Source organism: Exiguobacterium sp. B2(2022) (assembly GCF_028823655.1).
Classification (GTDB): Bacteria; Bacillota; Bacilli; order Exiguobacteriales; family Exiguobacteriaceae; genus Exiguobacterium; species Exiguobacterium aestuarii_A.
This window is the reverse complement of sequence record NZ_JAPEHX010000002.1, coordinates 1-56,432: the sequence shown is the minus strand read 5'-3', so window position 1 is coordinate 56,432 and position 56,432 is coordinate 1. Positions and strand designations below refer to the sequence as shown.

General features: G+C 49.2%; 59 protein-coding genes and 3 pseudogenes (1 of these 62 running past the window's edge). 25 read left to right on the top strand and 37 right to left on the bottom strand.

Annotation, left to right across the window (positions count from 1 at the left end):
* On the top strand, positions 1-351 hold the 3' portion of the coding sequence (locus ON063_RS00850; RefSeq protein WP_074032719.1) for an organic hydroperoxide resistance protein. It extends 63 nt beyond the left edge of the window; 351 of the gene's 414 nt are visible here — the last part of the coding sequence; the start codon falls outside the window, past its left edge; the stop codon is at positions 349-351.
* A gap of 93 nt (positions 352-444) precedes the next feature.
* The gene (locus ON063_RS00845; protein ID WP_274663920.1) at positions 445-1,287 is read left to right on the top strand and encodes a metallophosphoesterase; all 843 of its coding nucleotides are present in this window, start codon (positions 445-447) and stop codon (positions 1,285-1,287) included.
* Between the two features lie 28 nt (positions 1,288-1,315).
* On the opposite strand, the gene ON063_RS00840 is transcribed toward ON063_RS00845, so the two are convergent.
* From ON063_RS00840 to abc-f, 3 genes are all read right to left on the bottom strand, one after another.
* Positions 1,316-2,218 carry a cation diffusion facilitator family transporter gene (locus ON063_RS00840; protein ID WP_214695136.1) on the bottom strand — a complete coding sequence of 301 codons (903 nt, stop codon included), beginning with the start codon at positions 2,216-2,218 and terminating at the stop codon, positions 1,316-1,318.
* 109 nt (positions 2,219-2,327) lie between these two features.
* The gene (locus tag ON063_RS00835) at positions 2,328-3,086 is read right to left on the bottom strand and encodes a hypothetical protein (protein WP_274663919.1); all 759 of its coding nucleotides are present in this window, start codon (positions 3,084-3,086) and stop codon (positions 2,328-2,330) included.
* An 11-nt stretch (positions 3,087-3,097) separates the two neighbouring features.
* Positions 3,098-4,795: a ribosomal protection-like ABC-F family protein gene (abc-f, locus tag ON063_RS00830; protein WP_274663918.1), complete on the bottom strand. Its 1,698-nt coding sequence runs from the start codon at positions 4,793-4,795 to the stop codon at positions 3,098-3,100.
* Positions 4,796-5,162: 367 nt separating this feature from the next.
* On the opposite strand from abc-f, the gene ON063_RS00825 reads away from it, so the two are divergent.
* The 4 genes from ON063_RS00825 to ON063_RS00810 all read left to right on the top strand — a co-directional run bounded on the left by ON063_RS00825 (position 5,163) and on the right by ON063_RS00810 (position 7,651).
* Positions 5,163-5,693, top strand: coding sequence for an MBL fold metallo-hydrolase (locus tag ON063_RS00825; RefSeq protein WP_274663917.1), 531 nt, complete (start codon positions 5,163-5,165; stop codon positions 5,691-5,693).
* 10 nt (positions 5,694-5,703) lie between these two features.
* Positions 5,704-6,129 (top strand): MBL fold metallo-hydrolase, encoded by a 426-nt coding sequence (locus tag ON063_RS00820; protein WP_446719115.1) that lies wholly within the window; start codon positions 5,704-5,706, stop codon positions 6,127-6,129.
* A 61-nt stretch (positions 6,130-6,190) separates the two neighbouring features.
* Positions 6,191-7,024 carry an aldo/keto reductase gene (locus ON063_RS00815; RefSeq protein WP_214697325.1) on the top strand — a complete coding sequence of 278 codons (834 nt, stop codon included), beginning with the start codon at positions 6,191-6,193 and terminating at the stop codon, positions 7,022-7,024.
* 12 nt (positions 7,025-7,036) lie between these two features.
* Positions 7,037-7,651: a PH domain-containing protein gene (locus ON063_RS00810; protein ID WP_214747806.1), complete on the top strand. Its 615-nt coding sequence runs from the start codon at positions 7,037-7,039 to the stop codon at positions 7,649-7,651.
* Positions 7,652-7,694: 43 nt separating this feature from the next.
* Here ON063_RS00810 and ON063_RS00805 read toward each other — a convergent pair whose 3' ends face one another.
* A complete protein-coding gene (locus ON063_RS00805) occupies positions 7,695-8,213 on the bottom strand; it encodes a DUF1836 domain-containing protein (RefSeq protein ID WP_274663916.1) in 519 nt (172 codons plus the stop codon).
* Positions 8,214-8,339: 126 nt separating this feature from the next.
* Here ON063_RS00805 and trhA point away from each other — a divergent pair, with 126 nt between their 5' ends.
* The 3 genes and pseudogenes from trhA (at position 8,340) to ON063_RS00790 (ending at position 11,056) form a co-directional block, all read left to right on the top strand.
* Positions 8,340-8,984, top strand: coding sequence for a PAQR family membrane homeostasis protein TrhA (gene trhA, locus ON063_RS00800; protein WP_074032708.1), 645 nt, complete (start codon positions 8,340-8,342; stop codon positions 8,982-8,984).
* An 87-nt stretch (positions 8,985-9,071) separates the two neighbouring features.
* Positions 9,072-9,767: a DsbA family oxidoreductase gene (locus tag ON063_RS00795; protein WP_214697332.1), complete on the top strand. Its 696-nt coding sequence runs from the start codon at positions 9,072-9,074 to the stop codon at positions 9,765-9,767.
* A 97-nt stretch (positions 9,768-9,864) separates the two neighbouring features.
* Positions 9,865-11,056, top strand: a pseudogene (locus ON063_RS00790) (MFS transporter).
* Positions 11,057-11,086: 30 nt separating this feature from the next.
* On the opposite strand, the pseudogene ON063_RS00785 reads toward ON063_RS00790, so the two are convergent.
* Positions 11,087-11,215 (bottom strand): annotated as a pseudogene (locus ON063_RS00785) (IS30 family transposase); the annotation flags it as partial.
* 340 nt (positions 11,216-11,555) lie between these two features.
* Here ON063_RS00785 and ON063_RS00780 point away from each other — a divergent pair.
* The gene (locus ON063_RS00780; protein WP_274663937.1) at positions 11,556-11,828 is read left to right on the top strand and encodes a helix-turn-helix domain-containing protein; all 273 of its coding nucleotides are present in this window, start codon (positions 11,556-11,558) and stop codon (positions 11,826-11,828) included.
* 163 nt (positions 11,829-11,991) lie between these two features.
* Here ON063_RS00780 and ON063_RS00775 read toward each other — a convergent pair whose 3' ends face one another.
* Positions 11,992-13,086, bottom strand: coding sequence for an MBL fold metallo-hydrolase (locus tag ON063_RS00775; RefSeq protein WP_274663915.1), 1,095 nt, complete (start codon positions 13,084-13,086; stop codon positions 11,992-11,994).
* A 182-nt stretch (positions 13,087-13,268) separates the two neighbouring features.
* Between ON063_RS00775 and ON063_RS00770 the strand changes: the two genes are divergently transcribed.
* Positions 13,269-13,991, top strand: coding sequence for a DUF4386 domain-containing protein (locus tag ON063_RS00770; RefSeq protein ID WP_274663914.1), 723 nt, complete (start codon positions 13,269-13,271; stop codon positions 13,989-13,991).
* Here ON063_RS00770 and ON063_RS00765 read toward each other — a convergent pair.
* From ON063_RS00765 to ON063_RS00750, 4 genes are all read right to left on the bottom strand, one after another.
* Complete coding sequence (locus ON063_RS00765; RefSeq protein ID WP_274663913.1) at positions 13,939-14,544, bottom strand: Crp/Fnr family transcriptional regulator; 606 nt, start codon at positions 14,542-14,544, stop codon at positions 13,939-13,941. The genes ON063_RS00770 and ON063_RS00765 overlap by 53 nt on opposite strands.
* Positions 14,545-14,648: 104 nt before the next feature.
* On the bottom strand, positions 14,649-15,236 hold the full coding sequence (locus tag ON063_RS00760; RefSeq protein ID WP_446719114.1) for an SCO family protein: 588 nt from the start codon (positions 15,234-15,236) through the stop codon (positions 14,649-14,651).
* A gap of 4 nt (positions 15,237-15,240) precedes the next feature.
* Positions 15,241-15,654 carry a disulfide oxidoreductase gene (locus tag ON063_RS00755; RefSeq protein WP_271305175.1) on the bottom strand — a complete coding sequence of 138 codons (414 nt, stop codon included), beginning with the start codon at positions 15,652-15,654 and terminating at the stop codon, positions 15,241-15,243.
* 1 nt (position 15,655) lies between these two features.
* Positions 15,656-16,312, bottom strand: a complete 657-nt coding sequence (locus ON063_RS00750; RefSeq protein WP_214697344.1) for a DsbA family protein — start codon at positions 16,310-16,312, stop codon at positions 15,656-15,658.
* Between the two features lie 123 nt (positions 16,313-16,435).
* Here ON063_RS00750 and ON063_RS00745 point away from each other — a divergent pair, with 123 nt between their 5' ends.
* Complete coding sequence (locus tag ON063_RS00745; RefSeq protein ID WP_274663911.1) at positions 16,436-17,368, top strand: PDC sensor domain-containing protein; 933 nt, start codon at positions 16,436-16,438, stop codon at positions 17,366-17,368.
* Entirely contained in the window at positions 17,352-18,005 is a 654-nt protein-coding gene (locus tag ON063_RS00740; RefSeq protein WP_274663910.1) for a GGDEF domain-containing protein, read from the top strand. Before ON063_RS00745 ends, ON063_RS00740 begins: the two co-directional genes overlap by 17 nt.
* A 47-nt stretch (positions 18,006-18,052) precedes the next feature.
* Here ON063_RS00740 and ON063_RS00735 read toward each other — a convergent pair whose 3' ends face one another.
* The 3 genes and pseudogenes from ON063_RS00735 to ON063_RS00725 form a co-directional block, all read right to left on the bottom strand.
* Positions 18,053-18,715 carry a DUF6241 domain-containing protein gene (locus ON063_RS00735; RefSeq protein ID WP_274663909.1) on the bottom strand — a complete coding sequence of 221 codons (663 nt, stop codon included), beginning with the start codon at positions 18,713-18,715 and terminating at the stop codon, positions 18,053-18,055.
* Between the two features lie 145 nt (positions 18,716-18,860).
* A pseudogene (odhB, locus tag ON063_RS00730) lies at positions 18,861-20,103 on the bottom strand (2-oxoglutarate dehydrogenase complex dihydrolipoyllysine-residue succinyltransferase).
* Positions 20,104-20,121: 18 nt separating this feature from the next.
* Positions 20,122-22,974, bottom strand: a complete 2,853-nt coding sequence (locus ON063_RS00725; RefSeq protein WP_274663908.1) for a 2-oxoglutarate dehydrogenase E1 component — start codon at positions 22,972-22,974, stop codon at positions 20,122-20,124.
* A 337-nt stretch (positions 22,975-23,311) separates the two neighbouring features.
* On the opposite strand from ON063_RS00725, the gene ON063_RS00720 reads away from it, so the two are divergent.
* The 4 genes from ON063_RS00720 (at position 23,312) to ON063_RS00705 (ending at position 25,873) form a co-directional block, all read left to right on the top strand.
* On the top strand, positions 23,312-24,244 hold the full coding sequence (locus tag ON063_RS00720; RefSeq protein WP_274663907.1) for an ABC transporter ATP-binding protein: 933 nt from the start codon (positions 23,312-23,314) through the stop codon (positions 24,242-24,244).
* Positions 24,222-24,959, top strand: coding sequence for an ABC transporter permease (locus tag ON063_RS00715; protein ID WP_274663906.1), 738 nt, complete (start codon positions 24,222-24,224; stop codon positions 24,957-24,959). Before ON063_RS00720 ends, ON063_RS00715 begins: the two co-directional genes overlap by 23 nt.
* Before the next feature lie 65 nt (positions 24,960-25,024).
* Positions 25,025-25,573, top strand: a complete 549-nt coding sequence (locus ON063_RS00710) for a cysteine hydrolase family protein (RefSeq protein WP_274663905.1) — start codon at positions 25,025-25,027, stop codon at positions 25,571-25,573.
* A 99-nt stretch (positions 25,574-25,672) separates the two neighbouring features.
* Positions 25,673-25,873 carry a hypothetical protein gene (locus ON063_RS00705; protein WP_274663904.1) on the top strand — a complete coding sequence of 67 codons (201 nt, stop codon included), beginning with the start codon at positions 25,673-25,675 and terminating at the stop codon, positions 25,871-25,873.
* A 42-nt stretch (positions 25,874-25,915) separates the two neighbouring features.
* On the opposite strand, the gene ON063_RS00700 is transcribed toward ON063_RS00705, so the two are convergent.
* Both ON063_RS00700 and ON063_RS00695 read right to left on the bottom strand, forming a co-directional pair.
* A complete protein-coding gene (locus ON063_RS00700) occupies positions 25,916-26,695 on the bottom strand; it encodes a sulfite exporter TauE/SafE family protein (RefSeq protein ID WP_274663903.1) in 780 nt (259 codons plus the stop codon).
* A 33-nt stretch (positions 26,696-26,728) separates the two neighbouring features.
* Entirely contained in the window at positions 26,729-27,103 is a 375-nt protein-coding gene (locus ON063_RS00695) for a rhodanese-like domain-containing protein (RefSeq protein ID WP_274663902.1), read from the bottom strand.
* A 115-nt stretch (positions 27,104-27,218) separates the two neighbouring features.
* On the opposite strand from ON063_RS00695, the gene ON063_RS00690 reads away from it, so the two are divergent.
* The 3 genes from ON063_RS00690 to ON063_RS00680 all read left to right on the top strand — a co-directional run bounded on the left by ON063_RS00690 (position 27,219) and on the right by ON063_RS00680 (position 30,105).
* The gene (locus tag ON063_RS00690; RefSeq protein ID WP_015881009.1) at positions 27,219-27,515 is read left to right on the top strand and encodes a rhodanese-like domain-containing protein; all 297 of its coding nucleotides are present in this window, start codon (positions 27,219-27,221) and stop codon (positions 27,513-27,515) included.
* Between the two features lie 28 nt (positions 27,516-27,543).
* On the top strand, positions 27,544-28,944 hold the full coding sequence (locus ON063_RS00685; RefSeq protein ID WP_274663901.1) for an MBL fold metallo-hydrolase: 1,401 nt from the start codon (positions 27,544-27,546) through the stop codon (positions 28,942-28,944).
* Positions 28,945-29,163: 219 nt separating this feature from the next.
* Positions 29,164-30,105 (top strand): TlpA family protein disulfide reductase, encoded by a 942-nt coding sequence (locus tag ON063_RS00680; RefSeq protein WP_274663900.1) that lies wholly within the window; start codon positions 29,164-29,166, stop codon positions 30,103-30,105.
* Positions 30,106-30,146: 41 nt separating this feature from the next.
* Here the strand turns inward: ON063_RS00680 and nfsA are convergent, their stop codons facing one another.
* Entirely contained in the window at positions 30,147-30,896 is a 750-nt protein-coding gene (gene nfsA, locus ON063_RS00675) for an oxygen-insensitive NADPH nitroreductase (protein ID WP_274663899.1), read from the bottom strand.
* Between the two features lie 169 nt (positions 30,897-31,065).
* On the opposite strand from nfsA, the gene ON063_RS00670 reads away from it, so the two are divergent.
* Positions 31,066-31,959: a DNA/RNA non-specific endonuclease gene (locus ON063_RS00670; RefSeq protein ID WP_274663898.1), complete on the top strand. Its 894-nt coding sequence runs from the start codon at positions 31,066-31,068 to the stop codon at positions 31,957-31,959.
* 66 nt (positions 31,960-32,025) lie between these two features.
* Here the strand turns inward: ON063_RS00670 and ON063_RS00665 are convergent, their stop codons facing one another.
* Together ON063_RS00665 and ON063_RS00660 are read right to left on the bottom strand one after the other, a co-directional pair.
* Complete coding sequence (locus ON063_RS00665) at positions 32,026-33,495, bottom strand: catalase (protein WP_274663897.1); 1,470 nt, start codon at positions 33,493-33,495, stop codon at positions 32,026-32,028.
* An 83-nt stretch (positions 33,496-33,578) separates the two neighbouring features.
* A complete protein-coding gene (locus ON063_RS00660; RefSeq protein WP_274663896.1) occupies positions 33,579-34,175 on the bottom strand; it encodes a hypothetical protein in 597 nt (198 codons plus the stop codon).
* Between the two features lie 155 nt (positions 34,176-34,330).
* Between ON063_RS00660 and ON063_RS00655 the strand changes: the two genes are divergently transcribed.
* Positions 34,331-34,744, top strand: coding sequence for a VOC family protein (locus tag ON063_RS00655; RefSeq protein WP_214875227.1), 414 nt, complete (start codon positions 34,331-34,333; stop codon positions 34,742-34,744).
* Positions 34,745-34,788: 44 nt separating this feature from the next.
* On the opposite strand, the gene ON063_RS00650 is transcribed toward ON063_RS00655, so the two are convergent.
* The 11 genes from ON063_RS00650 to ON063_RS00600 form a co-directional block, all read right to left on the bottom strand.
* A complete protein-coding gene (locus ON063_RS00650) occupies positions 34,789-35,514 on the bottom strand; it encodes a class I SAM-dependent DNA methyltransferase (protein ID WP_274663895.1) in 726 nt (241 codons plus the stop codon).
* A complete protein-coding gene (gene rsfS / locus ON063_RS00645; protein ID WP_074032684.1) occupies positions 35,514-35,861 on the bottom strand; it encodes a ribosome silencing factor in 348 nt (115 codons plus the stop codon). Before rsfS ends, ON063_RS00650 begins: the two co-directional genes overlap by 1 nt.
* A gap of 10 nt (positions 35,862-35,871) precedes the next feature.
* On the bottom strand, positions 35,872-36,429 hold the full coding sequence (yqeK, locus tag ON063_RS00640; protein WP_274663894.1) for a bis(5'-nucleosyl)-tetraphosphatase (symmetrical) YqeK: 558 nt from the start codon (positions 36,427-36,429) through the stop codon (positions 35,872-35,874).
* A complete protein-coding gene (locus ON063_RS00635) occupies positions 36,419-36,988 on the bottom strand; it encodes a nicotinate-nucleotide adenylyltransferase (RefSeq protein WP_214696089.1) in 570 nt (189 codons plus the stop codon). The genes yqeK and ON063_RS00635 overlap by 11 nt, the downstream gene beginning before the upstream one ends.
* Entirely contained in the window at positions 36,985-37,281 is a 297-nt protein-coding gene (gene yhbY / locus ON063_RS00630) for a ribosome assembly RNA-binding protein YhbY (RefSeq protein WP_074032681.1), read from the bottom strand. The genes ON063_RS00635 and yhbY overlap by 4 nt, the downstream gene beginning before the upstream one ends.
* Before the next feature lie 6 nt (positions 37,282-37,287).
* Positions 37,288-38,073 (bottom strand): shikimate dehydrogenase, encoded by a 786-nt coding sequence (gene aroE / locus ON063_RS00625; RefSeq protein WP_274663893.1) that lies wholly within the window; start codon positions 38,071-38,073, stop codon positions 37,288-37,290.
* Positions 38,070-39,182, bottom strand: coding sequence for a ribosome biogenesis GTPase YqeH (yqeH, locus tag ON063_RS00620; RefSeq protein ID WP_274663892.1), 1,113 nt, complete (start codon positions 39,180-39,182; stop codon positions 38,070-38,072). The genes aroE and yqeH overlap by 4 nt, the downstream gene beginning before the upstream one ends.
* 133 nt (positions 39,183-39,315) lie before the next feature.
* On the bottom strand, positions 39,316-39,942 hold the full coding sequence (locus ON063_RS00615) for a YqeG family HAD IIIA-type phosphatase (protein ID WP_274663891.1): 627 nt from the start codon (positions 39,940-39,942) through the stop codon (positions 39,316-39,318).
* A 125-nt stretch (positions 39,943-40,067) separates the two neighbouring features.
* The gene (locus ON063_RS00610) at positions 40,068-40,847 is read right to left on the bottom strand and encodes a phosphatidylserine decarboxylase (RefSeq protein ID WP_274663890.1); all 780 of its coding nucleotides are present in this window, start codon (positions 40,845-40,847) and stop codon (positions 40,068-40,070) included.
* Positions 40,844-41,266 (bottom strand): thioredoxin family protein, encoded by a 423-nt coding sequence (locus ON063_RS00605; RefSeq protein WP_214696100.1) that lies wholly within the window; start codon positions 41,264-41,266, stop codon positions 40,844-40,846. Before ON063_RS00605 ends, ON063_RS00610 begins: the two co-directional genes overlap by 4 nt.
* A gap of 75 nt (positions 41,267-41,341) precedes the next feature.
* Entirely contained in the window at positions 41,342-41,536 is a 195-nt protein-coding gene (locus ON063_RS00600; RefSeq protein ID WP_074032676.1) for a YjzD family protein, read from the bottom strand.
* Between the two features lie 162 nt (positions 41,537-41,698).
* On the opposite strand from ON063_RS00600, the gene ON063_RS00595 reads away from it, so the two are divergent.
* Positions 41,699-42,511 carry a Cof-type HAD-IIB family hydrolase gene (locus tag ON063_RS00595; RefSeq protein ID WP_274663889.1) on the top strand — a complete coding sequence of 271 codons (813 nt, stop codon included), beginning with the start codon at positions 41,699-41,701 and terminating at the stop codon, positions 42,509-42,511.
* A 50-nt stretch (positions 42,512-42,561) separates the two neighbouring features.
* Here ON063_RS00595 and ON063_RS00590 read toward each other — a convergent pair whose 3' ends face one another.
* From ON063_RS00590 to ON063_RS00555, 8 genes are all read right to left on the bottom strand, one after another.
* Positions 42,562-43,410, bottom strand: coding sequence for a YitT family protein (locus tag ON063_RS00590; protein WP_214739432.1), 849 nt, complete (start codon positions 43,408-43,410; stop codon positions 42,562-42,564).
* Between the two features lie 146 nt (positions 43,411-43,556).
* Positions 43,557-45,854 (bottom strand): glycoside hydrolase family 65 protein, encoded by a 2,298-nt coding sequence (locus ON063_RS00585; RefSeq protein ID WP_214785370.1) that lies wholly within the window; start codon positions 45,852-45,854, stop codon positions 43,557-43,559.
* A 215-nt stretch (positions 45,855-46,069) separates the two neighbouring features.
* Positions 46,070-46,483, bottom strand: coding sequence for a general stress protein (locus tag ON063_RS00580; RefSeq protein WP_274663888.1), 414 nt, complete (start codon positions 46,481-46,483; stop codon positions 46,070-46,072).
* A 116-nt stretch (positions 46,484-46,599) separates the two neighbouring features.
* Positions 46,600-47,655: a LacI family DNA-binding transcriptional regulator gene (locus ON063_RS00575; protein WP_214785373.1), complete on the bottom strand. Its 1,056-nt coding sequence runs from the start codon at positions 47,653-47,655 to the stop codon at positions 46,600-46,602.
* 55 nt (positions 47,656-47,710) lie between these two features.
* Positions 47,711-49,213 carry an alpha-amylase family glycosyl hydrolase gene (locus ON063_RS00570; protein WP_274663887.1) on the bottom strand — a complete coding sequence of 501 codons (1,503 nt, stop codon included), beginning with the start codon at positions 49,211-49,213 and terminating at the stop codon, positions 47,711-47,713.
* A 23-nt stretch (positions 49,214-49,236) separates the two neighbouring features.
* The gene (locus ON063_RS00565; RefSeq protein ID WP_015880984.1) at positions 49,237-50,070 is read right to left on the bottom strand and encodes a sugar ABC transporter permease; all 834 of its coding nucleotides are present in this window, start codon (positions 50,068-50,070) and stop codon (positions 49,237-49,239) included.
* A 1-nt stretch (position 50,071) separates the two neighbouring features.
* A complete protein-coding gene (locus ON063_RS00560; RefSeq protein WP_074032667.1) occupies positions 50,072-51,424 on the bottom strand; it encodes a sugar ABC transporter permease in 1,353 nt (450 codons plus the stop codon).
* 104 nt (positions 51,425-51,528) lie between these two features.
* Entirely contained in the window at positions 51,529-52,794 is a 1,266-nt protein-coding gene (locus ON063_RS00555; protein WP_274663886.1) for an extracellular solute-binding protein, read from the bottom strand.
* Positions 52,795-53,164: 370 nt separating this feature from the next.
* Between ON063_RS00555 and ON063_RS00550 the strand changes: the two genes are divergently transcribed.
* On the top strand, positions 53,165-54,949 hold the full coding sequence (locus tag ON063_RS00550; protein WP_274663885.1) for a glycoside hydrolase family 13 protein: 1,785 nt from the start codon (positions 53,165-53,167) through the stop codon (positions 54,947-54,949).
* A 159-nt stretch (positions 54,950-55,108) separates the two neighbouring features.
* A partial coding sequence (locus ON063_RS00545; RefSeq protein WP_274663884.1) for an MATE family efflux transporter occupies positions 55,109-56,432 on the top strand: 1,324 nt, incomplete at its 3' end.

Here is a 56,432-nt window from a genome sequence, read left to right as displayed (position 1 = left end):
ACAGACGGCGTCATCGACATGGACGTCTCAATGCCAGGCGCGAAACACGTCGACGGTGCGACAAATCCGGAACAACTTTTCGCAGCGGGATATGCGGCTTGCTTCGGTAGTGCCCTCAACCTCATCATCGGGAAAGAACGTGTGAAGACGGACGGATCGAGCGTCACAGGTCATGTCACATTGAACCAAAACGATGAAGGGTTCTTCATTTCAGTCGAGCTTGAAGTCGAAATCAAAGGTGTCGACCAAGCGACAGCAGAACGCCTCGTTGAAGAAGCACACCAAGTGTGCCCTTATTCAAAAGCGACGCGCGGCAATGTCGATGTGAAATTGACAGCCAAAGCAGCATAATCATCCATCCCGCTCGTAGGAGCGGGATTTTTTTGCTTCCCCTAGCGTGTCGGGGTAAGATAAAAGCACAATGAGGGAAGGGAGGGAGCCATGATGAAGAAACGTAAATCGACGTTCGTGTTTGTCGCGCTCGGCATTTTGCTGTTCACGGCGACGTATAATGCGCTGACCGTTCAGACGTACAACGTGCCGTCTGACAAGCTTTCAGCGGATGAATCGCTTCGCATCGTGCTCCTTTCTGATCTACATAGCGCCTCGTACGGCTATAAACAATCGATTTTAATTGATCAAGTCCGTGCGCAAAAACCGGACCTGATCGTCATGCCTGGTGACCTGATCGATCGCTATCGTTCTCCTGAACCAGCTTTCGAACTCGTCGAAGGACTCGCCGGCATTGCGCCGATGTATTTCGTAACCGGGAATCATGAGATTGACAACTCCGCTGACTACATTCGTCATGATGCCAAGAATGTATTTCGCTCACACGGGGTGACCGTTCTCGAGAACGAATGGGAGCCGATCACCATCAATGGGGTCAATCTCGTCATCGGTGGATTAGAAGATCCGTTACGAACATATAACGAAAATATTTATGGGAGTTGGGAAACTGACGTCGCGACGACCATGCAAGACGTGAATCCGGATGCGACGTTCAACTTACTCCTCTCTCACCGTGCCGAAGAGGTCGACACGTATGCCGACTTACCTTTTGACCTCGTCTTATCCGGTCATGCCCACGGCGGACAAGTGAGAATCCCATATTTATTGAACGGGTTGTTCGCCCCTGACCAAGGGTTTTTCCCGAAATATGCAGGCGGTCTTTATGAACACGAGACGTTCACCCACGTGATCGGACGGGGATTCAATTATAGTTTCAACGTACCGCGCATTTTCAACCCACCAGAGATTGTGGTGATTGATGTGCACGGCAAATAACGGACACTCGGATGAGTGTCCGTTTTGCTTACCAAATGATACGCTCCTCGCAACATTGTCGTTCCCGTTCGACTTGCACCGTCGAGCGCTCGAACGTCCCATATTTTCGAATCCGTTCCGTCACTTGACGTAACACGGCCTGGTCGTCCGTGTCTTCTCCGATCAACACATGGCACGTCGCCGCATGCTCACTTGATGAGATTGACCAGACATGCAGATCGTGTACCTCTTTCACCCCTTCGACTGTGGCAATCTCTGCTTGCATCGCCCGGACATCGATTTGTTCCGGTGACCCTTCCATCAGGATGTGAATCGCATCGCGCGTCACGCGATAACCGCTAATCAAGATGAGGATGGCGACAAACGCACTCGCGACCGGGTCCGCCCACGTCCATCCGAACAACATAATCAAGAGTGCTGCCGTGATGGCACCGACCGATCCGAGTAAGTCTCCGAACACGTGAAGCAACGCACTCTTCACGTTCAAATTATCTTTCTCTCCGCGCATCAAAATCCAAGCGGCGAGGATATTGACGAGTAGTCCAATGATGGCGACCACGAGCATTCCCCCACTCAAAATTTCTGGTGGAGCACTCAATCGCTGATATGCCTCGAATAAGATATAAATCGAGATGACGAGTAAGGTCAGCCCGTTAATGAATGCCGCTAAAATTTCAAAGCGTCGATATCCAAACGTACGGTTCGGTGTCGCCGCCTTCGCCCCGAATCGAACGGCTAGGAAACTGAGTCCTAAAGCCGCCGCATCTCCGAGCATATGACCCGCATCGGATAAGAGTGCCAAACTGTTCGTCCATAGTCCGCCGATGACCTCGACGACCATGAACGTCGCAATCAACAGAAAAGCGAGGAACAGTGCACGCTGATTCGTGGAATGATGATGGTGATGGTCGTGATCATGATGATGTCCCATAACTGACGCCTCCTTCTACTTCTTATCTTATTCCATTTTCACGAAACATTCAAACGTTCATTTGAATGAAACGTCATAAAAAAAAACGGGAGATCTCTCCCGTCTTGTCTCACTTGTGCTCGAGACGCACGCGCATCACACCGCTGTATGGGAACAGCTTCAACTGAACCGTCTCCCCTTCGTACCAAATCCCAGTTGTTTGTTCGTTCGTCGGTGTCACGTCAGGCGTCGCGACTGCCTGACGGTCCCAATCGATGGCACGCACTTTTTGGTCCCGTACCATCAAGAAGAATCCATCATAGAAATGATATTCGTTCACTTGGTCACGCTGAACGGCAGTCGGGCTACCAAGTTCGGCGCGCACGGTCGCCACATCTTTGCCGATCCAATCAAGGACGGTCTCCGAAGCGCTCGGGACGACTTGTTGCCATGCGGCGATCACGTCATCGTCCGACAAGGCCGGAGCTTCTGTCGTCACACTCTCTTCCGTGACCCACCCCGTCATACGCTCATTTAGCTGTACTTTCACGAAGCCACTGACCGTCTCCAAACGTTCGAAGCGATCACCGAGGTCGGCCTCATAGACGACTGCGACACGGTCATCTGCATAGACTTTCGTATACGGTTGCCCGATATAGATTGTATCGGCAGACTCGGTTTCGGTATCGGTCGGTTGTTCCGACTCGGAATCGACCATCTCGGTCGCAATCTCATCTGATTTCGGTAAAGCAGACTTTTCTTTTTTGTCGATCAGTGCCGCGAACGCGATGATCCCGACCAAAGCGAGGACCAAGGCTACCGCAGTCGTCACCCGGAACACTCGTTTACGCTTTCGTGTCGTCGCGCGCGACAATCTTCCTCCATTCATGTTCTTCACTCCTACTCGATTCGATTCATTCCACTCGTTTCGTCAAATGGTAGGAGGTTTCCTGCCTCGTCAAAAAATTTCAAGTCGTGTTTTGTCAATTCGTCCATCGTTTGCATCATCTGCTCGACATCGACCGGTTCATCGTTTTCCGTATTCTCACGAATACGAATCGTTTCACCGAGCTCGATCATCCGCGAGGTCAAACGATGGAAATAACGGTCATGCGTAATGAGAAGCAATCCACCCGGGTAAACGTCTAACGCCGTCTCGATTTGTTCCCGTGTCGCCACATCTAAATAGTTCGTCGGTTCATCGAGTGCCAATAGATGCGCGTCGGAGAAATAGAGAATCAGGAAGGCAATCCGACATTTCTCACCCATACTCGCCTCGTTGATCGGTCGATGCACCTCATCCCGACGGAACAGAAAGTGAGCCAGCAGCGTCCGAGCCTCCGTCTCCCCGATGTCACTCTGGGCGAGTAACGCATCGAGCAGTGTCCCCGTCTTCGGTAAACGTTCGAGCGTTTGCGAGAAATACCCAATCTTCAGACGAGGATGCCGCTTGATCACACCAGAAAGCGGTGCTCGTTCACCAATCAGCACATTCAATAACGTTGTCTTTCCACTTCCATTCGGTCCGATGATGGAGAGACGTTCTCCTTTTTGAATCGAGAAGGAAATCGGTTCATAGAACGGCTTGTCGTATCCAAACGTCATCTCCTCACATGTCAGCCACGTCTTCGCTTCGAGCTCATCGGCAGCAAAATGGACGGAGATGGTCTTTTCTTCTTTTGGCTTTTGTGGACGATTGTCTTCAAGCTGTTTTAACTTCTGTTCCCTCGCCTTCATTTTGACGGCGAGATTGGCCGCTCCTTTTTGCGCACCCGGACTGCGGACACTGGCTGTCGCTTTCGCCTTCAAGTGCCAGCCTTTGTACTGGGCAATCATATCGAGCAATTCTGTTTTGCGGCTCACGTAGCGAGCATGGGCTCGCTCGTCACGCAGGCGTTCGTCCTCTTTTTGACGTCGATACGCCGTATAGTTCCCCGGATATCTGGTGACTTCCCCATCCAACAGTTCGAGGATGACCGTCGCAACATCATCCATCAGTTGACGGTCGTGGGAGATGATCAGCACTGTTCCGTCGAATCGATTCAGCCATTTCGTGAGCCAGTCAATCGACTCGACATCCAGATGGTTCGTCGGCTCGTCGAGTAGGACGACGTCGACCTGCTTCATCGTCAAGGTCGAGAGTTGTGCCCGTGTCTTCTCTCCCCCGCTCAAATCGTTGATGTTTTGGTCAAGTTGACCGTCCAACCCGAGTCGGGTCAACGCTTGGATTGCCTCTTGCTCCAAGTTATACACATCGAGTGAGAGCGCTCGTTCATAAGAACGCATGACTCGTACCTCATCGCCAGAGGACACCTCTTCATAAAGGGCATACCGTTCAGGATCGCTCCTCATCACCCATTCGAGTAGTGACATATCTTCGGATTCAATCGTCTGTCGGACGAGCCCGATTTCACCGTGACATTCAATCGTCCCTGCTTGTGGCGTCAATTCCCCTGTCACGAGTCGGAAGAGTGTCGTCTTCCCACTTCCGTTCAGCCCGAATAACACAGCGCGTTCTCCGGCTGCGACCTCAAACGAGACCGCTTCAAATAATGGTTTCCGGTCGTAATCGAACCGGACTTGTTTCATAGCTAACATTTGTTTCACCTCGCTCATTTTTCCGGTACGCGATGAAACAAAAAACACCATCCGCTCAAAACGCGGTGGTGTGAAGGAATCCGTTCAAAGAGGAAAGAGGACTCTTCCCGCACTTGAAAAATGGACACACTTCACCCGTGACTGTTCAAGCGAACAGTGATGATTCGTCTCATCGTTGGAGTGAACGTGTTTTTTTCATGGCACGGTGTACCTCTCTTTCCTAAGTTACTGCCACCTTATCAAATTGAAAGCGGATTCGCAAGAGCGCACCCCACAATCTCCCATTTTTTCTACTCCTTTAGGCGGATGCGATGCACTCTTTCCCGCGTTATGATGACAGTATATTCGAACAGTGAGGTGATACATGATGCGTCGACGCATCCTCGTTCCGAGTGCCGTCTTGGCGAGCGTCGGAACGTTTCTTTATACACGATTCAAACGACGGCTCCCCCGCCCACGTTTTAAATGGCCGGAACGTCCAGAACTGACAACCATTGATGAGACGCATGTGCAAGCGACGTGGATTGGGCATTCGACCGTCCTGATCCATTGGTATGGACTCAAAATTTTGACGGACCCCGTCTTCTCTAAACGAATCGGTGTCCATTTAGGACCGCTGACGATCGGCATGAAACGTCACACGGCTCCCGCCCTCTCCATCGAGGATGTTGGACCGGTTGATGTCATCTTGCTCAGTCATGCCCATATGGACCACTTTGACCATAAAAGTTTAAAACGACTCATCACCCGCGAGACGATTGTCGTCTCCGCTCCAGGGACGAGTCGCCTGCTTAACACGACTCATCACCCGCGAGACGATTGTCGTCTCCGCTCCAGGGACGAGTCGCCTGCTCCGTCGATACCCGAGTCTGCAGACACTCGAACTGCATCCGCATGACAAAGTGACCTTGGCGAACGGGCTCGATGTCCGGGCCATCCCTGTCAAACATTGGGGCAACCGTTTCCCATGGGACAAACATATGGGCTATAACGGCTATCTATTAAAATACAAAGGGATCCGAATGCTGTTTGCGGGAGACACGGCGTACACCGACTCCTTTAAAGGACTCGCTGACCGTGAACCGATTGACCTCGCGTTCTTCCCAATCGGCGCTTATCAACCGGACTCGTTCCAAGAGGCGCACTGCACTCCCGAACAGGCTTGGATGATGTACAAAGAGAGCGGGGCGAAGCGCTTCTTCCCGATGCATTGGGACACGTTCGTCCTCTCTTATGAGCCGGTCGAGGAGCCCTATCACCGGCTCGTCGCGGCCGCAAAACTGGACCGTGACCAAATTGTGATCAAGTCACATGGGGAAAGCATCCGCCTGTAGTTATTCCTTTCCCTTCATCCAAAATTTCGGTAACGTTAAAGACGAGAGGGAGGGATTTGTTATGGAATGGACGACGTTGAATAATGACGTCAAGATGCCGATGCTCGGGCTCGGTGTGTATAAGGTCGAAGACGGCGCAGTGACGGTCGATACGGTCAAAGCTGCGCTTGAAGCGGATTATCGTTTGATTGATACGGCCGCGATTTATCAAAACGAAGAAAGTGTCGGGCAAGCGCTTCGTGAAGCAGGCATTCCTCGGGAGGATGTGTTTGTGACGACGAAGCTTTGGAATGAGTTTCACGGGTTCGATGAGGCGCTCCAAGCGTTTCAGGATAGTCTCGACCGACTCGGTCTTGAGTATGTCGATTTATTCCTCATTCACTGGCCGATGCCTCGTTTCGGGAAGTTCGTCGAAACGTATAAGGCACTCGAACAGTTATATGAAGAAGGACGTGTCCGCGCAATCGGCGTCTCGAACTTTGAAGTCGAGCACTTAGAACAAATCATTCAGTCGTGCTCGATCGTCCCGGCCGTGAACCAAGTCGAGATCCATCCGTATTTGTCTCAAAAGGAATTGATTGCTTTCTGCAAACGATATGACATTCAAATTCAGGCGTGGAGTCCACTCATGAAAGGACGCGAAGCGCTCGAAGATGACACGATTGTCGAGATTGCGAACCGTCACGGCAAATCACCGGCTCAAGTCATCTTGCGCTGGCACTTACAAAACGGGGTCGCCGTCATCCCAAAATCGGTGACACCGAGTCGAATCAAAGAGAATATACAGGTATTCGACTTCACGTTGACGAAAGAAGAGATGGCGGCCATCGATGCGCTCAACCGTGATGAGCGGACCGGCTCCGACCCGAAAGAGATGCATAAAATCCATTATTGAGGAGTGAATGACATGTTCAAAAAACTGGCTTCTGATTTGACTGGCTTTAGCGACATCGGTGAGGTGATCGATCCGTCCGACTTCGATAAGGCGGATGCGGATGATTACGTCCTTCACGAAGACAATGAAAAGATTTATTTCTTGATCAAGTCGAAATCAGATGAGTATTGTTTCACCAACTTGTCGATGATCCACCTCGATGGAACGAGCGCCATCAGTTCGAAGCGCGTCCTCTATCGTTATCCGTATTCACATTATCCGATCAAGCACGTCATGTTTGAGACGGCGGGTACGGTCGACCTCGATGTCGAAGTCAAATTCTCAATCGGCGACAAAGCGTACTCGATCGACATCAACAAAAAGCAAATCGAGCATGTGAAAGATTTGTATAAGGCACTTCTCGCAATCGAAGAGATTCAACGGGAAGGTCGTCGTATGATGGAGTATGCGAACACGTCGCTCACACACTCAGTGTCGATTTTGAGCGGGCTCCGCGAAGGCGACATGAACGTACCGAACACGTTCAAGGAATTGAACGAGCAATCGTTCGATTGGCTACAACGTCACTATCATGAATGGAACCGAAAAGACTTCGGAGCGGTATACGAGAAGTACATCAATAACTAAAAAACAACTCCTCCGTGGGGCATTCGCCCTCGGAGGAGTTGTTTCATTTCTCATCAATCAACTGCTCGGCCAATCGTTGATACAAGTGGCTCATGTGCACGGCAGACGCAATGGCGAGCGTTCGCTGCACACCGTTCTCTTTTTCGAGCGATGCATGTAACAGCGTGTCTGCCTGGGCTTCAAACGCTTCTAGATTCTTCACTTTTTGCGACTGATACGCTTCATAAAAGTCCTCGAGTGAGAACGTCTCGTCTGACTCGTTCAACGGTCTGAGCGTCTCTTTGATGTCATTGATCGACAAGAGGCCTTTCATCTCATAGATCAAACTGAGTAACATCAGATGTTCATTCGTATACTTTTTATTTTTGACAGGATGGAACAACTTGCCCTTGGCGTAGTTGTTGATCATCGTCTTCGTCAAAATCGTCTCATCCTCGACCCGCTTCATCTTCCCATAATGCTGCTCGAACAATTGGATGACCTGGTCCATGTATAAATCGACAGTCGGCAATACGTCCCTCGGGAGCGTCCCTTCCGTTTCGGTAATATTCTTCGCTTTCATCCGTCTCACCTCACCTTCAAGTATAAAGAAAACTCTCATTTGTCGAAAGGTACACCTTGCTGTTTGTTCCTCTTCAGTATATCATGTAGTTATCGATACTACATGATGTGATAAGGAGTGTTTTACATGAATTCGATTTTCCGTGAACCGATCAACGCGCTAACGCATCTCGCTGGCGCGGTACTCGCTTTCATTGCGCTGATTGCGATGGTCGTCAAAGCTTCACTACTCGGCTCGCCCCTTGCGATTATGGCTGCGATTTTATTCGGGATCAGCCTCGTCTTTCTTTACTTATCGTCAGGTCTTTACCATAGCATCATCGCCTCACCGAACGTCATCGCCTTCTTCCGGAGAATCGACCATGCGATGATTTACGCATTGATTGCGGGTACGTATGCGCCGCTCACGCTACTCGCGCTCGAGGGACCGACACGCTGGGTCCTCTTCGGTACCGTACACGCACTCGCCTTGTTCGGCATCGTCTTCAAACTCGTCTGGTTCCATGCCCCACGTTTCTTATCGACCGCGCTCTACATCGGGATGGGCTGGCTGTCCGTCTTCTTTATCGGACCGCTCCATGACGTGATTGGTAACGCCGGCATCTTCTGGCTCGTCCTCGGGGGCGTCATGTATACGATTGGTGGGCTCATCTACGGGTTCAAGCCAAAATTCGTCAATTGGCGGGGATGGGGATTCCATGAAGTGTTCCATTTGTTCATTTTGTTCGGAAGCTTTGCCCACTTCGTCTGCGTCTTCTGGTACGTCTTTTAAGTCCTCCTCGTGGAGGGCTTTTTTTGTGAGCCGTTTCCTGTACTTTGAATTCAAGATTTCCTACACTAAGGACAGGAGGGATTCATGATGAAAATTGAAGTATGGTCAGATTATGTCTGCCCGTTTTGTTATATCGGGAAGCGTCGTCTAGAAGAGGCGCTCGAACAGTTCCCACAGGCAGACCAAGTAGAAGTCGAATTCAAGAGTTTCGAGCTCGACCCGAACGCGCCGACGAACGATTCACGCACCATTTATGAGGCACTCGCAACGAAATATCGTATGCCGATTGAGCAAGCAAAAGGAACGACGGCACAAGTCGCGGCTCAAGCCCGCGAAGTCGGACTCGATTACGACTTTGAAAACATGGTCGTCACAGGTACACTCGACTCGCATCGTTTGACGCATTATGCGAAGACGGTCGGGAAAGAAAAAGAATTGTCGGAAGCATTGCTTCAGGCTTACTTTGTCGATGCCAAACACATCGGGAACCACGATGTCCTGCTCGAAATCGCAACAAGCGTCGGTCTCGACCATGACGCTGTCCGTGACGTCTTGACAACGGACGTGTATACGGAAGACGTTCGGGCCGAAGAGAAGCGCGCAAGCGATCTCGGCATCACAGGTGTCCCGTTCTTCGTATTCGACAACAAATATGGGGTGTCTGGTGCTCAACCGACGGAAGCGTTCACGCAAGTGCTCGAAAAAGTCTGGTCTGAGAACAACCCGACAATCCAAGTCCTTTCGAACGGTGCGACGTGCACCGACGACAACTGTGATATTTGATTGATGAAGAAGCCGACGTTCGGCTTCTTTTTTGTGGTATTCTCCACCCTACTACTTGATAATAGTGATTAGCATATAAGAATCGAGGACTACATCTATGTGGAAAAATCGGAACGTCTGGATCATCTTGACGGGCGAATTCGTCGCCGGTCTTGGTTTATGGCTCGGTATCATCGGTAATTTGGAATTCATGCAAGACCGCGTCCCCTCTGACTTTGTGAAGGCGGTCATTCTCGCCATCGGGTTACTCGCCGGGGTCGCCATCGGTCCGCTCGCGGGGCGCTTGACCGATCAAGGCTCTAAGAAAAACATCATGCTCATCTCAAGCATCGTCCGAGCGCTCAGTGTGCTCTTCATGTTCGTTGCCATCGAGACGAATTCGGTCGTGTGGATGGTCGTCTGCTTTTTACTTCCCTGCCCTACAGGCAGCGATTCCGCTCATCGTGAAGGAACGGGAACTTCTCGCCTTGAACGGTGTCCATATGAACGTTTCGACGTTATCACGCGTCATCGGGACGGCGATTGCCGGTGTCTTATTGACACTCATCTCGCTACGTAACGTCTACGCGCTCTCGCTCGTCGCTTATCTGTTGCTTGCGGTCGCGACGCTCTTCTTAAAGCTAGATGAATCGAAGACACCGTCGGCGAAAAAGATTGATGCAAAAGCGTCGAGCGGATTCAAAGATGTCTTTCCAATCATCAAATCAATCCCGGTCATCTTCATGACACTCGTCATGACGCTCATCCCGTTACTCTTTATCGGGGGATTCAACTTGCTCGTCATCAACATCAGTGAGTTGCAGGATTCAACCGCAATCAAAGGATGGATTTATACGGCGGAAGGGCTCGCCTTCATGACAGGTGCCTTCATGATCAAACGAATCGGTGAAAAATTCTCGGCGTTCTCGATTTTATTCTCGTTCTCGTTTTTAATCGGTGTCGCGCAACTGATGCTGTATTTTGCAGACATCCCGTTCATGTCGATTGCGGCGTTCGTCGTATTCGGCTTCTCGGTCGGCTGTTTCTTCCCAACGGCGGTCACGATTTTCCAGACACGGATGCCGAAAGAATATCATGGTCGTTTCTTCTCGTTCCGTAACATGCTCGACCGGATCATCTTCCAAATCGTCCTTCTCGTGACAGGGTTCTTCCTCGATTTGATTGGACTTCAGCTCATGGTCGTCTTGTTTGGAATCAGTTCGATTGCAATGACAGCCGCGTTCCTCGTCTACACGCGAAAACATAAACTGCATATCGAAGAAGACTCTGCTGAGAAGATCTCCTCTTAACAAAAAAACAAGCGATGACCGTTTATCAAATTAAGCACAACAATTCCTCGACCGTACGTTGACCTTTGCGAAGTCTGTTCTTTTCGGGAAGAACTTACGAAGGAGTCCGTTGGCATTCTCTTTGTTCCCCCGTTGCCAAGAAGAGTATGTGTCGGCGAAATGCATTGTGTCGGCGAGTTTCGTCTTAGCGCCATAACAGGATTTCGCCTTCTCATATAGCGCATCTGTGCACGTCCTTACTCGTAGCCGGGTTCACAGGCTTTTTTGTGTTTACTTTTAGGTGTTGCACTTAATTTTATAATTCACCCTATACAAAACTTTCATATCGATGGCATTCATGCTATCATAAAGTTGTCCTTCTGCACCACTTTGATAAACAATACAATGGCGTTATCAAACTGAAAGACATTCAACCAGCAGAAGCACACTACGAAGATTATTGTGTTTCCGATCCACCCTATTGATTCTTTCCAAGAAAGGACTGAGTACATTGAGTGATATGTTTAAAAAATACGCTGAAATAGTTGGTAATGATCACGTAGAAAAGCTTCAGCAACAAGGATACATCGCTGCTCAAATTAAAAAACAACGTCGCCAACTAAATATTTCACAACAAGAATTAGCTGATCGAATTGGAAAGCCTAAATCAACTATAGGTCGAATTGAAGCTGGTCTTACCATTCCTCGCGCTGATACACTGTATTCACTATCGAAAGCTTTAAATATCCCACTTATCATTGATGGAACCAATCAAAACTATTCGAAAGTATGACTTCCTAATAAAATGCCCAAATGAGAACGTATCAGCGCATTCTCATTTAGGCTTTTTTGTATTCACATTTGTTACACTTAACATTATTATTCATCCCACAAAAAAACGAACCAGGTCGCATTTTACGACCTGGTTCATCAACATTCTGAAGCGATGACATCGGTCATCGCTTGTTTGCGTCTTGGAGTTCTCGCCACCACGTCGTCGTATCATTCCGACCGTCGAGCGTGATGCGCTCTCCGATTTTTGGAGTGAGGACGACTTCTTTCGGTAAGAGAGACGCCATCTGTTCCGCTGGGTCAAACCAGTCGTGGAATGACAATGTGAACGCACCCCAATGGATTGGCATCATCTGGTCGGCGCGTAAATCGTGAAATGCTTGCGCTGTCTCTTCCGGCTGCATATGGACGTCTGGCCAGCGTACGTCATATTGTCCGCATTCGAGTGCGGCGAAATCGAACGGTCCATACTGTTCGCCAATCAACTTGAAGTGCGGCGCGTACCCGCTGTCCCCGCTGAAGAAGAGACGGTCTGTCTCACCGAGGACGACCCATGATGCCCATAGCGTGCTGTTGCGGTCTGTCAACGAACGACCGGAGAAGTGACGTGCCGGCGTACAGACGAATGTCCAATTCCCGAACGTATATGACTCGTTCCAATCTCGCTCCACGATTCTCTCTGCACCGACACCCCATCGTTTTAAATGACTCCCTACACCGAGAGGTACGATAAACATGGCGACCTTGTCTTTAATCGCAAGGATCGTCCCATAGTCGAGGTGGTCGTAATGGTCATGCGTCAACAAGACGACATCAATCTCAGGCAAGTCCTCAAGGTCGAACGGCAAGTCTTCACTGAAACGCTCATTTTTGGCAAACGGAAGCGGCGATGGGCTGCGTCCGAACATCGGGTCGACGAGCATCGTCTTCCCGTCCATTTGCACCATGAGCGCCGAATGACCGAGCCAGTAGATTCTCGTGAAGCTCGAACCCGTCTTCTCCTCAAAATCGATCGGCACGATTGGTAGCCGTTCGCTCGGCTTACGAAGCGAGGTCATGTCACGATAGTCACGAGCCATCGATACCATATCCTCTGCGGAAAAGTTCATCGGTGTCTCGTATTGATTACGGAATTTCCCGTTGACCTGGTTCGGGGATTGAATCGATTTCGGTTTTCGTCCGAGTGGTTTGTACTGTGTCAGAATCGTCCCGGTGACAGCCGCCATTCCGACTAATAAGAGCAACATCGTCTTTTTCATCTAGATCCTCTTTTCTACAAGTTCGTTGAATTGATTATAACGTGCACGTCTCTATCTGATATCGGTTAGTATGCAGATTCACTCATCTTTCAAAAAATGGCGTGCTCTTGACTTAAGTCAATGTGCACCTGCTCCCATCCTTTTATGATGGAGACAAGATCATTCGAAAGGAGTTTTTTCTCATGAACCATTCATCTGTCCGTTCACAACGGCGTGCCGCGCTTTGGTCTGGAATCGCACTCGTCCTCATGGCACTCGTCGCCTTTTTCGCGCAAGGCTACGTCTACCAATCACTCGTCATCGAAAATGAGGCGATGACAACGTATGAAAACTTAGTCAGTCATCCGACGCTGTTCCGTTTTGGTATCATCGGCTGGGGGATCATTGTCTTGCTAGACCTGATTGTCGCCTACGGACTATATCGTTTCTTTAAACCGTTCCACACCACACTCGCCTTACTCGTCGGGACACTTCGCTTCCTCTATACGCTCATTCTCGCCTTCGCCGTTTTACGTCTCGTTGAAGCCGAACGTCTCCTCGATACTTCCACTTCAGCTAGACAAGTGTATGAAACGGTCACGTCATTTGAAACCATTTGGTCGCTTGGCTTGATCGTGTTCGGTCTTCACCTCATCGCAGTCGGATGGATTGCGATGCGGACCCAATTCATTCCAAGAACGATTGGCATCTTACTCGTCGTCGCCGGCTTCAGTTATACAATTGTTCATGCCCTTTACCAATTCCCAACGCTTGAAAGCATGACGACTTTACTCGAGCTCACTCTCATGCTCCCGATGTTCGTCGGCGAATTGGCCTTTGCCGTATGGTTGATTGTGAAAGGAAGATTACTTCCTACACATGATAGCACTCGACAATCCTCAGGTGACGCGTCGCCCGCTTCTTGATCCGACTGAGTGACTCCGGTGTGATACCGAGATAGCTCGCCAGTTGATATTGTGGGACCCGATGAACCAAGTCGGGTCTCTTTTCCATCAAGGTCTGATACCTCTCCTCCGGTGTGGACGACATGAACGAGGCGAACGCATCACGCATCGTCCCCATGTCTTCTTGCATCATGTCACGCGTCATCGCTTCAAGGACAGGATTCATCTCGTATTGCTCCTGCTCTGTCGCAAGGTCTCCAACGACGAGACAACATTCTTCTAAACACGCTAACGAATACGGTGATCGTCCATCTGCATGATGTTTCGTTAATATGGTGATGCTTTGTTCTTCCGTAATGAAATCGACAGTATGCTCGTTCCCGTCTTCGTCAACTTTATATTGACGAATGCAGCCACTCAAAACGAAATAGCATTTAGCCGGGACGTCTCCTTGATGCAAGAGAATCGTCCCTTTCGGAAACGTGGCGATTGGTACATCCGCCACCAACCGCTCACACTCGTCGTCACTCAAATCCGTAAACCGTTTCATGTATCGAATCAAGACGTCTTTCATCCCGTCCACTCCTTTTCAAGGAAATCGATCTAGTCCTTCCAGTATAGCAGGTTTCATCAATCAAAAAGACCTGCCCCCACCGCTTTGGTGGGACAGGTCTTCGATTAAGATTTTTGTAAGATTTTAATGTCGTTGATGATGTCTTCTGTCGGGACGTCTTGGAAACCAGGATACGCTTTGATGATTTTGCCTTCCTCGTCGACCAAATAGAAGTACGTCGCGTGGTCGACTTGTGTGCCTTCTTCCGGCTTCCGGACGAGCGCTTTGAAGCTTTCTTGGGCGAACGTCTCAATCTCGTCTTGCGAGTAGCCCGACAAGAACTGCCAGTCCGCTTTCGCAAGGTCATAGCCACTCATGAATTCTTTCATCTTCTCCGGAGTGTCCACCGTCGGGTCAACACTGAACGAGACGAATTGCACATCTTCGACGCCCTCTTCTTCAAGCGCTTCATTGAGCTTCGTCATGTTGTACGTCATTGGCGGACAGACCGTCTCACAGCTTGTGAAGACGAAGTCTGCCATCCACACTTTCCCTTTTAAATCGTCGAGACTGACCATCTCTTCTTCTTGGTTCATGTATTCAAACGATTCGACTTCCCAGTTGAGCGGGTCCTCGATTTCTTGTCCGCATCCTGCTAGGACGATGAGCATCGTCATCAAACTACCGATCCACCATTTCTTCACACGTTCCAACTCCTTATCGCTTTTTGACATTCCACATGAGGATGGTGATGAGCGTGAAAGCCGTCAATGCGAGGAACGGAATCGTGATGAATCCGAGCCAGTTGATGTATTGACCGCTACACGGAACACCTTGTGCACAAGGCTGAATTTCTGCAAATCCCGGCACTTTTTGTACCAAGTAATGGTAAAGTGAAACAATACCGCCTATGATAGTAAGCGGTAACACATATTTTCGTACCGCCCGATCGTCCGTGAAGACGGCAATTCCTAGGATGATCGTCAGCGGATACATAAAGATGCGTTGAATCCAGCAAAGCTCACATGGCACGAACTCCCGAATCTCACTGAAATAGAGACTCCCGAGTGTCGCCGTCAACGCGACGAGCCAAGCGAGATACAATCCATATTTTTCGAAAAATGACTTCATCTTATAGATCCTGCTCGATCAACTGTTGGATTTGTTCGTAGTCGAACGGGTCCTCGAGCATCACACCGTTGATCATGATTGAAGGTGTGAATTGAACACCGTTCTCTTTCACAAGCCCGTCGTCCGTACTGACTTTTTCGAGCACGGTCGAGTTTTCGCCAAGGTCTTGTTCAAGTTGTGCCAAGTCGACCGATGTCGTCTCACCTGCGATTTCTTTTAACTTCTCGACCGTCACCCATGCGTTGTCGTGTTGTTGTGAAGCCGGTTGCGCGTCATAGAGCGCTTTATGGAACTTCCAGAACGATTCAGGATCTTGCTCGTACACCGACTCGGAAGCGAGGGATGCCAAAATTGATTCTTGTCCGTGGAACAAGACGTTAATATAGCTGAAGCTGACATCTTCCTTGTCGAGATAATCCGCTTTCAGTTGTGGATAGATCGTTTCGCCCCACTGTTTACACGATGGACATTTATAATCTCCGAACTCGACAACCGAGACTTTTGCGTCCGAGTCTCCGAGTGTCGGTTGTCCTTCGATTGACACGTGATCGCCTCGGTCGGCCGTTGTCGGCTCATCTTGATTGAGCAAGACGAACACCAATGCAATCAATGCGACCGCGACGACGGTCATGATGACCAACCATTGATTCTTTTTCATTCTCTTCACCTCTATTTATTTTTCGACTCGTCTTTCATTATAGCGGAAGCTCTTTCGCCTATCATGTGTTCGACTCGTTTTTCATAATTGTCTTCATTTCAAGCTTTAGGAGGTTTTACTCGCATGATCAAGTCTTTTACGATGCGCCTTGGACTCATTTTGGCGCTCAGCATTGCCACGCTCGTCTTTTTACTGACAATTGCACTCACCTCCCTAATCAGTCATCGGGCATCTGATTCGCTCGAACAAGAAATCGGGAAACGTCTCTCGACGACATCACATCAATTGGCGGACAAACTCGACTTTTATATGTGGTCACGCTATCAAGAAGTCCAACTTTTACAAGGGCTCGACCTAGAAGACCCGGACGCGACACGACGCCTGCTCGATCAAGTCCAGTCGAACATTCCGGCATTCTCTTGGATGGGTGTCACGGATGCGGAAGGGACTGTCGTCGCTTCCACGAACGGCATACTCGAAGAGGCGTCCATCGCTGAGCGCCCAGTTTATCTCGAAGCGAAAGAAGCACCTTTCATCGGTGACGTCCACGAGGCGGTCCTCTTAGCTGAACTGTTACCGAATCCGACGGGTGAACCGCTCCAATTCGTCGATATCAGTGTCCCCTTATTTCAAGACGGGACGTTTCAAGGGGTTCTTGCCACTCACTTGAGCTGGGCATGGGGAAGAGAAGTACTCGGACATTTTAATCGGACGCTCCATGAACAAGTCGACGATACGGATTTGTTCGTCGTCAGTGAACGAGACAATGTGGTGCTCCTCGGTCCAGACGATTTAGTCGGAAAACCGCTCCCCGTGTCGTTTACGGAAGGGGTTTCCGTGAAAGAATGGGAGGATGGACAGGACTATCTGACGGGGATGTCGATTGGAGAAGGGTATGATGAGTATCCTGGACTCGGTTGGCGTGTCGTCGTCCGTCAACCGGCAGAGCGCGGAGACGAGGATCCTATGGATTGGCCTGTTCGCATCTCTTGTGACGGCCGTCATCGGCTGGTTACTCGCTTCCGTCGTCACGAGACCATTGAAACGAATTACTGAAACAGCTTCGCTCATGGAGCAAGGAAAAGTAGATAAATTTCCACATCAATCCGGAATCGAAGAGATTGAGTCACTCGCATTCGCACTCGAATCGCTCGTCACATCCCTCACAGAGTCAGAATCGGAACGGGTGCACTTTGAGCTCCTTGCGAACCGTGACGCGCTGACCGGTCTCTCGAACCGTGTCGCCTTACGTGAACAGTTGAATCAACTGCACGCTTCGGAAGAGCCATACGTTTTCTTTTATATCGACCTCGATGGGTTCAAAGCGGTAAACGATACATACGGTCACGCGGTCGGCGATGAATTGTTAGTCGAAGTCGCACGGCGGCTACAAACACTTACAATCGATGACATCGATCCGGTCCGCTTGAGCGGGGATGAATTCTTCCTCATGTTCCCAAGACATGAACGTTCAATTCAGGATATTCACGAGATCGGGACATCCATCATCGATACGCTCTCACAACCTGTGATGCTCGGTCTCATATCGGTAAAGGTCGGGGCAAGCATCGGCGCATCGATTTGGTCGCCAGCAGAACCTCCACACGTCGCCATCGAACAAGCGGACGACGCCTTATATCGGTCAAAAGCGAACGGGAAAAAGCGGCTTTCGTTCCATGAGTCGTTCGAATGAATACTGGCATCCATACGAAAAGGAGTTCGTGATGAACTCCTTTTTGTTTACTCTTCGGTTTCCGTATTCACGTCTTCCTCTTCGGGCATCGGCTCTAAGTCCATCGTATACACGTATTCCGCACCGAAGTTATTTATGATGAACAACTCTTCTTCTGCGCGTGTCGCGAGTCCGTTCGAGAATCCGATGACGGCGTACATCTCCTCTAGAAGAAGATCTTGTTCTTTGTCAATCTCATCAAAGATGGCTTGTTCCCATCGTTCGATGATTTGACCGAGTTGACGATAATCTTCGGACTTGATTTTATTCTTGTCCCGTAGCAACTCTAAATAGTCGCGGACCTCTTTCAGATTGTCATGTGTCATCGGGATGGCACCCGCCTTTTCCGTCGCCAAAATCTTTTGGTGCGTCATCAGATGCATCGCTTCAACGAGATTCCCTTTGTTTAATTTTTTCTCATCGTCAAAGACGAGCCCCGTCGTCTCCTGCGGATTGATGCGACGCGTCACGTTTTGACGCCGCCCGAGCGGGTCTTCTTCTTTGATGATGTCAATCAATTCAAGCGCCCGCTCATACTCTTCTTCCGTCAAATTGTCCCGGTCGAGCTCACTTTGATTCGGTCCCATCCAATACTGATAGAATGCATATGTAGCAATGACCACTATTACTAAGACAAGTCCCATCCAAGGAAACCATTTTTTCCATTTCATTTACCATTCACGCCCTTTTACTGATTCTCTCCATCAAGGATAACATATATACCTTGCTGAAAATCCCAATAAAAGGTATTTAATCATGACCTCGTACAAAAAAGTACCCGCCTCCTAATATCGGAGCGGGTACTTTCTCTAAATCTTATGCCTCGAACAACAATTGTTCTGGATCTTCAATCATCTCTTTGATGTGCTTGAGGAATGTTACAGCCTCACGACCATCTACGATTCGGTGGTCATATGAGAGTGCGACATACATCATCGGACGGTTTTCCATCGTGTCCGCGTCGATTGCGACTGGGCGGAGTTGAATCGAGTGCATCCCGAGGATGGCAACTTGTGGTCAACACGCCACCGTTTGTGATCGTGAACGTACCACCTGTGAGGTCGCTCAAACCAAGCTTGTTGTTACGCGCTTTATCCGCAAGGTGAAGGATGTCTTTCTCGATTTCACCGAAGTTTTTACGGTCTGCTTCACGGACGACAGGGACGACAAGACCGTCCGGCGCCGATACGGCAATCCCGATATCGTAATATTTCTTCAAGACGATTTCATTACCTTGGATTTCAGCGTTCAAGTAAGGCATGCGCTTGAGAGCCGCGACCGCTGCTTTCGTGAAGAATGACATGAAGCCGAGTTTGACATCGTTGTCTTTCACGAACTTCTCTTGGCGACGTTTACGAAGTGCCATGACCGCCGACATATCGATTTCGTTAAACGTCGTGAGCATTGCTGCCGTCTGTTGCACTTCTACGAGACGGTTGGCAATCGTTTGACGACGACGTGTCATCTTGATGCGCTCTTCTTCTTTCCCACTTGCAGCCGGTTGTGGTGCTGGAGCTGAAGCAGCTGGTTTTTGCTCTTTCACAGCTGGTTTGTCTTCATGTTTTGAAACGTCATGGACATTGATGCGTCCCATCGGATCGTTCGTTTGAACGGCCGAGAGGTCGATGCCTTTCTCACGAGCGAGTTTACGGGCAGCAGGTGTTGCGATTGGTCCTTTACCCGGGCTCGCGACGTGTTCTTCGCGTTTCTCTACTTTCTTGCCCTCTTCAACAGACTCCGTTTTCTTCTCAGTCGGCGCTTCTGTCTTCGTTTCTGTCGCGTTTTCTGTCTTCGTCTTCGTCGCGACAGCCGTTCCGCCACCAGAACCTGAACCGAGACGTGCGATGACGTCACCAACTTGAACCGTATCCCCTTCTCCGGCAAGTTGTTCTTCTAACACACCCGCTTCGTCAGCCGGGACTTCGATATTGACCTTATCCGTCTCGAGCTCGACGATGGCTTCCCCTTTTTCAACTTGGTCGCCTGGCTGTTTGAGCCATGTCGCGACCGTTCCTTCCGTAATGGATTCTGCTAATTCAGGTACTTTAATTTCGACCACAATGAGTTCCCCCTTAACTTATTTACGATCTTTTTGGTATGTGCTCGTGCCTGCACCGCTCGAGACGACGTCGCGAGAAAGTGCTTCACGGATGATGCGTGCTTGTTCTTGCTTATGGGCTGTCGGATTTCCTTCAGCCGGGCTCGAACGACGGCGACGACCGATGTAACGAACGTCGAGTCGGTTCGTTGTGACCGCTTCAAGACGAGGCTCAATGTATGTCCAAGCTCCCATGTTTTTCGGCTCTTCTTGTACCCAGACGATTTCGCGTGCGTTTGGATAACGGCTGATGACGTCACGAATCTCACGAACCGGGAACGGATAGATTTCTTCGACCCGGATGATGTGCAAGAAGTCGAGTGACTCTTCTGACTTGCCGACCGCTTCCGCGAGGTCGATCGCCATCTTCCCTGTGCAGAAGACGAGACGTTCGACTTTCTCTGCGTTCTCACCGAGACCTGGCTGTTCAACGATTGGTTTGAAGCTCTCTTCCGTGAACGCCTCGATCGGTGACGTCGCGAGTGGATGACGAAGCAGACTCTTCGGTGTCATGATGATCATCGGACGAATCTCTTCTTTGCCGAGCATCTCAGCTTGGCGACGGAGAATATGGAAGTATTGTGCCGCAGACGAAAGGTTTGCGACTGTCCAGTTTTTCTCACCGGCAAGCGTCAAGTAACGCTCCATACGTGCACTCGAGTGCTCTGGTCCTTGTCCTTCATAACCGTGTGGCAAGAGCATGACAAGCCCTGATTTTTGACCCCATTTCGCACGACCGGCCGAGATGAACTGGTCGAACATAACTTGCGCCGAGTTCGCAAAGTCACCGTACTGGGCTTCCCACAATACGAGCGTGTCTTGTGCGAATACATTATACCCGTATTCAAATCCAAGAACTGATCCTTCTGAAAGCGGGCTGTTGTAGACAGAGAACGAAGCTTTCGCCGTCGACAGCTGATGGAGTGGCGAGAACTTCTTCCCTGACTCGACATCGTTCAACATGATGTTCCGTTGGGCGAACGTTCCGCGCTCCGAATCTTGACCGCTCAAGCGTACCGGCGTACCGTCTGAAAGAATCGAAGCGAAGGCGAGCGTCTCCGCATGACCCCAGTCGATTTTTCCACCTTCACCGAATGCGTCACGGCGACGGTCGAGTACTTTTTGAAGCTTGTGGAAGACTCCGAATCCTTCTGGCCAGTCAAGCAACTCTTCGTTCAATTGCATGAGGAGTTCGAGTTCTACGCTCGTATCGACTTTTGGGAATCCTTTATGGACCGCGTCCGGCAAGACGATGTCAGCATCCTCTTCTTCAGAAGGAACGAGGTCGCGCGCTGCTTTAAGCGCCTCTTCGATCTTTTGTTCGATTTGTGCTTTCTCATCTTTTGTCATGACGCCTTCTGCCTCAAGTTGCTCGGCATATACGTGACGGACAGACTGATGTCCTTTGATCGCTTTATAAAGAACCGGGTTCGTATTCATTGGTTCGTCCATTTCGTTGTGACCGTAACGACGATACCCAATCAAATCGACCAAGATATCTTTATGGAACTTGGCACGATATTCACTGATCAATTTCGCGACGGCGACACATGCTTCCGGGTCATCTGCATTCACGTGGAAGACTGGAATTTCATACCCTTTGGCGATATCACTCGCGTAACGTGTCGAACGTGAATCGTTCGGGTCCGTCGTGAAACCGATGGTGTTGTTGGCAATGACGTGAACCGTTCCACCTGTACGGTAACCCGTCAAGTTCGTCATGTTGAGCGTCTCCGCCACAATCCCTTGTCCTGGGAATGCCGCATCTCCGTGAATCAAGATCGAAGCTGCCAAATCATCCTGCTGGACAGCCGATCCTTTCTCAGAACGGTCATCTTGTGCGGCACGTGTGTACCCTTCGACGACTGATCCGACGAATTCAAGGTGACTCGGGTTATTTGCCAAGTTGAGACGTACTTCTTTTTGTTGTTCGACGACTTTGCGATCAAGTCCAAGGTGATATTTCACGTCGCCTGACCAACCAAAGTTGATGCCGATTGACCCTTCAGACGGAATCAATTCTTTATTCGGTGCGTGCTGGAACTCCGCAAAGATCATCTCGTATGGCTTGCCGAGTACGTGAGCGAGTACGTTCAAACGTCCACGGTGTGCCATCCCGATGTTGATGTGTTCAGATCCACTCGAGATGAGTCCTCCGACCATGGCGTCAAGTAACGGCACCATCGCATCCAATCCTTCGATGGAGAAGCGTTTCTGTCCGACATACGTTTTATGAAGGAAAGATTCAAACAGCTCGGTCTCAGCCAGACGTTTGAACAATTCGATTTTTTCTTCTTTTGAGAAGGTTCGTTTCAATGCGCCTTGTTCGACTTGACGGCGAATCCACTTCTTCTCTTCCATATCGTCTAAGTGACGGAGTTCGATTGCGACCGTACCTGTATAGACGTCAAGCAAGTGACGGAATAACTCAAGGGCACTCGCATTTGGTTTCGGTGCATCGTCCGAAAGAAGACGGGCCGGAATTTGTTTTAAATCTTCTTCTGTCAAATCATAACGAGACAGTTCGAACAATTCCTGTTCGCGCGGATGATCTTTCAATGGATAAATATCCGCCGCCTTATGACCGAACGCACGGATATCGTTGACAAGGCGTGTCGCCGAGACGACTTTCTCTAAGTCAAACGATGGTCCCGAGACCGGTACTTCTGTCGGTGATGATTCTGGTGCTCCGTTCTCGTCGAAGTAACGACGTGTCTCCTCATCGACCGATGACGGGTCTTCCAAATATTGCTCGTACAGTTCAATGATGTAGCCTAAGTTAGGACCATAAAATGCTTGCGATTTCTCGTGAACATTCGACGACTCTCCCATTGAATAAATCCCCCTTATCCATTCCTAAACGTCCAATCTGTGAACGCTTTCATTTTAACATGTAGCCCGAAGCAGTTCACTCTTCTCTTACCCTAGTGAACAAAACCAAATCTTGCCTCTTACGCTCAACTTCATACTACACCTTTCATGCTAGAAAGACCCTTACAAATTCACAATTCGTCCATACTATTTCGATAAGTTTTGCTTATCGATAAATTGTGTCTCAAGGGATTTGTTTCAAACATTTCAAAAAAAGATGAAACCTTATTTCAAACAAGCCCGTAGAAGGGGATGTAGGAAGAACACTATCACTCATAAAAGAAAGTTAGGTGACCACATGTTATCCGTACAAAATGTCCATAAGAAAATGGGAAAAGCAACGGTATTGACGAATGTCAGCTTTGATGTCGTTCCAGGTGAAATCTTCGGTTTCCTCGGACCGAACGGCGCCGGGAAGACGACAACCATTCGAATCATTACAGGTCTCATGCCTGCAACACACGGGACCGTGACGGTCGATGGGTATGACGTCGCGAACAACCGCCAAGAGGCGCTCAGCCGAATCGGAGCCATCGTCGAAAATCCGGCGTTTTATCCGTACATGACCGGTCGTGAGAACTTGATTCACGCCATGAACTTGATCCCGAACTTAAAGAAAGTCGATTTGAACGCACTTGGTGCGCTCGTCGGACTCGATGGAAAGCTCGATATGAAAGTCAAACAATACTCGCTCGGGATGAAACAGCGCCTCGGGATTGCCCGTGCCTTGTTGCATAATCCAAAAGTACTTATCCTCGATGAGCCGACGAACGGTCTCGACCCAGCCGGGATTGCCGACCTGCGGAATTACTTACGTCACCTCGCGGACCACCGTGGCATCGCCATCCTCATTTCAAGTCACTTGTTGAGTGAGATGGAATTGATTACGGACCGCTTTGCCATCATTGACCAAGGACAAATCAAGTCGGTAGAAGACGGTCAGACGAAAGCCGATAGCGTCATCCTCTGTAAAGTTGCGAAAGAACAGATGAGCGATGCGCTCGATGTCGCAGCTCTCGCCTTCGATGATGTGAAAATCGTTCAACAGTCTGCCGAGTCGTTCATCGTGCCACGTCAAGAGGCCGATATCCCTGTCCTATTGAAGCAATTGATTGAACGTGACATCGCCGTTTATCAGATCGGCATGAAGCACGAGTCACTCGAAGAACAATTCTTGAAATTGACGAAAAAAGAAGGAGGTACGAACAATGCGTTCATTACTCAGCAATGAATGGATGAAGTGGCGCCGCACGATTAAACCTTACGTCGCCTTAGGTGTATACACCGCGATCATCCTCATCGTATATGCCGTATTGGCAAGCGGAGATGGGTCACCGGAAGCTGCGTCGTTCTTTGAATTCTCAACGATGGGCGCCATCGCCTTCCTCAGCATCTTTACCATCGTCTTTACAGCCGAGATGGTCGGGAATGAGTTGAAATTTGATACGTTGAAACATCTTTTGATGAGTCCGTATTCCCGAGACCGCATCTTGCTCTCAAAACTCGTCATGGCCGTTCTCGTCATGTTGCTCCAATTCGTCTTTATTTTAGTCGTCGCGTTCGGGTTCTCTCTCACGTTAGACGGTTCTGTCACATGGGATGTCGTTCGTCCGATCCTCATCAGCGTGAGCGGACCCATCTTCATCATTTTCTTAACGCTCATGTTTTCGGTCGTCTTCAAATCAGTCGGTGTCGTCATCGGTTTCACGGTGCTCGCGAACTTCGCCTCAAGCATCATCGGTGGTCTTCTCGTCGCATGGAAACCTGAACTCGCAAAATGGATCGTCTTCTTGCATGCAGATCTTTCAGTCTATGACTTGAACCCAGAATTCATGGATGCAATGGATGTCACGATGGGCTTCTCGATCTTCTATGTCGCCCTTCACATCATCGCCTTCTATCTCATCACGGCATTTATGTTCCGTAGCAAAACGTTTGCGGAATAAGCATACTTCGAATGATAAAGTGGTACCTCTTTGCTATAGGCGTTTTATAGTGAGGAGGTATTTCTATGTCTAAGACAGCATTACTCATTATTGATATGTTCAATGATTTTGATTTTGATGGTGGCGACATGCTACGTACGCATACTCAAGTGATTGTTGATCCGATTCTCAAGTTAAAAAAACATTTTAAAGAGACGGACTTGCCCGTCATTTATTGTAATGACAATTTTGGGCAGTGGAAAGATAGCACGGAAGATATCATTGATTATGTGAAAGGTACAAAAGGAAAGCAGATTGCATTACAAATCGAACCAGAGGATGAAGAGTACTTCATTATTAAACCAAGACACTCTGCCTTTTTCGGAACCCAGTTAGATATTTTGCTTCGTCAGTTAAGCGTGACGAAATTGATTTTAACTGGTGTCGCAACAGATATATGTATCCTCTTCTCCGCAAACGATGCTTATATGCGCGATTATGATATTTATGTTCCTCGCGATTGTGTGGCCGCAGAGACATTAAAACGTCATGAAAGTGCCTTGACGATTATTGATGAGGCGCTAGGAATCGAAACATCTTCTGTGTCTGAATATATGCGTCACATTAAAAAGTGATTTATATTTTTCATCTTGGACACATATTCCCAATATTTAAACGTTTTCAAGATACTCTTTTAAGCTATCCTTATCTTATAAAGGTTAGCAAAGGGTGTGATGTTGTTGTATCTCATAATCGGTCTAGCATTATTCGTCTGTTTGATTGCACTTATTTTTACCATCATGGTCGGACTCGGGAAAGACCGCTCCACGTACAGCCAAAAGAAGAGCTGGTCGATGGTTTCTTGGCTCTACATCATTTTGCTCCCTGTCTCGTTTATCGGACTCGGACTCCTCTATTATTTCATTACGAAATAACGCAAAAAATCACGATGCCTGGATAGAGGCATCGTGATTTTTTTACGCGATTAAGTCGCTCCAAATTTTAACGGTACTCGCTAAGATGAGTAACGCTAAAATCCATTGAAGCGCTTTTGTATTCATATTCTTCCCGACATTCGCCCCAATCGGTGCAGCAATCAGACTCGCGATGATCATAATGATGGCTGGCCCCCAGACGATTTGATCGGTAATGATTTTACCGAACGTCGACCCGATCGACGAGATGAACGTGATGGCGAGTGAACTTGCGATCGCCATCTTTGTCGGGATGCGCAAGACGATGAGCATGATCGGCATGAGAATGAATGCCCCTGCCGCTCCGACGATACCAGCTGCAATCCCGACGACGAAAGCTGAGCTGGCCGCAATCACCTTGTTGAACTGCACTTGGTCAAGCGGCATATCGTCCACTTGTGGCTTCGGTAAGAACATCATGATCGTCGCAATCGTTGCGAGTACGGCATATACGACATTGATCATCGTCTCCGATAAAATCGTCGACCCGTACCCTCCAATGAAGCTTCCGATTAAGACTGACACACCCATGTAGAGAATCAACTGTTTGTTTAAGTATCCACCTTTACGATAGGCATAGATTCCACCTATTGTCGCAAAGAACACTTGAATCGCACTAATTCCTGATACTTCGTGCGCGCTGAACGCCGCAAATCCTAAGATTGGTGGGATGTATAACAACATCGGATACTTGATGATCGACCCACCAATCCCGACCATCCCTGAAATGAACGACCCGATAAACCCAATTAGAAAGATTGTAATGATAAACCCGAACTCCATATTGACTCCTCCATTTACTCTCGTATTCTCTACTTATTCAATCGATTCCCAAGCCATCATACCGCCTGATACATCATAGATTTCGGTGTAACCGGCCTCTTTTAATCGACTAGCGGCCTGAGCACTTCGATTACCGCTCCGACAGATGACATAGATTGGCTCATCTTTCGGATACTTCAACTCGTTGGCATCTAATGAAGAAAGTGGTGCGTTCACCGCTCCTTCAATATGCCCCCCCTTGTATTCGGACGTTTCTCTTACGTCAAGGAGTGTTATTTCCTCGTTTTCCAATTTGTTTTGTAGAGTTTCAGCATCAATTTTCGTGATTTCATTCTTTTCTGATGTGATTACAAAGATAAAAATCGCCATAACAGTCAAAACCCCAACAAATAAGGAAATTTTCTTCATGTTTTCCCCTCCAATTCTTTTCACTTGCGCTCATTATACCTCAGGGGGTATATTAAAGCCAACGAAACATTCTCGTTGCCAAAAACCTTAAACACGAAAAGGAGATCAAAGACTCATGAAGACGATTACGACTACTGAATTAGAAGCGTTACTTCAAGCTGACGACTCACTCAACCTCATCGATGTACGAGAGGTAGATGAATATGCTGGAGGTCACATCAAACAAGCGAAAAACGTACCACTTTCTGAATTCGGGGCAAAAGTCGATGAGCTCGATCGCTCTAAACCGATTCACGTCATTTGCGCAGCCGGTGGACGCAGCATGAACGCATCCGCTTATCTCGACTCACTAGGGTTCGATGTCACGAACGTCGACGGTGGGATGATGAGCTGGCAAGGCGAAGTCGAATAAACGATTACATTCATAGGGGGAAATCCACATGTTATTACGTTATTTTTATGATGAGAAATTAGCACAAGCTTCATATATGGTCGGATGCCAAATGACAGGAGAAGCCATCGTCATCGATCCGGCCCGGAACATCGAGCCATACCTTCAAGAAGCGAAAAAAGAAGGCATGAACATTGTTGCAACAGCTGAGACACACATTCATGCGGACTTTGTATCGGGCTCACTCGAACTCGCGAAGCGCACAGGTTCGAAAGCCTATCTATCAGACGAAGGTGATGCTTCTTGGAAGTATGCGTTCGCCAAAGACATCGACGCACAACTCGTCAAAGAAGGCGACACGTTCAAAATCGGAAACGTGACACTCGAAGTCATGCATACACCTGGTCACACGCCAGAACACATCTCGTTCCTTCTGTATGACCGGAACCAGACACAACCGATGGGCATCTTCACAGGCGACTTCGTCTTCGTCGGAGATATCGGTCGCCCCGACCTCCTCGAAGAAGCAGCCGGTGTGAAAGGAACGACGGCAATCGGCGCAGAACAAATGTTTGATTCACTCAAGAAGTTCATGGCGCTTCCTGACTTCGTTCAAGTTTGGCCAGGACACGGTGCAGGCAGTGCTTGCGGGAAAGCGCTCGGCGCGATTCCAACGTCGACGGTCGGTTATGAGAAAGCGACGAACTGGGCGCTTCAAATGACGGACAAAGATGCCTTCATCAAAGAGTTGACGACGGATCAACCAGAACCGCCGAACTACTTCGCCATGATGAAGAAAGTGAACAAAGAAGGCATTCAAGTGACGACAGACGTCGCTCGTCCTGAAGTCGTCGGTTCAGGTCGCCTTGATACACTCGTCGAAGAGACGCAAGTCGTCGACACGCGTAAAGGGGAAGACTTTGCGAACGGACACATACCTGGGACAATCAATATCCCATACAACAACAAGTTCGTCTCGTGGGCTGGCTGGCTCGTCAACTTCGACAAAGACATCACACTCATCGCAAGTGCGGAAGATGTCGATCAAGTACAGACCGACCTTCAATCAATCGGTCTCGACCGTCTTCGCTTCATCGTTCCGGTCGAAGAGCTCGACGCTTCACTCTTGACGGAAACGTATACGGACGTGACGGCAGAAGAAGCAATCGAAGCTGCAGAAAAAGGTGACGTCTTCGTCCTCGACGTTCGCAACGCGACGGAATGGAACGCGAGCCATTACGAAAAGGCAGAGCGCATCTTGCTCGGTAAACTCACACGTGATCACGAAGGTCTTCCGACCGATCAAACGATTGCGGTCCACTGTGCGTCAGGCGTCCGCTCACGCATGGCAGCAAGTGTCCTTCAATCGCTCGGCTACAAAGATATCCACAACATCCTCGGTGGCTACGGCGCGATGAAGACTGTCTTGAACGCTCAACAAATCAAGTAATGCTATACTGACTATGAATATGGCGCCCGCTTCGAGAGGGGCGCCGCTATCGGTCCACTTAACATTCGTTTCGATTTACTCATTTTTTTAGTAAGCCTTGGTATCCTCTATGTAATCTTTCGTTTCCTCGGTCTGACGAGTAAGCAACGTGAAGCCGTCAGCGGTACATGGTTTTATGGATTCCTCGCCTGGAAAGGAAGCGCCATCCTCATCGGTCTGTTGACGACTCGTGATATTTCTCTTGCCCTCTACGCTACGGGAGGCGTATGGTCTCAATGGATCGCGGCCGCTGTTGTCCTTTGGTTCGTCTATCGACTCGATCGAGACCTTTTAGGATATTGGGTGCTGAGCGGGCTCCTCATCTGGCTCGGGATGACGCTCGCGGTTCCGGTATACGGGACAATATTCACTCTTCCCGACCAGCCGATTCATCTATGGAGCGCTGTCCTTCTCCTCGTACTATTCGGACTGACGTGGCGCTGGGTGCATGTGCCGACTCGCGGACACCTCCTTTGGACCGTCCTTGGCGCATCTAGTATCTGGCTGTTTCAGTCGTATGCGGTCGGAAAAGTTCAATGGTGGATGATTGGGATTGTCTTCATCCTGTTCGGGCTTTCGCTCTATGTCGCTCGTCCTTCAAAGAAAGCGATTCAAGTTAGTGCCGGTGTCCTCGTTTTGCTCGCGGTCGTGAATGCCGCCCTACCGGAACGCGCGACACAAACTGTCACGACAGAGACAGCATCTACCGGTCTAAACATCGGGCAAATGCCCCCATCGTTTGAGTTACAACGAACTGACGGGAGTACGTTCGACTTAGCATCGTTACGCGGTCAACAAGTCGTCATCAACTTTTGGGCGTCCTGGTGTCCTCCGTGTCGTGCAGAGATGCCGGATATGGCGGCGTTCGCGAAAGAACGAGACGACGTGACGATTGTCGCCGTCAACGCGACGACGAGCGAACGTGACCCGGACAATGCCATCTCGTTCGTCGAACCGTACGAAGACGCGTTTACTGTCGTCTATGACCGTGACGGTCAAGTCGGGGATGCGTACCGGATTCAGGCGATGCCGACGACATATGTGCTCGATGAATCCGGTGTGATCATCGCAAAACAATTCGGGGCCATCGACAAGAATTGGCTCGACGCTCAAGTAAATTGAACATGACAAAACCGCCGACAGTGATTTGTCGGCGGTTTATCTTATTGCTTCAAATATCCTTGTGCTTTCAAGAAGTCTTTGACGTCAAGACGCGTCGTTTTTGACAACATGCGTCCCATCTGTCCAGTCCACGTGTCTTTACGCGGGTTCGAGCCACGGACCATATAGTAATCGTGGATCAACGCATCGTAATCGGAAAGGGATTGCTTCATCCGTTCTGGATTCGCTTCATACGTATTCTCATGATAAACATGATGGAACGGCAAGCGTGGTTTTTGATCCTCGACTGAGGCCGGTACACCGACGGCCATCCCGAAGAGCGGAATGACCCGTTCCGGCAATGCAAGCACTTCTTTGACCGCAAAAAGGTCGTTCCGAATGCCACCGATATAACAAATGCCGAGCCCCATCGACTCAGCCGCTACGGCCGCATTTTGTGAGGCGAGTGCAGCGTCGATCACAGCGACAAGCAACTTCTCATCAGTCTCAAGCGTCGCAGACACTTCTGCTTCCTGTAGCTCACCAATCATTTCATGGCGATGCAAATCCGCGCAAAAGACGAAAAAGTGACCGTTCTCGACGACATAGGACTGGTTGCCCGCAATCTCGGCAAGTCGTTTCTTCTTCGCTTCATTGGTCACCCCGATGATGGAATAGGCTTGGATAAAGCTAGACGTCGATGCGCGTTGGGCGCTCTCAACGATGGTCTGGATTTGTTCATCTGTTAATGTCTCGTCCGTAAAGTCACGGACGGAACGGTGGTTCAATAAGGTCTCAATCACTTCGTTCATACGTTCTTCCCCCTTTTTTCAATCTTGGCACAAGCTTTCTGAATCCACAAATGAGAGGAATCCGTCGGGCACATTTTGAAAGGGGAAGCTCACTTCTTGTTTTCTTATGCTATCATTATAGACTACATAGAAAATACGACAGCGTAACTTCGAATAAGGAGCGAGATATATGAAAAGAATGCCATTTTACATTCCATTCCTGCTTGGGGTGCTACTCCTCTCCGGTTGTACGGATGCCGATGTGAGCGTCCCGACGTCGACTGAAGAAACGGTCGAAGAGGAACCGGCACAAGAAGAACGGACCACCGAGACGCCTTCACCTGAACAAGAAGAAGATTTATTTGAAGGCTATACACAAATCGAGGTAGATGGCGGTGATCAGGCCGGAAGACGGGAAGCGAATGTCGTCGTCGATATCGGCTTCGGCGACCGTGAGTACTGGGCGTTCACGAACGAGCATGGTCAATTGATTCGTGTTATCGCCGACGAAATCACGCTTCAAGACGATGAGACCGAAGACGTCAATTCTTCTGGTCGTTATTATTCAGACGAGGCGAAAGTTCCGGGTGTCGAAGACCCGAATCTCGATGAAGGTCATATCATCGCCGATTCGCTCGGTGGTGTCTCGAACGCCTATAACATCACACCACAAAACAGTGCACTCAACCGCTACGGGGACCAGGCGTTCATGGAAGATGTCATTCGAAAGGCTGGCGGCGCGAAAGACTTTGAGGCAATCATTACCTATCCGAACACGACGACACAGATTCCTTCCCGCTACCAGTATACGTATACCGTACGAGGCAACACGGTCACGGATACGTATGATAACGCGGACCCAGAAGAAGTGAACGAATCGCTCGATTTGACGGACGATTCTCCACCTGACGTGACGACGGATCCTGTCGAAGAGCGAGAATTATCCGATATCGACGTTGACGGAAACGGACAAGTGACAATCAAAGAAGCGAAAAATGCCGGATTTGAGATGCCGATCACGCGTGATCATTGGTTGTACCAGTATATGGACGACCGAGACGGTGACGGGATGGTCGGTGAATAACCACAATAGACGAGACTTTCCTCTATGAGAGGGGCGTGTCCGCGGCACAAGACCGCGGTTACATGCTTAGTTCGACATTTGGTTCAAGAATGGTGCGAGATCAACGTTCAACTCGTTCGAGAGACGCTCCCCAAGTTCACGATCCGCACGATAGAAGTTGCAGATCAAGAGGAGAACCGTCTTCTCATGACGAACTTCTTTGATGTGAGCGACGAGGTTGCGGATAAGCGCATCCTTCTCTTCTTGAGAATAACGGCGATACACTTCTCCGGCCTGACCGAAGTCGTTCGTCTTCTCAATTTTCTGACGACCTGTCACACCTGTGATCGGTTGCGGCGTTTCGATGTAATCCGCATTCGGCTTTGGCGCGTCTTCATAGCGGTTCGGCTCGTAGTTGACTGGACTCGTCTGTTGCTTGAATGGCATCGCCCCGTCACGCTGGTTGTTCGCGACTTGAGCGAACGGGCAGTTGATCGGAAGTTGAAGGTAGTTCGGCCCGATGCGGTGACGCTGCGTATCCGAATACGAGAAGAGACGTCCTTGGAGCATCTTGTCTTCCGACGGCTGAATTCCTGGTACAAGAACGCCCGGGTTGAAGCCAACAGACTCTGTCTCAGCGAAGAAATTGTCGACGTTCTTGTTGAGGGTCATCGTTCCGACCAATTGGTATGGGATGACCTCTTCGAACCAATCTTTCGTCGCATCGAGCGGGTCGAAGTCGAAGTTATCCATGTCTGCCGGGTCTAAAATTTGTACGTATAGATCCCATTCTGGATAATCGCCTTGCTCAATCGCGTTAAACAAGTCACGTGTTGCGTGGTTGAAGTCTTCCGCTTGAATCTTCGCGGCTTCTTCCATCGACAAGTTTTGAATGCCTTGCTTCGGTACCCAGCGCATCTTTATGTACACTGTGTTGCCAAATTCGTTCACCCATTTGAAAGAGTGGACGGACGATCCGCGCATATGACGATACGATGCCGGAATGCCTTCGTCACTGAACAAATGGAGAAGCATGTTTGTTGATTCCGGTGTGAGTGACATGAAGTCGAAGAAGCGGTCTGGGTCTTGAAGGTTTGTTTGTGGGTCCGGTTTGAGCGAGTGAATCACGTCCGGGAATTTAATCGCGTCACGGATGAAGAAGACCGGCAAGTTGTTTCCGACGAAATCATAGTTCCCTTCTTCCGTATAAAACTTGACGGCGAAACCACGCGGGTCACGAAGCGTCTCCGGTGAACCTAAGCCGTGGATGACGGTCGAGAAACGCGCAAACACAGGCGTTTCTTGCCCCTCTTCTTGCAAGAATGCGGCTTTTGTATATCGTTTCATACTATTTTTTACAGTGAAGACACCATGCGCCCCTGCCCCTCTCGCGTGAACGACGCGTTCTGGTACGCGTTCACGGTCGAAATGCGCTAATTTCTCAATTAGTTGGTAATCTTCGAGAAGCGTCGGGCCCCGACGACCCGCAGTGATGGAGTTGGCGTTATCCCCGATTGGTGCGCCTTGGTTAGTAGTTAGTTGACGGTGTTGATCCATATGATTGCCTCCCATTATTTATAATCATTACAATCTTGATATTAATCAAACATTAGAATGATTACAAATAAAAAGCTCGTGAATCACGAACTTTTTTTCATGTGTCTCTTTTGTTTGGCTTTTTCACGTTGATGAAGCGTGACGACGAAGAACGCGGCGAGCACTCCACCAAGTGACCCAGCGATGATGTCGACCATCGTATCGTCGTTCCCGTTCCCTTGCATCGTCGTGTTTAAGACGACGTCGGATGTAAATTCATACATCTCCCAAAGCGCCGCGCCAGCCATAGAAAAGACAACGATATAGACGAATAAAAATCGTTTCGGGATTTCAGTTCGAATGTCGTCATCGAGCCGGGAGAAGAAGTCGAATCCTAAAAATGCAAGAAAGATACCGCTCAAGAGGTGTAGGAACGTGTCCCACCAGCCGTTCCCGTACAATCCGACGATGGACCCTAAATACTGTGAGGCAAACAAGAACAGGATATAGGCCACCTTCATCTTGCTATCGAGTTCTGTTTTAAACGTCTTTTCAATAAAGAACGGGATGAGACCCGAGATGATCCCGGCTCCCGCCACACTTGCATCGAACCAGGATTCTTCAATGATCGATGTCACGAGTATGACCGCCATGAACAAGACGAATCCGAATTCGAGGATACGCCCTTTCGTGAGCTTCATGATACTTCGCCTTCTTTCATCTAATTTGTTCTCTATTAGCTTTATTCCCAAGTCTCAGTTGTGTTCAACCACACAATCGAATTTAGTTGGACTCACTTGTCATTTACGAACATACGTTCTATAATAATTATTATGAATCCGAGGAGGAACTTGCTATGCCGATCAATCCGTATCTCAATTTTAACGGGAATTGCCGCGACGCCGTGAACTTCTATGCGGACGTATTCAACCATGCCGCTCCAGACATCATGACGTTCGGTGACCAACCTGGTCCAGACGGTCAACCGGTGCCGAGTGAAATGGCCAATCTCGTGCTGCATACCCGACTATCGATTCACGGCTCATCGCTCATGTTTTCTGATGCGATGCCTGACGGACCGGTCACGTTTGGGGACAATGTCACGCTCGCCGTCGTCACGGACGACCTCGATGCCATCCACCGCGAGTTCGATGCACTCTCTGTGAATGGCCGTGTCTTGATGCCACTTCAAGAGACGTTTTGGAGCAAGGCGTATGGCATGCTCGAAGATCAGTTCGGTGTCCAATGGCAGTTTAGCCACGAAGCATAAGAACGACAAAAAAATCCCCGATTCTTGACGAATCGGGGATTTGCTTATTTTTGGACTACGAAGAAGATGCGCTCCGCATCCGCTCCTGGTGCATGTTCGGTAAAATCAGATGTGACCGATTTGACGTGGAACCCAGCACCAATCAACCATTGCATGTACTGCCCTGGTTCATATGTCCGTTGTTCATGCGTCTCCTCGATCCGTTCGTACGTTCCGTCTTCAAGCGCGACGAAGAACGTTAAATCGTGAACGACTGAGAGCGGTGCCTCTCCTGGGTCGGCAAACCAGATATACGAGCACTCTTCCCCGTTTGACGCGTACGTCTTTTGGTTGAAGAGCGTCTGCATCTTATTCGGCGCATGGACATCAAAGATGAACAGCCCGCCCGGTTTGAGTTGGTTGTAGACAGATTCGAACGTGTCGATCACATCTGCCTCATCCCGCAGGTAGCAGAGTGAGTCACAGAGAATCGTCACCGCATCGACCGGTTCCGGTAATTCCAACTCACGCATATCTTGTTCCCAAAGTGGCAACTCGATTTCTGCTTCAAGTGCCTTTTCTTGTGCGACTTCGAGCATCGACTCCGATAAGTCGATCCCCATCACGTCGTAATGTTCGGCGAGGCGAATCGTAGCCGATCCTGTCCCACATCCGACATCCGCGAGTGTCGCGCCATCTTGGACGTGACGACGCACGAAAGCGACCCACTCATCATACGGCGCGTCTTTCATTAACTCGTCGTATACATAGGCGAATCCTTCGTATGCCATTAGCCGACTTCCACTTCGACGTGCGGCGCGTCAGCCCACAATTTCTCTAGGTTGTAGTAATCACGGTCGTCACGATGGAAAATGTGAACGACGACGTTCTCGAGGTCAGCAAGTACCCAACGTGCCGTGTCCATTCCTTCAAACTTGTGGAGTGGTAGGTCGTTCTCGCCAGCGACATCTTTGATCTCACGTGCGATCGCTTCAACTTGCTTCTCCGAGTTCCCGTGACAGATAACGAAGTAATCCGCAATCGGCGAGATCCCTTCCATGTCGAGTACGACGATTTCCTCGGCACGTTTGTCGTCAGCCGCTTTTACAATCAATTCTAATTCTTCTCTTGCAGTCATATTGACCCTCCTAAGGTGTATTCACAAAATCATTATACGTTTCAATCGTCAGCGGAAAAATGCGCACCGACTTCTTCAATAAAAATTCAATCGTTTGGCGCAGTGTCGCGACAACCGCCCCTTCGAGCGAATGCGCTGCCTCTACCCGCAGGCGATCAACCCCTGGATAATTCCGATTCGGTTCGATGGCATCGGCCACGAATAGGATTTGATCGAGACGAGACATCCCAGGCTCTCCCGTCGTATGATTCCGAATTGCCGATAGTACGGTTTCATCGAGTTCATACTGACGAGCAAGCAAGATCGCACCGACCGGCGCATGTAACAACTCGTCCCCGTACTCAAGAAGGCTTGGATCAAGTTCCTCTTCGATGACGACTTGACGCATCTCTTCCGTGTCAAAGTACTTGGCGTAGTCATGAAGCATCGCTGCTAGACGGGCCTCTTCGACGTTCTCGCCGTACTGAACCGCCATCCGCTCTGCCGTCTCGACGACACCGAGCGTATGGATATAGCGTTTTTCTGGTAGCGTCTGTTTAATCAACTCATGCGCTTCTTCAAACGTCATACAGCTTATGCTCCTTCACATACGTCTCGACGAGTGCCGGGACCAAATATTTGATGGATTTTCCTCGCTTCGCCCGCTCCCGAATATCGGTGGACGAAATCTCAAGTTGCGGCATATCGATTGGACGAACGTCCGCCTTCTCTGGAATCAAGTAACGCGTCCCAGGACGGGCGACGGCACCGAATGCAACGAGACGGATAAGTGTCTCATAGTCGTGCCACGATTCGAGTGCGACGAGCGAATCCGCTCCAATCAAGAAATAGAACGTATCGTCTGGATGCTGTTCGATCAACCGCTTCATCGTCTCCACCGTATAGGACGGCTCACTCCGCTCAAACTCAATCAGATTCAACTTGAAATCTGACTGACCTTGAATGGCGCGGCGAGTCATCTCGATTCGATGGTCTGCCGAGCTGAAGCCGACCTTGTGTGGCGGAATCGCAGCCGGTAAAAACCAGACTTCATCGAGCTCAAGTTGTTCGCGAGCTTGTTCGGCAATCAACAGATGTCCGAGATGCGGCGGGTCGAACGTGCCCCCCATCAAACCGATGCGGCTCATGGGAGTTTGATTTGGCGATTTTCTTTCTCAGTCGCCTCTTTGTATAAGACGATGACTTTACCAATGACTTGAACAACCTCAGCTTTTGTACCTTCTGATAATTCGCCGGCCACGTCTTTTGGCGTGTCCATGCAGTTTTGAAGTACTTGAACTTTGATCAATTCGCGTTTTTCGAGTGCGTCCACGATATCTTTACACATCGCTTCGCTGACCCCATTCTTCCCAACTTGATAGATTGGTGAGAGATGGTGCGCTTCTGCGCGTAAAAAGCGTTTTTGTTTACCTGATAGCATAGTATATTATTCCTCCAATAATCCTTCGATTAACTTTTTTCCGATGGTTTCGTCCGGTTTCACGCCCGTCCATTTTTCGAACGAGAGCGCGCCTTGCCCGACGAACATGGCTACCCCTGTCACAATGATGGCCCCGCGATGTTTCGCTTCACGAAGCATCGGGGTGACAAGTGGACGATATATGATATCACAAACGACCGTGTTTTGTCGTAGTCCTTCTAATGAAAGTGGTGTCGAGCTCTTGTCCATGCCGACAGAAGTGGTCTGAATGATGACCTCATATTGCGAGACGTCGACCTTTTCGAACGTCGTGTACGTGACATCGAACACGTCTGCGAGTTCTTTTGCCCGTTCGACTGTCCGATTGACAATCGTCACCTGACGCGTCGGTAGTGCCTGTACGATTCCACGCGCAGCCCCACCTGCACCGATGACGAGGACTTGTCCTGTCCAATCGGTGAACGGTGTCAGTGCTTGGACGAGCCCAGCACCATCCGTATTCGTTCCGACAAGGCGTCCGTCTCGCTTATACACTGCGTTGACGGCACCGGCAAGTTTTGCTGCATCATCGAGTTCATCGACGTAACGAACGACTACTTCTTTATAGGGAATGGTGACGTTGAATCCGTCCCATTCTCCCTCCCGCATCGCTTCGAACAGTGCCGGTAAGTCGCTCGCCATGGCGTCAATAGCCTCATAACGCCCGAAAAGCCCAGACGCCCTCAACCACTGCTCGTGCAGCTGGGGAGAGAGCGAATGAGCAATCGGGTGGCCGATGACAGCCAGATTCATACGAGCGCCTCGCGGAGTGTGACTGCGACGCCTTTCGGAGCCCAAGCCGCAATGCGACCGCCCTTACCGTGAATCGCGACCCATCCGAGGCCACTGAACACGATGTCTGTCTTCACACCGTCTCGTAAGCTGAATTCATGGCGTACGAGTGGTGGTAAGATTTCGAGCGTCTTCTCGTTCGGGGGATTGAGCATTTTCCCAATATGCTGGTCATAGAGCTCATCCGCGCGTTCGAGTTTCGTACGGTGTGCTTTCAACTCGTTCGACATATAGATGACGAACGATCGTTTATTGCCTTCCAAGTAATCCAAGCGTGCCAAACCACCAAAGTAGAGCGTCTGTTGCGGGTTTAATTGGAACACGTGCGGCTTGATTTCTTTTTTCGGCGTGATCGTCTTCAAATCTTTCGCATCGACGTAGTGCGCCATTTGATGACGGTTGATGATCCCTGGTGTATCGTACAAGTTCGCATCATCATCGAGTGGGATGTCGATCAAGTCAAGCGTCGTTCCCGGGAAATGACTGACGGTGATGATGGCTTCATCCTCTTCACCGAAACGTTTGATTACCTGGTTGATGAGTGTCGATTTCCCGACGTTCGTACAACCGACGACAAAGACGTCTTTGCCTTTTCGGTAATATTCAATCTTCTCTGCGAGTTCATCGATGCCGTGTCCTTTTTTCGCACTGATCAAATGAACGTCAATCGGGTTCAAGCCGAGCTCTTTCGCTTCAGCCTTCATCCAGTTCGCCATCCGGTTCGGGTTGACGGATTTCGGCAACAAGTCCACCTTGTTCCCGACTAAGAGGACCGGGTTCGCCCCGACTGAGCGTTGTAGGCCCGGGAGCCAGCTGCCATTGAAGTCGAAAATATCGACAATCTTGATGACGAGTGCCTCTTTAGAACTGATGCCGTTCAAGATGCGCAAGAAATCATCATCTGACAACTCGACGTCTTGGACTTGGTTGTAATGCTTCAATTTGAAGCAACGTTGGCAAATGACGATTTCTCGGTCAAGTGCCGATTTTGGTGCATAGCCGACCCCGTTCGGGTCTTCCGTTTGGATGGCTACGCCGCACCCAGCGCAATATCGTTTAGTTTCTTCCATAGTTGTGCTTACTGCCGTTCGGGTTTCCCCTTCTTCATTCGCTGTAGCACCTCGCTGCTACTCCTGAAGCGTTAATTCCGACGCCTTGGTCGCCGTACATGGGCAGCCTCCTTCTTCCTGTGCGTTCGAGGTCTTATTCATCTTTTTTATGTGAATCTTTGGAATGTGGATGCATCGCTTCGCCGATTTTTTCAGCGACCGCGACTTTCGCCCGCTGTGCGTCGACAGCAAGCTCTTCCACTTTTTTCGTGATCAATACATACTTCCCGCGACGCTTCATATGCGCAAAGACAACCTTCTCAAGCATCCGGTTGAATTTCGTTACAAGCCCGTCCGTTTTGACGACCGGTTGAACGTGGATGACATGGATGCCAGCCATATTCGCACCGAGTACGTCCGTAAACAACTGATCCCCTAAGAAAATGGCTTCTTTCGGCGAATAGCCATATTTCGAAAGTGCTGCTTTAAATCCTGATGGTAACGGTTTTCTCGCACGAGCGACATAATGAAGACCAAGCGGCTCCGTAAACGTTCGTACACGGTTCTCGTTATTATTTGATACGACAATCACATCGAAACCGTATGATTTCACTTTTTCAAGCCACATCAATAAAAGCTCAGGCGCATGCGGAACGTCCCACGCCACGAGTGTATTATCAAGGTCGGTCAAAATGACGCGTACCCCACGGTCTTTCAATTCTTGTAAGTCGATGTCAAACACAGACGCGACGAACTGTTTCGGATAAAGTCGATTAAACACGTAAAATTCCTCCAATTAGCTAAACGATTCAACTACTTATACAAGTATTGATATCCCTTCTATGGTAAACGAAAACCGACCAAACGACTAGTCTATCGTTCGGTCGGAAGAAAATTGATACAAAATTAATTGGATTTGATCGTCCCGATGACGTCACCGAGTCGAACCGGGCCCATTTTTTCATGGTCCATTTGAATCGCATCTTTCTCAAAACAAAGCACGACCGTCGAACCGAATGAGAAGTATCCGACTTCTTGCCCCTTTTCCGCTTGATCGCCCTCGAGCGTCCACTCAATCGTGTTCACGTTCAAGGCACCGACCATAATATGCTCATACGTCCCAGCTGGACTGTCAAAGCGTGTCACACGACGGTAGTTACGAGAGAGGGGTCTCACCGTCTCCGTCAATCCAAGCTCGTTTACGGGTGCCGAGCGGTCCCCAAGTTCATAGTGACTGAGCACGCGACCCGAGAGAGGCGTATGGACGCGGTGATAATCGCGCGGGCTGAGGTACAGGACAACGACCGTTCCACCTGCATAACGTCTCGCCTCTTGTTGAGAACCAAGTAATTCCGCAAGTGTATACGACTGACCTTTCACCTCAAAACGGCTATCCTCTGAGATCGATTCGATGACCGATAACTTTCCGTCACACGGTGAAACGAGTGTCTCGGAAGACTCATCGATCGTACGCGCTCCCGGTTTCAAGTGACGGGTAAAGAACGCATGCAGTGATGGATACGCAGCAAGCGGTTGTTCTGCTTCCTCCACCGCAATGTCATACACTTTGGCAAACGAAGGAATCAAGTGGCGACTCACACTTGATTCCGCAAAGCGCTTCAAGCGTGTAGCAATCCAGGGCGAGGCGTTCAACTCAAATAACGTTTGGTAGAAACGACGCTTCATTCCTCTTTTGCCTCCTCATTTTTAAAGAATGTTTCGTATTGTTGTTCAGAGACCGCACCTTCAATGCGACCGACTTCTTTTCCATCTTCGAATCGGATGATCGTCGGTGTTCCATTGATGCCGTATGTTTCCCATACGTTATGGTCTGCCAAGTTGATTGAGACCGCATCGTATTCTTCGATGAGCGGTTCGACATACGGTTTCACTTGCTCACAATATTCACAGCCTGTTTGCCAGAAGTAAGCGACAACCTCGCCGTCCTGGTCTAACTGTTGCTGCAATTCGTCTGCAGTGACGGCATTGACGCCCTCTTCTTCATTGGCTCCGTTTAAAAAGAACAACAGACCGATTCCGATGACGATAATCGCTCCGATAATGGCGAACGTGATAAAATTCGCGCGTTTTTCAGGGTTTTTCATATGCATGATCCTCCTCTTATGTTGGATAAAGAAAAAAGACTGACTCATGCACGAGTCAGTTTGATTGTAGACGGCTTACTTCTCTTGTGCAACGTCGCTGATTCCCATGTCTTGGTTTAAGACATCGAGAAGTGCAACGAAGATTGTGATGGCCACGCCAAATCCTGTCGCGAGCATCGCGTTGAACTCTACACCATCAACAGCAGAAATGATAAACACCGCTGTATTTGAGAGCACAATCGCCCAGATCAATGTCACTAAATAACGCATTGAACGTCCCCTCCATCTCACAGATGATTCGTAAAAATTCATACGACATTAGTATAGCATTGTTCGAATGGAATATGCGACTTCGATTGTATATTCTTTCCGTATAATCGAAAAATGTGATACGGTCGTAGAAACATCATTGTGAAGAAAAGAGGATGACTGATGTCACGTTATTTAATCGCAGTTGATTTAGATGGAACGTTATTAAGAGATGATAAAACCATTAGTGAACGAAATCTCCGTGCCCTCCAAGCGGCACGTGAAGCTGGTCATGAAGTCATGATTGCGACAGGGCGTCCAAAGCGCCACTCGATCATGTACTATGAGCAAATGGGATTGACGACTCCCCTCGTCAACTTCAACGGTGCCCTCGTGCATCACCCGAAAGATGCGAATTATGCGGTCACACACCGCCCGATTCCGCTCAAGACCGCACACGATATCATAGAAGAGGTCGCCGATACGAAAGCCCATAACATCGTCGTCGAAGTGACGGACCACGTGTACTTCCAAAAGGACCCGCAAGAGTTCTATAGTCCGTATGCAGAACGTGCGCTCAGCGTTACGTCTGGGAACTTGTTGACGCACTTGCAGGATGAGCCGACGTCACTATTGATTCACGCGACAAAAGACCACGTGGCGCACGTCCGCTCGCAGCTCGACGACATTCATGCCGAGGCCGTCTTGAACCGTCAATGGCGCATGCCGGAGCACATGATTGAAGTCATGAGTAAAAACACGTCGAAGGCACTTGGGCTTCAAGAGGTCTCGAAGCACTTGAACATCGACCGGAAGCACATCATCGCTTTCGGTGACGAAGAAAACGACCTTGAGATGCTCGACTATGTCGGGACAGGTGTCGCGATGGGGAATGCCATCGACCAACTGAAAAACGTGGCCAATGAAGTGACGGCTTCGAACATGGATGACGGGATCGCCCTCTTCCTAGAAGAACGACTTGGGATCAAGTCATAACGAAAGCACCGACCTAGAAAAGTCGGTGCTTTTTGTAATTCGTCTACTTTTTAGCGACGGAACGTACCTTCGACGTCCTCTGTCGGCAAGATATTGATCCAAACGGATGGATCTGCATCTTTACAAATCCGTGTGATTTCACGAACCTCGTGTCGCTGTGCGACCATCATGAGCGTCGCTTTCTCGACTTTCGAGTACGTGCCGATTGCCGGCATGAGCGTGATGCCACGGAACACGTGTTGATGCAATTCTTTCGTCACTTCATCTGGATGGTTCGTCACGATGAAGAGCGTCTGACGCTGCGTATTCGTGTAAATCTCATCGATGACTTTTGATGTCACATACAAGAAGACGATCGTATAGAGCGCTGTCGGCCATCCGAACAAGGCACCTGCTGCGAGCGCGATCATCATGTTCATCAAGAAGAGGTAAACACCGACCGAGTTGTTCGTGAATTTCGCAAGAATCAACGCGACGATATCAAAGCCTCCCGTCGAGGCACCGTACCGAATCGTAATCCCCGAACCGATTGCCAAGAGCACACCGCCGAATACGGCGTTCAAGAGCGGGTCGTCCGAGAGGAGCTGCGATTGCGGAAGCAAACGAATGAACAACGTGACCGAGGCGACACTGACAAGCGTATGAATCATCATATTCCGCCCAAGCATAAAATAACTGACGACGAGCAGTGGTGCGTTCAGAATAAAGAACCAGAGCCCTTCCCCTAGTTCAAACGGTGTACCAGCTAGTAGTGCTGTCAAGATTTGGGCAAGGCCCGTAAATCCTGTCGAATAGACGCCGGCTGGAATTAAAAATAATGTCATGGATAAGGCAACGAACAATCCTCCGATGATCGAGACAACCCCGATTCGTGTATGTTCTTTAACGGCTTCCGTCAAGCTTCAACTCCCCTTTCTCAAAATAGCTAAGAATCAAGATAACATAGATTATTCATGCTGCATACAGCAAATATGCAGGAAATCCGATAAGTTTTTCATACAAAAACAAGCCGACCGAGGTCGGCTTGTTCGTATGAAGCAATTGGTCACGCTTTCACTGTTTCAATTGTAATCGATTCATTCGCAGGAACCGTTACTGCATTTCCATACACGTGAAGCGTTACATCTGTACCACCTGTTTGTTGGATTGTCACTTGTTCACGTGATGATGTGACCGTCAAGTGATGGCCACGCCAAAGCATGTTGAACGAGTAGCCGTTCCAGTCTTTCGGAATCATCGGGCTGAACGAGAGGTGATCCCCTTGGATGCGCATACCCGCGAAACCATGAACGATGGACATCCATGAGCCGACCATCGACGTGATGTGCAGCCCGTCTTCTGTATCATTGTTGTAGTTGTCGAGGTCAAGACGTGCTGAACGTTGATACAATTCAACCGCTTTGTCCTCATACCCGACTTCTGCCGCAATGATTGAATAGACACATGGTGACAAGCTCGACTCATGAACCGTGCGTGGCTCATAGAAATCGAAGTTCGCACGTTTCTGTTCAAGCGTGAAGCGATCACCGAACGTGTAGAGTCCTTGAAGGACGTCCGCTTGTTTGATGAAGTTTGAGCGAAGGATGCGATCCCACGACCAGTTTTGGTTAAGTGGAAGATGTTTCGGATCGAGGTCCTTCACCAAGATCTGCTCTTTATCCATGAAGCCATCCTGTTGCATGAAGACATCTGGCACAAGGTCATCTTTTGGATAGTACATCTTCGTTTGGATATCCGCCCACTTCGCAAGTTCAGCGTCTGTGATGCCAAGTGTCGACACGAGCTCTTCGAGACGTGCAGGTTCTGCTTCTTTCAAGTAGTTATACACTTCTTGCGTGTACTCGAGCGTCCACGCGGCGATCAAGTTCGTGTACCAGTTGTTGTTGACGTTGTTGTCGTATTCGTTCGGACCTGTGACGCCTAGGATCATATACACGTCTTTGTGTGGCACAAAGTTGACGCGGCTAGCCCAGTAACGCGAGATCTCGACCAATACTTCAAGTCCGTATTGTCCAAGGTAAGACTTATCGCCTGTGAAGTTCGTGTAGTTGAAGATCGCATGGGCGATCGCACCGTTCCGGTGAATCTCTTCATGTGTGATTTCCCACTCGTTGTGGCACTCTTCCCCGTTCATCGTGACCATCGGATAAAGCGCACCTTCCATACCGACATTCTTCACAGCGTTCTCTTTTGCTTGTGGCAATTGATTGTGACGGTATTTGAGCAAGTTCCATGAGACCTCTGGTTTGGTCGTCGCCAAGTAGAAGTGGAGGCAATAGGCTTCCGTATCCCAATACGTCGCACCGCCGTACTTCTCGCCTGTGAATCCTTTCGGTCCGATGTTGAGACGCGAATCTTCACCTGTATACGTCTGATACATGTTGAAGATGTTGAAACGGATTCCTTGTTGCGCTTCGATATCTCCATCGATTCGAACGTCCGCATCTTCCCAACGTGCGAGCCATGCTTCCGTCTGTTCAGTGAGAAGCGTCTCAAAGCCCTTTTCAAACGCCGCTTCGACGCGTTTCATCCCTGCAGATTGAAGGTCTTCAATCGCATGGTCGCGGTTTGTCACGACAGATACATATTTATAGGCTGTCGCTGTCTCGCCAGCAGTCACATTGACCGTGAATTTGTTCGCCACGAAGAGGTCTGTCGCTTCGAGCACTTCGCAACGAGCACCTTCTACGTCCGCAATCATCGATGCCGTAACGTGCCAATCGAGTTTTTTCGTCTTCGTCGTCACGAAACCGAAGCGTTCTTCGATGCCGCGGTCAACCGGGAGCCAGAACTTCTCATCGTAGTTCGAATCTTCGTTCTCGACATCGCCGTCTAAGTATGGTGTGAACTCGATTTTCGCTTCGTAGTTCACCGGTGTGACGTTGTAACGAATCGCTAATACTTCTTTGTCGACGATGGAGAAGAAACGGACGACTTCTACGTTTGTCTCTTCTGTCCCGTTCATCAATGTGAACGTCCGTGTGAGGACACCACGCTGCATATCCAATTCGCGTGTAAAGTCCTTAACGTCCCATTTCGCCAAGTCGACAGGTGTGCCATTGATCGCGACGCGTAGACCGATGACGTTTGTCGCATTCAATACTTTGGCAAAGTATTCAGGATATCCGTTCTTCCACCAACCGACACGTGTTTTGTCCGGGTAATAGACGCCCGCCACATAGAATCCTTGGTGCGTATCATTCGAGTAATCTTCCTCGAAATTTCCTCGCATTCCCATGTGCCCGTTTCCGAGCGATGTGATCGATTCAGCAAGACGGTTTTCTTTCGGGTGAAGACCTTCTTCTGTTACTTTCCATTCATCGACTGCAAACAATCGTTTCATCTGTCTGCCACTCCTTTTTCTCTACAAGGCTACCTTCGACGGACAACAAGTTCATGCAACCGTTTGTCTATGAAAGCGCTGTATTTAATCTCACCTTTCATTTTACACAACTGAAGTGAGAATGCAATCGTTTGCATAAAACTTTTTCTTTCTTTTTTTGTCACATTATTTAGAGAAAAAAGACTGCCTCTCGCGGAGACAGTCTTAATGGGTCATCACTTTTGATTTTCTTCATCCTCACCGAACACCGCATTCGCCTCATGCCCTTCGAATAGAGCGCTCCGACCATCATTGAACCCCGTATCAGGTTCATCGATGACGAGCACATATCCGCCTTGTTTCAATTGTGCATGTGCTTGCTCCACCTCATCATCTGAGATGCCTAAATCGTGTAGCGCCTGTTTCATATCTTTGCCCTGACTTGTATCGTCCTGAAGGTTGTCTAACCAAGACGCGTCACCATTTTCCACGTTTACGTTCGTCTCATGTTTGAGCACATGGACAGCGTCTTTCTGTTCGGTCACGACATATAATTCTCCTTCATCGTAGCCATTTTCATTCAGTTCGTTCATTTTAGAAAGCAGGCTCTCTTTCGTATCATATGTTCCGACAAATCGTTTTTCACTCATCTCAATCCATCCTTTCAATTTCAATCCGTTCGTGAGAAATGTTCCCCACTTCAGACGACTTCAATCAACAGGATATGCAAAAGACGACCTCGCTCCTCGCGAGACCGTCTAGACGATTAAGAATTTGATTCGAGCGTCTCCGCTTTACTCTTTTTTTGTCCACATGATTGGCGGACGACCAAATAGTGTGGAACGATGACACGTTTTCCGTATGGTGGGGCATTATCGCTAATTTGTTCAATCAAGCAATTCGTCGCCTCAAAGCCGAGACCGAAAATGTTGATCTCGACCGAAGTGAGCGGCGGGTTCGAGTGTTCGGCGATATACACGTTATTGAAACTGACGACAGCCACATCTTCAGGAATCTTGAGTCCCATCTCGCTGAGTGTACTGATGACCCCGAGTGCCATCATGTCATCACTGACGACGACAGCTGTCGGTGGCTCTTCATTTTGAAGCAGTTCACGGACGGCTTTTGCGCCACCCTTCGTCATGAACTCGGCTCGTGCGATATAGTCCTCACATACCGGGATGCCCGCTTCCATGAGAGCCGTCGCGTATCCGTTCCGGCGGTCTTGTGTCACGGCGAGTTTGTCCGATCCCCCGATGAAGGCGATACGTCGGTGACCTAGATTATAGAGGTGCTTCGTCACTTCGCGTCCGGCCAAATAGTTGTCCGTATCGACGTACGTAATCGAAGAAGCGTCCCCGAACGGCTTCCCGACCACGACGAACGGAAACTTCGTCTGACGTAGATATTGGACGACTTGGTCGTCTTCACGTGAATAGAGGACGATGACACCGTCGACACGGCGTCCCTGTACCATCTCGATTACACCCGACAATACCTCTTCTTCTGTCACACCGGTCGTCATATAGAGTGAATAACCGTTTTGGTGCGCCTTCGTACTGATTCCTCGCAACACTTCTGGGAAGAATGGGTTTTGAAGCGTCTTTGTTGCCGCGCTCGGCATGACGAGACCAATCGACTGTGTCGAGCGGTTGGCAAGACTTCTCGCATGAATGTTCGGATGGTAACCGAGCTCTTCCATCGAGCTTCTGACTCGTTCTTTTGTCTTCTGACTGATTCTTGGGCTGTTGGCGATGACGCGAGATACCGTCGACGGCGCGACGTTCGCGTGCTTCGCAACATCTTTAATTGTGATTTGCATGGTGTTCCCCCCTGCTTCCGTGAATTCAATTCGTGCCTTTCGGCGTGTCATATCTTTATTTGCGACGCTTCCACATGACCAAACCTGTCAAGAAAATCGGAATCGTGACAACGATCAACCCAATCATCCACGGATTTACCGATGACTCCTCAACGATGTAAGCGTTCGCACTTTCGCCAGATAGTTCAATTGTAAACGTTCCGCGTTGATCTGTGACCAGTTGTGAGAATAATAGACCACGAAGTCTTGTATCTTCCCCGATTTCACTGACCTCGATCTCAATCTCTCGATCCTCACTGTTCATGTTGATCGCATATAACGCGACATCATCTCCGTCTTTCCGTTCGAAGACGGCCATTCCATCCTCCGATGCAATCATACGCTGTTCACCTGTCGCAAAAACAGGATACTCTTCACGCATGCGGTTCATCGTTGCGACGTATTCGTGTAACTCTTCATTTCCCGGGAACTCAGTCATGACACGGTTCGCCGGGTCGGCTCCACCTGTCTGTGCATTTTCTGTCCCTTGGAAGACGATTGGCATACCCGGTGACGCATAGAGTGCGAACAACCCAAGACGTAACCGTCGTTCCGCCGATTCCACGCCGCCGAGTTCAGCCATATGCATGAACCGTTCGACATCATGGTTATCGAGGAACGTCGCCATCTGATTCGGGTCGTTAAAGAACGTTTCGGCATAGCTTGCGGCAACATCGATCTCATCGACGTTCGCCTGCTGTTGCGTCATCGTTTTTGATACCCGGTCGTAGAATGTAAAGTTCGTGATGCTGTTGAATCCAAGGTCGTCATACTGCGCGACATATTGTGGATCCGGGTCAAACACTTCAGCGAGTAAGTAAAAGTCTGGGTCGACCGACCGAACACCTTCGACAAAGTCTTTCCAGAACGCCTTATCGACGTGACGGACCGTGTCGAGGCGATAGCCATCGATGTCCGTCTCTTCGATCCAGTACTTCGCCGCGTCGATCAAATACGATTTGACTTCCGGATTCTCTGTTTTAAAGTCCGGCAAATCGAATAACCAGTGTGTCTCGACTTGCTCCTGGTCTTTCCAGAACACGATCGGCAGCTGTTCGTGGAACCATTCCGGCTTTTCTTCCACCCACGGATGGTTCGGGCCGACGTGGTTGACAACGAAGTCGAGAATGACTTTCATGTCTCGTTTGTGTGCTTCCTCGACAAGTTCTTGTAAGTCCTCTTTCGTCCCGAATTGCGGGTCGATGTTATAAAAATCCTTAATCCAATACCCGTGATAGCCGTCCGGCATATTTTCAAAAACGGGCGTCAACCAAATCGATGTGAAGCCGAGTGACTCGATATAATCGAGCTTTTCGATGACCCCACGGATGTCCCCGCCATGAAACGCTTTCGGATCATCTTTGTCGACTTGCTCATTGTTGTCCGGGTTCCCGTCAACAAATCGGTCGACCATAATAAAATACATGCGTTCTTGTTCCCAAGTAGCAGCTTCCTTTGCACCGACGACGGTCGGAAACAAAAGAAGCGACAGGAGCACGAGCACGACGCCTCGCCTCATATCGCTTCCTCCTTTTACGAGTATTATCCTTTCGTACCACCCGCTGTAAGGCCAGAAACGAAGTAGCGTTGGAACATGAAGAACAAGATGACGATTGGAAGGGCTGAAAGAACCGCACCCGCCGCGAATAACGTGAAGTTATTATCGAACTGTTTCGAGATCATGTTGTAAAGACCAACTGCCAATGTTTGTTTCTCTGGTGAACGAAGGACGAGCGATGCCAAGATAAAGTCGTTGAATGGTCCCATGAAGTTAAAGAGAGCAATCGTTGCGACAATCGGCTTCGCAAGCGGCAAGATGATTTGCCAGAAGATTCGGAGGTGACCTGCACCATCCATGCGAGCTGCTTCGTCAAGTTCTTTTGGAATCGTGTCGAAGTACCCTTTCGCCAAGTACGTGTTCATCGGAATCGCACCACCCGCATAGAGCAAGATGAGCGCTGTATGTGTGTCAAGAAGGTTGAGCATGTTGAGCAATACATAAATCGCGATGATCGCAACGAACTGTGGCACCATCTGAAGGACGAGGAACAAGACGAGTGAGTTCTTGCGTCCGACGAAACGGTAGCGTGAGAAGACGTAACCAGTAATCGTCACTAAGACGACTGAGAGTGCCATCGTGATGAAAGCGATTTTCAACGTATTCACATACCATAAACTATAATCCGAAATCGTTAGGTCAAACAAGTTTTTATAGTGAATAAACGTCGGGTTAGATGGAATAATCGTTGACGTAATCGTACGCCCCGGGTTGAATGATGTACCGACAACCCAAAGCATCGGATAGAGAATGATGATCGACGCAAGCGTCAAGATGACATACGAGATCGCCAAATTGATTCGTTTTTGTTTTTTCATATCAGATCATATCCTCGTCTTTGAAAGATTTTGTCCGACGGAACTGGATCACGGCAAGTGTCATGATGAAGAATGACAAGATGAGTGTAATCGCAGCCGCAAGTCCGTATTGCGGGTTGGCACCGAGAGACAATTTGTAAATCCAAGAAATCAAGATGTCGGTACCGCCGGCCGTTTGTCCAGGTACAGCAGGGCCACCGCCATTAAAGAGATAGATGATGTTGAAGTTGTTGAAGTTGAACGTGAACTGCGTGATCAAGATCGGTGCAGTCGCGAACAAGAGCATCGGCAATGTGATCAAGCGGAACTTATCAAAGATTGTCGCTCCGTCAATCGTTGCCGCTTCATACAAGTCACCAGGAATCGACTGAAGGACCCCTGTCATGAGCGTCATGATGAACGGGAAGCCGAGCCACCATTGAATGAGAACGAGTGCTGTTCGTGTAGCTGTCGGATCGGTCATCCAGTTGACTGGGTCAAGACCGAGTGCCGGCAAGATTGTCGTATTGAACACCCCGAACGATTCGTTGAACATTGAACGGAAGATCAAGATCGTGATGAATGCCGGAACTGCCCAAGACAAAATCAAGATTGAACGGAACAAGCGACGGAAACGAAGACCTTCTTGGTTCAAGAGTACCGCAAGGAAGATCCCGATTGCGATGACACCTGTCGTTGAAGCGACCGTCCAGACAAGTGTCCAGCCGAGTACCCCGACGAAAGTGTCACGGAAGATATCGATTTCAAAAATACGCGTGAAGTTCTCGAATCCGACCCATTCGACGAGTTTCGCTGGTGGTGCGTTGTTATAGCGATAGTTCGTGAAGGCGATCAAGAACGTAAAGATCAATGGAAGAATAACTGTAAACACTAACAAAATGAGTGATGGGATTAACATTAAGTATGGGAATCCATGGTCACGCAAGTTGCGAAGTTGCATTTGGAACGATGGAAGGTTTAGATGCTGATCACGAGCGCGACCGACACGATAGGCGTCACGAATGTTCCAAACATAGAACGCGATTCCGAAGAAAAGTAAAATTAACGCGACAATCCCCTCGACCATCAAGAAGATGGAGTGGTCGTTACGAGGTCCTGGCACTTCACCAAGCGTGATCAATCCCCAAAGTCCTCCACGGTCACCTGGTCCGGCGCCCGCGCCTTTGAAAAATAGATCATAGTTTACGGCAAAATAAGATACGACGACGATAAAGAACGCTACCGCCTTCGCGTATTGTTTGTTATATAACTGTCCGAGTCCCGGAATGATGGAAAGTAGTCCCGCGTTCCGAGCATGGTTTGTAGGCTTGTCCGGGCGTTGGTCCGGTGTTTTAGGGTTCGCAATTGCAGCCATCCTCAGTTTCTCCTTTCGATTTGAGCAAATCAATCAAGCAAACGTTTGCTCAATGTTAGAAAATGAGGGGGAACGCCATGTGGCGCACCCCGTCATTTCAATCCTTATTGGTTGTTCGCTTGGATTTGTTGCTCGATGACTTTCACTGCATCGTCTGCAGATTTCTGTGCATCTTGTTTACCAGTCGCTACAAGCTGAAGTGCTTGTGCCATTGGCTCCCAAACTTGTCCCATTTCAGGAATGTTCGGCATTGGGATTGCGTTTGTCGCTTGGTCGAATACCGCTTTCGCAACTTCGTTCGACGTGATTGTTTCGTTCGACTCGAGTGCTGCTACTGGTGGGATCTCGTTGTATGCTTCAAACATTGCCAATGCGTTTTCTTCATTCGTCAACTCTTGAAGGAACATTTCAGCCCACTCTTGGTTTTCTGTGTAAGCTGAAAGGGCATATGTTTTCACACCCATGAACGTCTTGATTGGCTCACCGTTCGGAAGTGTTGGCATTGGAGCCGCTCCGAGGTTTACGCCTGCATCTGTGTAACCAGCTACAGCCCACGGTCCGTTCATGACTGAATGTGCTTTCTTCTCAGTGAAGAGTTGGTCCATCGCTTGGCCGCCAGACTCACCGATCAATCCTTTAGGGAAGAGGCCTTCTTCGTACCATTTACCGATGTATTCGAATCCTTCAACTGCGCCTTCGTTGTTCAAACCGATGTCAGATGGATCGAGTGCGCCACCGTCTTCTTTGAACACGTATCCGCCGAATCCAGCGACAACACCGTGTGCGAAGTAGAAGTTATCCCAAAGTGCGAGGAATCCATACTCCCCATCAGCTTTCACATCGTTTGACAACTTGTAGAGGTCGTCCATTGATGCTGGAGCTTCAGCCATCAAATCTTTGTTGTACATGAGAACTGGTGTCTCAACTGATTTTGGATATCCGTAAGCTTGACCATCGAACATGACAGCTGATTTCGCAGCGTCTGTGAATGCGTCAAGTGATCCTTCGTCAGCGATTGGATTCAAGTGGCCTTGGTCAGCGATTGTACCGATTTGGTCGTGCGGTACGAGAACGATGTCTGGACCTTTGCCAGCTGGACCGTCAAGCGCAAGCTTGTCTTTTTGGTCTGTCATCTGTACTTCGACGACTTCAACTTTTACGCCATGCTCTTCTTCGAACGCCTTCGCAACTTCTTTCGTTGTTTCAGACTTTTCGATGTCTTCCCAGATGACGATCTTTTCAGGTTTGTTCTCGCTTGAAGAACCACCTTCGTTAGAAGATCCGTTGTCTGTTCCGCCACCACATGCAGCAAGTGCACCGAATGCGAATACTGCTGTTGAAAGTCCTGCTACCATTTTTTTCATCTTCATGATGAAAAACCTCCCCAAGGAAATAGTATGGTCAGATTTGCGCAATCGCACGACCACGTCAATTTTAAAACTCCGCTACGAAATTGACACGGTAGTGAAAACGTTTGCATCCTCACCTCAATTTTTATTATACATTTGTGAAAGCGTTTTACAAGTCTTTTTTTACACTTTTTTTACGTCTGTTGACCCATTTATGTAATTTATAAAATTTTGTTCTCAAATCTTCACTTTTTATGAGTTTCAGCAATTGACAAAATGTAAACGCTTTATTACCCTTTGCTTGAGCAAACGTTTTCGCAACACCTATTCTCTTTGATTCACAGTGTTGTAAAATGATGTCATCCCCTATAAAGAAAGGAATGTTTTCCTTATGATGAAAGAAGCGATTTATCATCGTGCCATGTCCCCGTTCGTTTACAAATATGACCGTGAGACGATCCACATCCGTTTTCATACGAAACGTGGAGATATTGAATCGGTCGATTTGATTTGGAACGACCCTTACGATTGGCATTCTGAAGACCCGGCCATGTGGAATTTTGACCCGGACAAGCCGAGCTACTGGCGTACATACGAGACTCCAATGGAGAAAATCGGTTTTGACGACGCCTATGACTACTGGTTCATCGCCATCAAGCCGCCGTTCCGTCGCCTTCGCTACGGATTCCGTTTGAATGATGGACAAGAGACAGCCGTCTATACCGAAAAAGGGTGGTTCGAAGAAAAACCGCTCGATGACACGGGCTATTACTTCTGTGTCCCGTTCATCAATCCGATTGATATCTTCCACGCACCGTCATGGGTGAAGGACACGGTTTGGTATCAAATCTTCCCGGATCGCTTCGCCAATGGAGATGCTTCACTTAATCCAGAAGAGACACTGCCATGGAACTCGACAGAGCCGACAATCACAAACTTCTTCGGTGGGGATTTCCAAGGGGTGATTGACCATATCGACCACTTGGTCGAACTCGGGATTACCGGCATCTATTTCTGCCCGATCTTTAAAGCGACGACGAACCACAAGTACGATACGCTCGACTATATGGAAATCGATCCACAGTTCGGGACAAAAGAGAAATTTAAAGAAATGGTCGACCTCTTGCACGAGAATGGCATCAAGGTCATGCTCGATGCCGTCTTCAATCATGTCGGATATCACCACCCATGGTTCCAAGATGTCGTCGAGAACGGTCCGGCGTCTGAGTATCGCGATTGGTTCTATCTCCGTGAGTTCCCAATCGTGACGGAGCCGAAGCCGAACTACGATACGTTCGCGTTCGAGAAGAACATGCCGAAGATCAATACGGAGCATCCAGAGTTGAAAGCTTACTTATTAGATGTCGCCCGTTACTGGGTCGAAGAATTTGGCATCGACGGATGGCGCCTAGACGTCGCCAACGAGGTCGATCATGCGTTCTGGCGTGACTTCCGAAAAGCCGTCAAGAAAGCGAACCCGGAAGCCTACATCCTCGGGGAAATTTGGCACGACGCGCAACCTTGGCTACAAGGCGACCAGTTCGATGCCGTCATGAACTATCCGTTCACGAACGCGAGCTTGAACTATTTCGCACTCGATCGGACGACGGCTTCTGAGTTCCGCAACGAATTGACGCGCGTCGAGATGATGAACACGATGAACGTCAACGAAGTCACGTTCAACTTGATCGACTCACACGATACACCTCGTGCGTTGACGCGGGCGAAAGGTCATAAAGGCAAATTCAAGCTCTTGATGACATCCATGCTCACGTACACAGGTAGCCCATGTATTTACTATGGGGATGAAATCGGACTCGAGGGAGAACAAGACCCGGGTTGCCGCCGCTGTATGCCGTGGGACGAAGCCGAAGAAGACCGTAACCTCTTCCGTTACATTCAAAAACTCATCCAGCTACGGAAAGACCATCCCGTACTCGCAAACGCCGGCTCGTATCGCTTCAACTTGGTCGACGACGCCAACAATGCCGTCATCATCGAGCGATGCACGAAAGATGAGACGTACTTGGTCTACTTCAATAACTCGGACTCTACTTCGAAACTAAGTCCGCTCGGTTATCGTGGCGCCGCCTACGACTTGTTAAACGACCGCGATCTCGAGTCACTCGACATCGAACTGGCACCATTTAGTGCAGTTATTCTGAAATTGAAATAATTTCGAAAATCACCTGATTTCTTCGGGTGATTTTTTTGTTGAAAATAATTTAGCAAACCCCTTTCTTTTTCATTTCATAAGGAGTAAGATGACCTTTGACATTTTTATAAAACAAATAGTTAACAGAAAGAATTATAGAGAAAAGGGAGAATACACTACATGCAGACGAAACAAACGGAACAGCTCACCCTGTTCAAACTGTCGTGGCCGATTTTCATCGAACTTGCCCTCCACATGGGAACCGGGATCATCGCCACATTGATGCTCGCACATTACTCAGACGCCGCCGCTTCGGCCGTCGGGGTTGCCAACCAAATCTTAAACGTGTTCTTGATTGTCTTCAGTGTGACGTCTGTCGGGGCGACCATTTTGATCGGTCAGGCCATCGGGGCTGGGCGCATGAAGAAGAGTCGTGACTTCGCCCGCTCCGCCGTCAGTTTGAACATGTGGCTCGGTGCGACCATGGTCGTCGTCATCTTCTTATTCGGTGAAACGTTTTTGCGCCTATTCGGTCTATCGGATGAACTGTTTGCACACGGGCTGTTGTTCCTGCAAATCGTCGGCTTGTCGTTATTCACCGAAGCGCTCATCATGGCGCTCAGTTCGATCCTCCGGAGTCACGGGATGACGAAACACGCCATGCTCGCGACGCTTCTGATTGATATCATCACCGCCGTCGGTGCCATTTTTGCCGTTACCGGCTGGTTCGGACTTCCGGTCACAGGTGTTGCCGGTGTCGCTTGGGCCATCGTGATCGCACGATTCGCCGCTATGGTACTGTTGTTCTGGCTCGTCAAACGGAAGCTTTTGATCCGCTTCCCGTTAAAAGAAGTGTTACGACCGAAGAAAGACGACATCCAGTCGCTCCTTCAAATCGGTGTCCCTTCTGCAGGAGAGAACTTGTCTTATCAAGCTTCACAAATCATCATCACCGGTTTCATCGCGACGATGGGAGAAGCTTCCCTCGCCGCACGGGTATACGTCATGAACTTGTCAATGCTCGCCTTCTTGTTCACCGTCGCCGTCGCACAAGGAACACAGCTCTTGATTGCGCGAGATATCGGAGGCAAACGTTTCAAAGAGGCGTATCATCGCGCCGTCAAGACATTGAAGATCGCCATGTTCGCCTCGTTCGTCGCCTCTCTCGGATTGGCGGTGTTCAGCGAGTCGCTACTCGGTCTCTTCACGTCAAACCCTGACATCATCGCGGTCGGAGTACCAATCTTATGGGCAACGCTCATTTTAGAGCCGGGGCGCGCCATGAACATCGTCTTGATGGGATCGTTGAAGTCCGTTGGGGACGTCCGCTTCCCGGTCATGATTGGGATTGCCTCGATGTGGGGTGTCGCCGTGGCGTTCAGCTACTTGTTCGGTCTTCAAATGGGGCTCGGCATCCTTGGGATTTGGCTCGCCTTCTCCCTCGATGAGTGGTTTCGCGGATTCTTCGCGTTCCGTCGTTGGAAATATGGAACGTGGCAACAAA

What these genes read in the sequence shown, in the direction of transcription:
- ON063_RS00635 (WP_214696089.1), bottom strand. Translation starts at nt 36,988, where the DNA reads ATGAGCCGCATCGGTTTGATGGGGGGCACGTTCGACCCGCCGCATCTC.
- ON063_RS00710 (WP_274663905.1), top strand. Translation starts at nt 25,025, where the DNA reads ATGTCTAAGACAGCATTACTCATTATTGATATGTTCAATGATTTTGAT.
- ON063_RS00735 (WP_274663909.1), bottom strand. Translation starts at nt 18,715, where the DNA reads ATGAAATGGAAAAAATGGTTTCCTTGGATGGGACTTGTCTTAGTAATA.
- yqeK (WP_274663894.1), bottom strand. Translation starts at nt 36,429, where the DNA reads ATGACGTTTGAAGAAGCGCATGAGTTGATTAAACAGACGCTACCAGAA.
- ON063_RS00835 (WP_274663919.1), bottom strand. Translation starts at nt 3,086, where the DNA reads ATGAATGGAGGAAGATTGTCGCGCGCGACGACACGAAAGCGTAAACGA.
- ON063_RS00560 (WP_074032667.1), bottom strand. Translation starts at nt 51,424, where the DNA reads ATGGCTGCAATTGCGAACCCTAAAACACCGGACCAACGCCCGGACAAG.
- ON063_RS00610 (WP_274663890.1), bottom strand. Translation starts at nt 40,847, where the DNA reads ATGAAGCGTCGTTTCTACCAAACGTTATTTGAGTTGAACGCCTCGCCC.
- ON063_RS00595 (WP_274663889.1), top strand. Translation starts at nt 41,699, where the DNA reads ATGTCACGTTATTTAATCGCAGTTGATTTAGATGGAACGTTATTAAGA.
- ON063_RS00780 (WP_274663937.1), top strand. Translation starts at nt 11,556, where the DNA reads ATGTTTAAAAAATACGCTGAAATAGTTGGTAATGATCACGTAGAAAAG.
- yhbY (WP_074032681.1), bottom strand. Translation starts at nt 37,281, where the DNA reads ATGCTATCAGGTAAACAAAAACGCTTTTTACGCGCAGAAGCGCACCAT.
- nfsA (WP_274663899.1), bottom strand. Translation starts at nt 30,896, where the DNA reads ATGAACGAAGTGATTGAGACCTTATTGAACCACCGTTCCGTCCGTGAC.
- trhA (WP_074032708.1), top strand. Translation starts at nt 8,340, where the DNA reads ATGAATTCGATTTTCCGTGAACCGATCAACGCGCTAACGCATCTCGCT.
- ON063_RS00715 (WP_274663906.1), top strand. Translation starts at nt 24,222, where the DNA reads ATGCGTTCATTACTCAGCAATGAATGGATGAAGTGGCGCCGCACGATT.
- abc-f (WP_274663918.1), bottom strand. Translation starts at nt 4,795, where the DNA reads ATGTTAGCTATGAAACAAGTCCGGTTCGATTACGACCGGAAACCATTA.
- ON063_RS00565 (WP_015880984.1), bottom strand. Translation starts at nt 50,070, where the DNA reads ATGAAAAAACAAAAACGAATCAATTTGGCGATCTCGTATGTCATCTTG.
- ON063_RS00815 (WP_214697325.1), top strand. Translation starts at nt 6,191, where the DNA reads ATGGAATGGACGACGTTGAATAATGACGTCAAGATGCCGATGCTCGGG.
- ON063_RS00670 (WP_274663898.1), top strand. Translation starts at nt 31,066, where the DNA reads ATGAAAAGAATGCCATTTTACATTCCATTCCTGCTTGGGGTGCTACTC.
- ON063_RS00685 (WP_274663901.1), top strand. Translation starts at nt 27,544, where the DNA reads ATGTTATTACGTTATTTTTATGATGAGAAATTAGCACAAGCTTCATAT.
- ON063_RS00665 (WP_274663897.1), bottom strand. Translation starts at nt 33,495, where the DNA reads ATGGATCAACACCGTCAACTAACTACTAACCAAGGCGCACCAATCGGG.
- ON063_RS00825 (WP_274663917.1), top strand. Translation starts at nt 5,163, where the DNA reads ATGCGTCGACGCATCCTCGTTCCGAGTGCCGTCTTGGCGAGCGTCGGA.
- ON063_RS00770 (WP_274663914.1), top strand. Translation starts at nt 13,269, where the DNA reads ATGAACCATTCATCTGTCCGTTCACAACGGCGTGCCGCGCTTTGGTCT.
- ON063_RS00575 (WP_214785373.1), bottom strand. Translation starts at nt 47,655, where the DNA reads ATGCAAATCACAATTAAAGATGTTGCGAAGCACGCGAACGTCGCGCCG.
- aroE (WP_274663893.1), bottom strand. Translation starts at nt 38,073, where the DNA reads ATGAATCTGGCTGTCATCGGCCACCCGATTGCTCATTCGCTCTCTCCC.
- ON063_RS00690 (WP_015881009.1), top strand. Translation starts at nt 27,219, where the DNA reads ATGAAGACGATTACGACTACTGAATTAGAAGCGTTACTTCAAGCTGAC.
- ON063_RS00660 (WP_274663896.1), bottom strand. Translation starts at nt 34,175, where the DNA reads ATGAAGCTCACGAAAGGGCGTATCCTCGAATTCGGATTCGTCTTGTTC.
- ON063_RS00600 (WP_074032676.1), bottom strand. Translation starts at nt 41,536, where the DNA reads ATGCGTTATTTAGTGACATTGATCTGGGCGATTGTGCTCTCAAATACA.
- ON063_RS00695 (WP_274663902.1), bottom strand. Translation starts at nt 27,103, where the DNA reads ATGAAGAAAATTTCCTTATTTGTTGGGGTTTTGACTGTTATGGCGATT.
- ON063_RS00810 (WP_214747806.1), top strand. Translation starts at nt 7,037, where the DNA reads ATGTTCAAAAAACTGGCTTCTGATTTGACTGGCTTTAGCGACATCGGT.
- ON063_RS00745 (WP_274663911.1), top strand. Translation starts at nt 16,436, where the DNA reads ATGATCAAGTCTTTTACGATGCGCCTTGGACTCATTTTGGCGCTCAGC.
- ON063_RS00720 (WP_274663907.1), top strand. Translation starts at nt 23,312, where the DNA reads ATGTTATCCGTACAAAATGTCCATAAGAAAATGGGAAAAGCAACGGTA.
- ON063_RS00840 (WP_214695136.1), bottom strand. Translation starts at nt 2,218, where the DNA reads ATGGGACATCATCATGATCACGACCATCACCATCATCATTCCACGAAT.
- ON063_RS00605 (WP_214696100.1), bottom strand. Translation starts at nt 41,266, where the DNA reads ATGAAAAACCCTGAAAAACGCGCGAATTTTATCACGTTCGCCATTATC.
- ON063_RS00845 (WP_274663920.1), top strand. Translation starts at nt 445, where the DNA reads ATGAAGAAACGTAAATCGACGTTCGTGTTTGTCGCGCTCGGCATTTTG.
- ON063_RS00555 (WP_274663886.1), bottom strand. Translation starts at nt 52,794, where the DNA reads ATGAAGATGAAAAAAATGGTAGCAGGACTTTCAACAGCAGTATTCGCA.
- ON063_RS00805 (WP_274663916.1), bottom strand. Translation starts at nt 8,213, where the DNA reads ATGAAAGCGAAGAATATTACCGAAACGGAAGGGACGCTCCCGAGGGAC.
- ON063_RS00725 (WP_274663908.1), bottom strand. Translation starts at nt 22,974, where the DNA reads ATGGGAGAGTCGTCGAATGTTCACGAGAAATCGCAAGCATTTTATGGT.
- ON063_RS00570 (WP_274663887.1), bottom strand. Translation starts at nt 49,213, where the DNA reads ATGAGGCGAGGCGTCGTGCTCGTGCTCCTGTCGCTTCTTTTGTTTCCG.
- rsfS (WP_074032684.1), bottom strand. Translation starts at nt 35,861, where the DNA reads ATGACTGCAAGAGAAGAATTAGAATTGATTGTAAAAGCGGCTGACGAC.
- ON063_RS00700 (WP_274663903.1), bottom strand. Translation starts at nt 26,695, where the DNA reads ATGGAGTTCGGGTTTATCATTACAATCTTTCTAATTGGGTTTATCGGG.
- yqeH (WP_274663892.1), bottom strand. Translation starts at nt 39,182, where the DNA reads ATGGAAGAAACTAAACGATATTGCGCTGGGTGCGGCGTAGCCATCCAA.
- ON063_RS00750 (WP_214697344.1), bottom strand. Translation starts at nt 16,312, where the DNA reads ATGAAAAAGAATCAATGGTTGGTCATCATGACCGTCGTCGCGGTCGCA.
- ON063_RS00755 (WP_271305175.1), bottom strand. Translation starts at nt 15,654, where the DNA reads ATGAAGTCATTTTTCGAAAAATATGGATTGTATCTCGCTTGGCTCGTC.
- ON063_RS00580 (WP_274663888.1), bottom strand. Translation starts at nt 46,483, where the DNA reads ATGAGTGAAAAACGATTTGTCGGAACATATGATACGAAAGAGAGCCTG.
- ON063_RS00795 (WP_214697332.1), top strand. Translation starts at nt 9,072, where the DNA reads ATGAAAATTGAAGTATGGTCAGATTATGTCTGCCCGTTTTGTTATATC.
- ON063_RS00705 (WP_274663904.1), top strand. Translation starts at nt 25,673, where the DNA reads ATGTTGTTGTATCTCATAATCGGTCTAGCATTATTCGTCTGTTTGATT.
- ON063_RS00585 (WP_214785370.1), bottom strand. Translation starts at nt 45,854, where the DNA reads ATGAAACGATTGTTTGCAGTCGATGAATGGAAAGTAACAGAAGAAGGT.
- ON063_RS00765 (WP_274663913.1), bottom strand. Translation starts at nt 14,544, where the DNA reads ATGAAAGACGTCTTGATTCGATACATGAAACGGTTTACGGATTTGAGT.
- ON063_RS00655 (WP_214875227.1), top strand. Translation starts at nt 34,331, where the DNA reads ATGCCGATCAATCCGTATCTCAATTTTAACGGGAATTGCCGCGACGCC.
- ON063_RS00650 (WP_274663895.1), bottom strand. Translation starts at nt 35,514, where the DNA reads ATGGCATACGAAGGATTCGCCTATGTATACGACGAGTTAATGAAAGAC.
- ON063_RS00775 (WP_274663915.1), bottom strand. Translation starts at nt 13,086, where the DNA reads ATGAAAAAGACGATGTTGCTCTTATTAGTCGGAATGGCGGCTGTCACC.
- ON063_RS00550 (WP_274663885.1), top strand. Translation starts at nt 53,165, where the DNA reads ATGATGAAAGAAGCGATTTATCATCGTGCCATGTCCCCGTTCGTTTAC.